The sequence below is a fragment of the Paenibacillus oryzisoli genome (assembly GCF_050467285.1).
Lineage (GTDB): Bacteria > Bacillota > Bacilli > Paenibacillales > NBRC-103111 > Paenibacillus_E > Paenibacillus_E oryzisoli_A.
Genome location: NZ_JBCMUN010000006.1, coordinates 749,731 through 807,401, shown reverse-complemented (window position 1 = coordinate 807,401; position 57,671 = coordinate 749,731). Strand labels below are relative to the sequence as shown.

General features: G+C 52.3%; 48 protein-coding genes and 2 pseudogenes (2 of these 50 only partly in view). 14 read left to right on the top strand and 36 right to left on the bottom strand.

All coding sequences use genetic code 11. From position 1 onward, the window contains the following. On the top strand, nt 1-1,054 hold the 3' portion of the coding sequence (locus ABE504_RS12300) for a bifunctional 3-deoxy-7-phosphoheptulonate synthase/chorismate mutase (RefSeq protein WP_430088535.1). The gene continues 20 nt to the left of window position 1, outside the view; the window shows 1,054 of its 1,074 coding nt (coding positions 21-1,074); the start codon falls outside the window, past its left edge; it ends in the stop codon at nt 1,052-1,054. A gap of 67 nt (nt 1,055-1,121) precedes the next feature. On the opposite strand, the gene ABE504_RS12295 is transcribed toward ABE504_RS12300, so the two are convergent. Next, a complete protein-coding gene (locus tag ABE504_RS12295) occupies nt 1,122-1,631 on the bottom strand; it encodes a methyltransferase (RefSeq protein WP_430088533.1) in 510 nt (169 codons plus the stop codon). A gap of 198 nt (nt 1,632-1,829) precedes the next feature. Between ABE504_RS12295 and ABE504_RS12290 the strand changes: the two genes are divergently transcribed. Further along, a complete protein-coding gene (locus ABE504_RS12290; RefSeq protein WP_430088531.1) occupies nt 1,830-2,414 on the top strand; it encodes a GNAT family N-acetyltransferase in 585 nt (194 codons plus the stop codon). A gap of 44 nt (nt 2,415-2,458) precedes the next feature. On the opposite strand, the gene ABE504_RS12285 is transcribed toward ABE504_RS12290, so the two are convergent. Then, the gene (locus ABE504_RS12285) at nt 2,459-3,331 is read right to left on the bottom strand and encodes a pentapeptide repeat-containing protein (RefSeq protein ID WP_430088529.1); all 873 of its coding nucleotides are present in this window, start codon (nt 3,329-3,331) and stop codon (nt 2,459-2,461) included. A gap of 159 nt (nt 3,332-3,490) precedes the next feature. Then, the gene (locus ABE504_RS12280; protein WP_430088527.1) at nt 3,491-5,296 is read right to left on the bottom strand and encodes a DUF7594 domain-containing protein; all 1,806 of its coding nucleotides are present in this window, start codon (nt 5,294-5,296) and stop codon (nt 3,491-3,493) included. Nucleotides 5,297-5,908: 612 nt separating this feature from the next. Between ABE504_RS12280 and ABE504_RS12275 the strand changes: the two genes are divergently transcribed. Further along, nucleotides 5,909-6,325: a VOC family protein gene (locus tag ABE504_RS12275; protein ID WP_430088525.1), complete on the top strand. Its 417-nt coding sequence runs from the start codon at nt 5,909-5,911 to the stop codon at nt 6,323-6,325. A gap of 214 nt (nt 6,326-6,539) precedes the next feature. On the opposite strand, the gene ABE504_RS12270 is transcribed toward ABE504_RS12275, so the two are convergent. Beyond that, on the bottom strand, nt 6,540-7,028 hold the full coding sequence (locus ABE504_RS12270) for a CBO0543 family protein (protein ID WP_430088523.1): 489 nt from the start codon (nt 7,026-7,028) through the stop codon (nt 6,540-6,542). Between the two features lie 794 nt (nt 7,029-7,822). On the opposite strand from ABE504_RS12270, the gene ABE504_RS12265 reads away from it, so the two are divergent. Both ABE504_RS12265 and ABE504_RS12260 read left to right on the top strand, forming a co-directional pair. Further along, a complete protein-coding gene (locus tag ABE504_RS12265; protein ID WP_430088521.1) occupies nt 7,823-8,218 on the top strand; it encodes a MerR family transcriptional regulator in 396 nt (131 codons plus the stop codon). 54 nt (nt 8,219-8,272) lie between these two features. Further along, nucleotides 8,273-8,437: pseudogene (locus tag ABE504_RS12260) on the top strand (YnfA family protein); the annotation flags it as partial. Nucleotides 8,438-8,664: 227 nt separating this feature from the next. Here ABE504_RS12260 and ABE504_RS12255 read toward each other — a convergent pair. The 5 genes from ABE504_RS12255 to ABE504_RS12235 all read right to left on the bottom strand — a co-directional run bounded on the left by ABE504_RS12255 (nt 8,665) and on the right by ABE504_RS12235 (nt 11,276). Next, the gene (locus tag ABE504_RS12255; protein ID WP_430088519.1) at nt 8,665-9,054 is read right to left on the bottom strand and encodes an HIT family protein; all 390 of its coding nucleotides are present in this window, start codon (nt 9,052-9,054) and stop codon (nt 8,665-8,667) included. Nucleotides 9,055-9,169: 115 nt separating this feature from the next. Next, nucleotides 9,170-9,451 (bottom strand): hypothetical protein, encoded by a 282-nt coding sequence (locus tag ABE504_RS12250; RefSeq protein ID WP_430088517.1) that lies wholly within the window; start codon nt 9,449-9,451, stop codon nt 9,170-9,172. A 223-nt stretch (nt 9,452-9,674) separates the two neighbouring features. Further along, entirely contained in the window at nt 9,675-10,031 is a 357-nt protein-coding gene (locus ABE504_RS12245) for a hypothetical protein (RefSeq protein ID WP_430088515.1), read from the bottom strand. Nucleotides 10,032-10,393: 362 nt separating this feature from the next. Further along, nucleotides 10,394-10,807, bottom strand: coding sequence for an Imm7 family immunity protein (locus ABE504_RS12240; protein ID WP_430088513.1), 414 nt, complete (start codon nt 10,805-10,807; stop codon nt 10,394-10,396). A gap of 70 nt (nt 10,808-10,877) precedes the next feature. Continuing rightward, entirely contained in the window at nt 10,878-11,276 is a 399-nt protein-coding gene (locus ABE504_RS12235) for a hypothetical protein (RefSeq protein ID WP_430088511.1), read from the bottom strand. A gap of 437 nt (nt 11,277-11,713) precedes the next feature. Here ABE504_RS12235 and ABE504_RS12230 point away from each other — a divergent pair, with 437 nt between their 5' ends. Then, complete coding sequence (locus ABE504_RS12230) at nt 11,714-12,133, top strand: hypothetical protein (RefSeq protein WP_430088509.1); 420 nt, start codon at nt 11,714-11,716, stop codon at nt 12,131-12,133. Nucleotides 12,134-12,197: 64 nt separating this feature from the next. On the opposite strand, the gene ABE504_RS12225 is transcribed toward ABE504_RS12230, so the two are convergent. From ABE504_RS12225 to ABE504_RS12200, 6 genes and pseudogenes are all read right to left on the bottom strand, one after another. Further along, nucleotides 12,198-13,667, bottom strand: coding sequence for an RICIN domain-containing protein (locus ABE504_RS12225; protein ID WP_430088507.1), 1,470 nt, complete (start codon nt 13,665-13,667; stop codon nt 12,198-12,200). Between the two features lie 256 nt (nt 13,668-13,923). Next, entirely contained in the window at nt 13,924-14,856 is a 933-nt protein-coding gene (locus tag ABE504_RS12220; protein WP_430088506.1) for an EamA family transporter, read from the bottom strand. Between the two features lie 11 nt (nt 14,857-14,867). Then, the gene (locus ABE504_RS12215) at nt 14,868-16,034 is read right to left on the bottom strand and encodes an iron-containing alcohol dehydrogenase (protein WP_430088504.1); all 1,167 of its coding nucleotides are present in this window, start codon (nt 16,032-16,034) and stop codon (nt 14,868-14,870) included. 158 nt (nt 16,035-16,192) lie between these two features. Further along, complete coding sequence (locus tag ABE504_RS12210; protein ID WP_430088704.1) at nt 16,193-16,696, bottom strand: sensor histidine kinase; 504 nt, start codon at nt 16,694-16,696, stop codon at nt 16,193-16,195. Between the two features lie 3 nt (nt 16,697-16,699). Continuing rightward, a pseudogene (locus tag ABE504_RS12205) lies at nt 16,700-21,388 on the bottom strand (AAA family ATPase); the annotation flags it as partial. A gap of 38 nt (nt 21,389-21,426) precedes the next feature. Further along, the gene (locus ABE504_RS12200) at nt 21,427-23,073 is read right to left on the bottom strand and encodes a hydroxysqualene dehydroxylase (RefSeq protein WP_430088502.1); all 1,647 of its coding nucleotides are present in this window, start codon (nt 23,071-23,073) and stop codon (nt 21,427-21,429) included. 686 nt (nt 23,074-23,759) lie between these two features. Here ABE504_RS12200 and ABE504_RS12195 point away from each other — a divergent pair. Continuing rightward, nucleotides 23,760-25,055, top strand: a complete 1,296-nt coding sequence (locus ABE504_RS12195; protein WP_430088500.1) for a PASTA domain-containing protein — start codon at nt 23,760-23,762, stop codon at nt 25,053-25,055. A 454-nt stretch (nt 25,056-25,509) separates the two neighbouring features. Here the strand turns inward: ABE504_RS12195 and cysI are convergent, their stop codons facing one another. From cysI to ABE504_RS12165, 6 genes are all read right to left on the bottom strand, one after another. Continuing rightward, nucleotides 25,510-27,231, bottom strand: coding sequence for an assimilatory sulfite reductase (NADPH) hemoprotein subunit (gene cysI / locus ABE504_RS12190; protein ID WP_430088498.1), 1,722 nt, complete (start codon nt 27,229-27,231; stop codon nt 25,510-25,512). Nucleotides 27,232-27,277: 46 nt separating this feature from the next. After that, complete coding sequence (locus ABE504_RS12185; RefSeq protein WP_430088496.1) at nt 27,278-29,107, bottom strand: assimilatory sulfite reductase (NADPH) flavoprotein subunit; 1,830 nt, start codon at nt 29,105-29,107, stop codon at nt 27,278-27,280. A 261-nt stretch (nt 29,108-29,368) separates the two neighbouring features. Beyond that, nucleotides 29,369-29,536, bottom strand: coding sequence for a sporulation histidine kinase inhibitor Sda (gene sda, locus ABE504_RS12180; RefSeq protein ID WP_430088494.1), 168 nt, complete (start codon nt 29,534-29,536; stop codon nt 29,369-29,371). Continuing rightward, entirely contained in the window at nt 29,529-29,696 is a 168-nt protein-coding gene (locus ABE504_RS12175; RefSeq protein ID WP_430088493.1) for a hypothetical protein, read from the bottom strand. The genes sda and ABE504_RS12175 overlap by 8 nt, the downstream gene beginning before the upstream one ends. A 240-nt stretch (nt 29,697-29,936) precedes the next feature. Further along, complete coding sequence (locus tag ABE504_RS12170) at nt 29,937-30,203, bottom strand: late competence development ComFB family protein (protein ID WP_430088491.1); 267 nt, start codon at nt 30,201-30,203, stop codon at nt 29,937-29,939. 80 nt (nt 30,204-30,283) lie between these two features. Beyond that, complete coding sequence (locus ABE504_RS12165; protein WP_430088489.1) at nt 30,284-32,029, bottom strand: sensor histidine kinase; 1,746 nt, start codon at nt 32,027-32,029, stop codon at nt 30,284-30,286. A 259-nt stretch (nt 32,030-32,288) separates the two neighbouring features. On the opposite strand from ABE504_RS12165, the gene greA reads away from it, so the two are divergent. Beyond that, nucleotides 32,289-32,759, top strand: a complete 471-nt coding sequence (gene greA / locus ABE504_RS12160) for a transcription elongation factor GreA (protein WP_430088487.1) — start codon at nt 32,289-32,291, stop codon at nt 32,757-32,759. A 58-nt stretch (nt 32,760-32,817) separates the two neighbouring features. On the opposite strand, the gene murI is transcribed toward greA, so the two are convergent. The 5 genes from murI to ABE504_RS12135 form a co-directional block, all read right to left on the bottom strand. After that, nucleotides 32,818-33,600 carry a glutamate racemase gene (gene murI / locus ABE504_RS12155; RefSeq protein ID WP_430088486.1) on the bottom strand — a complete coding sequence of 261 codons (783 nt, stop codon included), beginning with the start codon at nt 33,598-33,600 and terminating at the stop codon, nt 32,818-32,820. A 31-nt stretch (nt 33,601-33,631) separates the two neighbouring features. Continuing rightward, nucleotides 33,632-34,402: a Cof-type HAD-IIB family hydrolase gene (locus ABE504_RS12150; protein ID WP_430088484.1), complete on the bottom strand. Its 771-nt coding sequence runs from the start codon at nt 34,400-34,402 to the stop codon at nt 33,632-33,634. Between the two features lie 136 nt (nt 34,403-34,538). Next, nucleotides 34,539-35,069, bottom strand: coding sequence for an ATP-dependent Clp protease proteolytic subunit (locus ABE504_RS12145; RefSeq protein WP_430088482.1), 531 nt, complete (start codon nt 35,067-35,069; stop codon nt 34,539-34,541). Between the two features lie 148 nt (nt 35,070-35,217). Continuing rightward, nucleotides 35,218-35,574 (bottom strand): MGMT family protein, encoded by a 357-nt coding sequence (locus tag ABE504_RS12140; protein ID WP_430088480.1) that lies wholly within the window; start codon nt 35,572-35,574, stop codon nt 35,218-35,220. Then, a complete protein-coding gene (locus ABE504_RS12135) occupies nt 35,571-36,668 on the bottom strand; it encodes a lactonase family protein (protein ID WP_430088479.1) in 1,098 nt (365 codons plus the stop codon). Before ABE504_RS12135 ends, ABE504_RS12140 begins: the two co-directional genes overlap by 4 nt. Nucleotides 36,669-37,259: 591 nt before the next feature. Here ABE504_RS12135 and ABE504_RS12130 point away from each other — a divergent pair. Next, a complete protein-coding gene (locus ABE504_RS12130) occupies nt 37,260-37,928 on the top strand; it encodes a transcriptional regulator (protein WP_430088477.1) in 669 nt (222 codons plus the stop codon). On the opposite strand, the gene pruA is transcribed toward ABE504_RS12130, so the two are convergent. From pruA to ABE504_RS12115, 3 genes are all read right to left on the bottom strand, one after another. After that, nucleotides 37,909-39,477, bottom strand: coding sequence for an L-glutamate gamma-semialdehyde dehydrogenase (pruA, locus tag ABE504_RS12125; RefSeq protein WP_430088475.1), 1,569 nt, complete (start codon nt 39,475-39,477; stop codon nt 37,909-37,911). The genes ABE504_RS12130 and pruA overlap by 20 nt on opposite strands. Nucleotides 39,478-39,510: 33 nt before the next feature. Further along, nucleotides 39,511-40,425, bottom strand: coding sequence for a proline dehydrogenase family protein (locus ABE504_RS12120; RefSeq protein ID WP_430088473.1), 915 nt, complete (start codon nt 40,423-40,425; stop codon nt 39,511-39,513). Between the two features lie 162 nt (nt 40,426-40,587). After that, nucleotides 40,588-41,427 carry a phytanoyl-CoA dioxygenase family protein gene (locus ABE504_RS12115; protein ID WP_430088471.1) on the bottom strand — a complete coding sequence of 280 codons (840 nt, stop codon included), beginning with the start codon at nt 41,425-41,427 and terminating at the stop codon, nt 40,588-40,590. 132 nt (nt 41,428-41,559) lie between these two features. Between ABE504_RS12115 and ABE504_RS12110 the strand changes: the two genes are divergently transcribed. The 3 genes from ABE504_RS12110 (at nt 41,560) to ABE504_RS12100 (ending at nt 44,446) form a co-directional block, all read left to right on the top strand. Then, nucleotides 41,560-42,360, top strand: a complete 801-nt coding sequence (locus ABE504_RS12110) for a helix-turn-helix domain-containing protein (protein WP_430088469.1) — start codon at nt 41,560-41,562, stop codon at nt 42,358-42,360. Between the two features lie 80 nt (nt 42,361-42,440). After that, the gene (locus ABE504_RS12105; protein ID WP_430088467.1) at nt 42,441-43,592 is read left to right on the top strand and encodes an MFS transporter; all 1,152 of its coding nucleotides are present in this window, start codon (nt 42,441-42,443) and stop codon (nt 43,590-43,592) included. Nucleotides 43,593-43,642: 50 nt separating this feature from the next. Beyond that, the gene (locus ABE504_RS12100) at nt 43,643-44,446 is read left to right on the top strand and encodes an exonuclease domain-containing protein (protein WP_430088465.1); all 804 of its coding nucleotides are present in this window, start codon (nt 43,643-43,645) and stop codon (nt 44,444-44,446) included. A 395-nt stretch (nt 44,447-44,841) separates the two neighbouring features. Here ABE504_RS12100 and ABE504_RS12095 read toward each other — a convergent pair whose 3' ends face one another. The 7 genes from ABE504_RS12095 to ABE504_RS12065 all read right to left on the bottom strand — a co-directional run bounded on the left by ABE504_RS12095 (nt 44,842) and on the right by ABE504_RS12065 (nt 54,726). Continuing rightward, complete coding sequence (locus ABE504_RS12095) at nt 44,842-45,216, bottom strand: IDEAL domain-containing protein (protein ID WP_430088463.1); 375 nt, start codon at nt 45,214-45,216, stop codon at nt 44,842-44,844. Nucleotides 45,217-45,318: 102 nt separating this feature from the next. Continuing rightward, nucleotides 45,319-48,726 (bottom strand): polysaccharide lyase family 8 super-sandwich domain-containing protein, encoded by a 3,408-nt coding sequence (locus ABE504_RS12090; protein WP_430088461.1) that lies wholly within the window; start codon nt 48,724-48,726, stop codon nt 45,319-45,321. Nucleotides 48,727-48,916: 190 nt separating this feature from the next. Then, entirely contained in the window at nt 48,917-49,759 is an 843-nt protein-coding gene (locus ABE504_RS12085) for a carbohydrate ABC transporter permease (RefSeq protein WP_430088459.1), read from the bottom strand. After that, nucleotides 49,749-50,702 (bottom strand): carbohydrate ABC transporter permease, encoded by a 954-nt coding sequence (locus ABE504_RS12080; protein ID WP_430088457.1) that lies wholly within the window; start codon nt 50,700-50,702, stop codon nt 49,749-49,751. The genes ABE504_RS12085 and ABE504_RS12080 overlap by 11 nt, the downstream gene beginning before the upstream one ends. 73 nt (nt 50,703-50,775) lie before the next feature. Further along, entirely contained in the window at nt 50,776-52,101 is a 1,326-nt protein-coding gene (locus ABE504_RS12075) for an ABC transporter substrate-binding protein (RefSeq protein ID WP_430088455.1), read from the bottom strand. A 119-nt stretch (nt 52,102-52,220) separates the two neighbouring features. Next, nucleotides 52,221-52,970: a response regulator transcription factor gene (locus tag ABE504_RS12070; RefSeq protein WP_430088453.1), complete on the bottom strand. Its 750-nt coding sequence runs from the start codon at nt 52,968-52,970 to the stop codon at nt 52,221-52,223. Between the two features lie 4 nt (nt 52,971-52,974). Further along, nucleotides 52,975-54,726, bottom strand: a complete 1,752-nt coding sequence (locus ABE504_RS12065; RefSeq protein ID WP_430088451.1) for a sensor histidine kinase — start codon at nt 54,724-54,726, stop codon at nt 52,975-52,977. A gap of 131 nt (nt 54,727-54,857) precedes the next feature. On the opposite strand from ABE504_RS12065, the gene ABE504_RS12060 reads away from it, so the two are divergent. Together ABE504_RS12060 and ABE504_RS12055 are read left to right on the top strand one after the other, a co-directional pair. Beyond that, the gene (locus tag ABE504_RS12060) at nt 54,858-56,426 is read left to right on the top strand and encodes a hypothetical protein (RefSeq protein ID WP_430088449.1); all 1,569 of its coding nucleotides are present in this window, start codon (nt 54,858-54,860) and stop codon (nt 56,424-56,426) included. A 5-nt stretch (nt 56,427-56,431) separates the two neighbouring features. Further along, nucleotides 56,432-57,671, top strand: partial view of a DEAD/DEAH box helicase gene (locus ABE504_RS12055; protein ID WP_430088702.1) — the 5' end (the start) only. Its footprint extends 1,712 nt past the window's final position; the window shows 1,240 of its 2,952 coding nt (coding positions 1-1,240); it begins with the start codon at nt 56,432-56,434; its stop codon lies beyond the right edge, outside the window.

Below are 57,671 nucleotides of genomic sequence, written 5' to 3'. Positions count from 1 at the left end.
TGCGCTGCGAGGACGCATAGATGAGATTAATCTGCTATTGCTGGAGCTGCTTTCCGAACGGGCGGCGATTGCCCAAGAAATCGGCCAGGAGAAAGAAAAACAAGGCGTCCCCAAACACGATCCGATTCGTGAGAAAGAGATGCTCGAAGCGCTTGTCGCCCGCAACAACGGGCCTTTCGATACCGATGCGATCCGACATCTGTTCAAGCAAATTTTCCAAGCGTCTCTGAATCTGCAGCAAAATGACCACAAAAAGCAGCTGCTCGTCTCCCGCAAGCAGAAGCAAGAAGACACCGTCATCACGCTCGGCCCGGTTACGGTTGGCGGCACGAAGCCGATCATGGTCGCCGGCCCCTGCTCGGTTGAAAGCTACGAGCAGTTGCGGACGGTTGCCGCCGCCTTGAAGCAGGCCGGTGTGCACGTCATGCGCGGCGGCGCGTTCAAGCCGCGGACGTCCCCATATGATTTTCAGGGGCTCGGTATCGAAGGTTTGCGCATGTTGAAGGAAGTCGCGTCCGAATTCGGCTTGAAAACGATTAGCGAAATCGTCGATCCCGCGCATATTGAGCTTGCCGGCCAGTACATCGACGTTATTCAGATCGGCGCACGAAATATGCAAAACTTCGAGCTGCTCAAAGCCGCCGGCGAAGTCCGCACGCCGATTCTCCTGAAACGCGGGCTCGCGGCGACGATTGACGAATTCCTGCATGCGGCCGAATACATTCTGTCCCGCGGCAACACGCAAGTCATGCTGATTGAGCGCGGCATCCGCACCTACGAGAAGGCGACGCGCAACACACTCGATATCTCGGCCGTGCCGATTCTCAAGCAGGAAAGCCACCTTCCGGTGCTTGTCGATGTTACGCATTCAACTGGCCGCAAGGACATTTTCGCGCCGTGCGCAAAGGCGGCGCTGGCGGCCGGGGCAGACGGCATCATGGTCGAGGTGCATCCCGACCCACCCACCGCGCTGTCGGATGCGGCGCAGCAGCTCACGATTGAGGAATTCAATCGCTTCTATGCGGAAGTGAATAAGGGCAGTATCGTTTTTTAGCAAACAATAGCCCCCCGCCCAGCTCGTAAGAGAGGGACGGAGGGCTTGTCTTTCAGACAGACGCCGTCTATACCGTTTTATCGATAAATACAACGTTGTTCTGGTCTGCGTACTTTTTCAATCGGACCGCCATCGCGGCGACATCGAAGCGGTTCAGCATTTTCGTATATACCCAGCGCGGCGTTTTGCCGTTCATGTCAATGACAATCTGATTCGGCTGATACACAATTTCCTTAATATTTTCTGCCGTGAGGTTCAGTTCCCGGGCTAAGCCGCGTTTAGACAACGTTGTCTTGCTAACCCGCAGATAAGGACGACGCAAGAAGAAAATAAAGATGCCGACTACCAGATAGCTGAGCGTCGTAAACCAGTACATGTTATCCCCTTCCGCTCGCGTCAACGTAAACAGCAGGAACAGGGCGACGACGATAAAAAAGCCGGAAAGCAGAAGGCTTCTGCCTTTAAACACCTCCGCACGATCCGGATCAGTCGAAATCGGCGCCTTCCCTTGTTTAGCTCTTGTTTTGTTAATTTGCTTAGAATTTTTTCTGACCATTCGTTCCCACTTGCGAGACATGCCGTTCACTCCTTGACTATAATGCGAACTTTCCTGCGGCCGGCAGGCTGCAGGCGCTTTCGCTCATTGCTCCATCATCCCATAAATTGTGGCGAATGTCGATATGCGGGAAGGATACACACGGTGCAGATTTCATCGCTTTCGAGTATACTTAATAACACATCGTGACTTTACATAAATTCCCAGAGGAGTGGTCCCATGCCTGCATCTGCTGCAAACCCGATATTAATCGATTTTCCAGAGAGCTTTGAAAGCTCTCGATTGTTGATCCGCGCACCTTTATGGGGAGACGGCGCCCCGCTCAATGAAGCTGTCGCCGAGAGCTTCGAGGAATTGCGCCCCTGGATGCCTTGGGCACAAAGTGTACCGGCGCTAGCAGATTCCGAAGCCAACATTCGGGACGCCAGGCTCAAATTTCTGGCCCGTTCGGATTTGCGATTAATGCTCATTTCCAAAGAGACCGGAGCGCTTGTCGGCAGCAGCGGACTGCACCGCATCGATTGGCAAGTTCGCAGGTTCGAAATCGGCTATTGGGTCCGCACCGCCTACGCCAAACAAGGCTTCGTCACCGAGGCGGTCAACGCGATTACCCAATTCGCTATCGACGCATTGCAAGCGAACCGCATCGAAATTCGCTGCGATGCCCAGAACGCGCGCAGTGCCGCCGTTGCGCAACGTGCCGGCTACACGCTGGAGGGGAGACTCCGCAGCGATAGCTGTGACGTAACCGGAGAGCTTCGAGATACGCTGGTCTTTGCCAAGGTGCGCGGGACCGAGTTCTGAGGATGCTCAAGAGGCTTCCGAGCTGCAAGCGAAAGCCTCTTGCATCACCCCCAATGCGCTGGCCGCTTCAACCTAGGCGGGACCTTCGTGCACAAATCTCCTTTAGCCGCGTTAAGCTGGGCTTGCGTCACAAAAAGACTCGCAGACAGATCGGCTCCCCGCAGATCCGCATCCCGGAAATCCGCGCCGATCAAGTCGGCTCCCGCTAGATCGTTCCCCCGCAAATCGGCCGCGATCAGAAAAGCTCCCCGCAGGTGAGCGCCTCGCAGATTCGCAGTCCGCAGGTCTGCGCCCATCAGATCGGCACCGCGACCAAGCTTGTGGCGCCCGGACCGCGCTTTAGCATTCGGTCGAGCCTCCCGCCCAGTCGCCGCTGCCTCCCGGACAAGCTCGCTTGTCTGTACGAGCAAGCCGTTGATGGATGCCCGATGCAGCCAAATATCCAGACTCAAAAGCTCTTGCGGGCGCAGCGACGTCATCCGTTCGGTTTCCTCCAGCAAGCGGCGAAGCTCACCATGGAGAGACGCCGCCACTTGCAAGCCGAGCGCTTCCGTCAAATACCACAACAATTCGTGCAGCTGCATCATCACTCGAAATACGTCATACATCTCACTAGCGGATTCCGGCGATTCCCGCCAATCTTTTCCACCGTAGGTTTCTCTGGACACTTTTTGCCCTGCACCAAAGCAGTCAAACGTCATACAGCCTTTCAACCCTTGCTCGGAAAGCTGATCGTGAACGCGACAACGATGATCCATCTGTAAATGAAGGCAAGGCTGCCCCGCATGCTTATCATCGGGAAAGCCGTCTGATGCCGAGAAATATAAAGCCACACAGCATAGTCCAAAACATGCGCTGCAGTCTGCCTGCAGGGATGTTAAGCGCTGTTCCGGTCCTATTTGAGATTCTGAAGCCACAGGCCAGCCCTCCTTGCTATCGATCGTTGAAAATTCGTTGTACGTGATGTGACTTATGATACTGCCTTCACGCCTCTGATTCAAGACAAGCCTTCATGCCTCTTGCCAAAAAGAAACCGCTAATCCTCACAGCTGCAAGGATTAGCGGAATTCGCTCACTTACTCATTCACATTGGAGTTGTACAAATTACCGCCGCCTGTGCGCGTATCGTTCGCAGCGGTTGTGCCCGTGGCTTGGCTCGTTGCAAAGACAACGTATCCTGCCGAATTATCCAAATTCACCGTGTTATTGTTAAACGAGTTATTCTTGCCTGTTGCGTAGTCGCTGCCATGCGTGCGAACCTGGAAGGCGTCCAGGATTTTCGAGTTGCCGTTGCGGTAACCTTGATTATAGCGAACAATGGTATTTACGCCTTTAATATCAATAAAACTGTCTGCGCTGTTATCTCCGCTGATGCCCGTTCCATTGAAGGTGCAGTACTCGATGATCGTGCCGGTCGCACCCTCTTTGACATCAATATGCTCCGCCGTAATGCCGCCATTAAAATTCGTGTGGCTGATGACATTTCCCGTCACGACATGTTCATAATTCGAGCTGGAGTCAGAGCCGACATAGGCGCCCTCTCCGTACCCTGACTGGTATTTGCCTGTATCATAAATCAAGGAGTACTCCAGCGTGTTATAGGAACTGCCGTCACGGAAATGAACACCCTCGTCGCCAACGTTGTGGACCTCTACATTGTTCAGTAGATTACGGTTGCCGTTGTCGATGATGATGCCTTTTTGCGCAGTGGTAATCTCAACATCGCGAATTTGCCAATAATCGCCGGTCAAATGAATGCCGTAAGACCCGTCATTGAAAGCCGAGCCCTTCAGAACCGCCGGGTTCGAGGCGTCGCAGCTTTTCAGCACGATCGGACTTCCTGACGTGCCATTCGCTCCGGAGTAGAACAAGCCTTGACCGCCCGGATCGCCGCTGGTCGAGCGATTGCCGACATACGTGCCCGGCGCAAGCAAAATAACCGTGCCAGCCGTCGCATTTTTCATCGCGTTCTGAATCGCCGTTGTCGAGCTCAGCGCGCCGGAACAGCTCGAGCCGGAGGAACCTCCGCTCGTCGTCACGTTAATCGTGGTGCTTTGCCCGGAGGCATTGCCGGCAGCATCCTTCGCTTTGATGTAATAACTGTAGGTGGTAGAAGCCGACAGGCCGGTGTCGCTGGCGGATGTGCCTGTCACCGTTTTCAGGTACGAGCCGCCCCGGTAAATATCATAACCGGTGACCCCGACATTGTCGGTCGATGCGGACCAGCTCAAATTGATCTGCGAGGAGGAAGCCGCCGTGCCGGTCAGCCCGGTCGGCGTCGAAGGCGCCTGCGTATCGCCGCCTCCCCCGCCGCTGCCGCCGCTCTCGATCACAAGCTGCGGCTTACTCGAAGCATTCTCCTTGCTGTTCAGCGTCGTATACTTCCCTACGCTTTCCTGCAGCGCGAAAGATACCACGCCGTCGCCGCCGGCTTCCGCCGTGACATACGACGTGACGTCGATTTCGTTATACGTGTTGGTCGTGTTGATCGGGATACTGCCTGCGGAGGTGCCGACCGTCGGCTTCGTATTCCAAGTAACGGCCGACTGCGACCAGCTGTCCGTCGTCTTGTAGGCGGAGAGCACGGTGTTGGAAGAAGCGCTGCCATAAATACGCAGCTTCGCGCTCGTGACGCCCGAAATACCTGCCAGACTAAATTTCAGATACGAATAGCGGGAGGAGCCGGGGTCGTTTTTCACATACAGCGAAGTGGCTGTCCCATAATTGCTCGTCGGATTCCCTTCATGGACATAAGCATCGTCGGAAGGGCTGAGCGTCGAAGTGGCGGCGCCGGCCACGGATGGAACCGCCAGCACCAGCAAGGATGACAAGAGCACCAACAGGCTCGTTCTGTTTGTCTTGGGATCATACAGCTTTTTCATCAACATTCCTCCAGGTTTTCAAATAGATAACGCTTTTAAAAAGCCAACCTCATCTGCCGGAACCTGTTGCATGCTGCCTTCTCGTCCTCCCTGCCCCCTTTCACACTGAAATAGTTTGGATACGCTTACAAAGCAAGCTTACCACTTCCCCACATGCGCGAATTGTATAATTTTGGGGTTTTCATGTGTTTTCTTTGGAAAAAAAATCCTGCTCCTGCCCGCAGATTCAAAAATAATGGCCAGCTGCAGCGCGCGTTTTGGACGTCCCGTGAAAATAAGATAGGCGATCTCTTCTTTTGACAGTCCCGATTAGATCGTCGTTGTTGGAATGGCAGATACGCTCTGCCTTTGATGTCCATGACCTCGATAACTATAACTTCCTCAGTCGTTGGAATCCTCTTGCTTAAAGCCTGTTTTGAAAGTACAGTATAGGGACTGATTAAGATCGAATATGCGATCTGCTGTCCCGCCAAATTGTATCCGAACTCAATGCCAAGTTATTTTCAAAATTTACGCTTTCGACTCCATGAGACCGATGAATTCCAAGATTGGCTGTCGTCTATATAAACGAAGGCATAAATAAATAAAATTTGACGAAGAGGTGTTTTGAAAATGGCATTAACATCCACATTCACGAGCTTCAACCTGCCTGTAAAAAACGTAGAACAATCGAAAGCGTTCTTCACCGGACTCGGATTCGAGCTAAACCCGCAATTCCCCGATAACGAGAATTCGGTAGCCATCGTGATCGGCGACAATCTGCAGGTCATGCTGATCAATCAAGCATTCTTTAATACGCTCACGGAGAAAGAATCCGTCGATACGAGCAAGTATGCGCAGATGACGATCGCATTGGCCTTCGAGAGCCGGGAAAAGGTCGATGAAATCGTGAATACCGCGGTTTCCTTAGGCGGTAAATTGCACGCCGAACCAGAAGATCATGGGGCCATGTATCATTGGGGCTTCGTGGACTTGGACGGCCATCTGTGGGCCATTAACTACATGAACATGGATGCGGCCCAAGGTTAGGGCTAACGGAGAGCACGTTCGTACTAGGGTTCAAAAAGAAAGACGCCGGGCATCCTCCCCAGCGTCTTCTTCGCTTGCCAGCCTACTAATTAGAGATTTAGTCCTCTTTAAGTAATCAAATATTTTACTCTTGATTTTTATTCTTTTCAAACAGGTCCTTATGTCTGGGATGTCATTTAAACTATCGTGTCCCGTTTAGCTTAAGGCAAATCATCTAAAAATAGAAAATCATTAATAACACGAATATTATTATTGGTGATATCGCTATAGCATTAAGAGGCCGCAAATGATGTAGACGAAGCATAGGGAACATCATGCAGTTAAATAACAGCGACCAAGCCCAAGACCAGCCATGATGGTATGTAATAAAACCATTTTTTTTACCAACCCATTCTAATGCGGAATAGATAATTAACCATTTCAATAAGTGAGCGAATTGGGCAGCTTTCTTATTAGGATAGTTGGACAGAAAAAGCATAACAGTACATGGGAACACAATAAAGCTGTATAAATTGTCCGTTACGAGTTCGGTGGGTATATTTCGCTCATGATGCCAAAGATGATATGTGCTATGAGCTATGTATTGATACAGTAAGCTCATGCTCACCATGAAGTATATTGTCGGAAGAAACTCCCGCCATCGCCCCCAATTAGCCCATTTCCATGCTGCAATGAGAGCCCATATCGTTAATGCAATGTGCAAGCGAATCCCATCCTTGGTTGATTTAAGCAAAGTTTGCCCACTTAATAAATGTTATATCCTGACGTGACAATTGCAGTCCGCCATGAACTTCCTGATTCACAAAATTACCTCATCGCCCTATCATTTGCCCTGTAATAAGTCCAGGTGCACAGATATCAGCAAATCGCCAGAAGCTGTATCCTTTATTTCCTGTAAGCTGAAGCAAAACTGACTCTTCTGTGTTGTTTGCAATGACTGTATACGTTAGAAATGGGCAGCATTTGCGTTCCATACTTACCCATTCATTGATAAGCCGCAGCGTTTCCGCGTCCCCTGGGAAGCCATATTGGAACCCATTTTCAAGCTCTGTGATGCCGAGCCTTCTTGTTACAAGGTTGCTCCAAATGCTTTTTTGTACTCCACACGCTGTTCTTTTGTAAAAACGCTGTGACAGCAAGCCACCGGTAGTTCCTTTTCCATATCTTATTATGCTCCTTTCGCTTTACAGGAATTGCATCCGCATCCTGTTGGCATGCAAGAGGATCCATTTGCTTTTCGTCTTTGATAGATCACGATAGCTACTACCATGAATAGAAGCGCGATACCCGCAATAACGAACGGATTCAAAAAGAAGGATGATACACCTAAAACAGCTACGCCGCCAATAAGCGGCAAAGTACAGCACAAAGCACAAGCTCCTAATAGTCCAAGACCGGCGAGCCAACTCCCATTTTTCATTTACATCACCTTCCAAATAAAGTTATAATACTAATCATAAAACTTAAAGCTAACTTTAAGTCAAGGGGGTTATTGGTATGGCTGGATTGAGTATTGGTCAGCTCGCGGCAAAGGCAGAGATTAATGCGTCAACGCTGCGTTATTATGAGTCCATTGGGCTTCTTCCTCCCACAGAACGTAAAAATGGTCAACGCCGATACGACGAAGGACTTTTAGATCGAATCAATTTTATTAAAGTCGCACAGCAAACGGGATTTAGCATTCAGGAAATTGTGATTTTACTAGAAGGCTTTGAACCAGGCGATTCATTATCGGATCGGTGGGAACAGATGGCAAGGCAAAAACGCTCTGAACTTGAAGAGCGAAAAAGACAACTAAATTCGATGATACAGATCCTAGACAGCGGTTTGAGCTGCAAATGCCTTACTTGGTCGGAATGCAAAGATAAAATAGAAAACGAAGGCTCGTGTTAGGGGAATTTTTATGTTGATTACAATTTTTGTATTTGTGCTTGCCGGTCTCGCTGAAATTGGGGGAGAGTCTATGCTGCTTATGGTGGGGTTTTCGTGGTACTGGCGGTGTTATGGGGGTGGCTTGTCGATAAGAAAACGCCTGATATTTACGACTGGATAGGAGCCGCTATTTGTATAGTCGGCGTTTCCGTCATTGTATGGGCCCCAAGGGGGGAGTAAATTCCACAAATCATCCGTAAAAAAACCTCTCGCCTGACTGGAGACTCTTTTATTTTCCACGCTATCCTGCCCGTTGAACAAAAAAGAGACCCACAGCAACGGGCCGCGGGTCTAAGCTATATATTTTAAAGGGGGTCTTATTTCTAGTATAGGCTTAGTTCATTAAGACAGCATGAAAATAAGATTTCAGTTTAATTACATTTTTTGAACTAAAGTTCTCCGATAGCTTAATCGACTTTCTGATTCTTTTTAAATAAGTACCGAATCCCTTTTCCCGCCATAGATTCGTCAGCATATCGAGGAATTACATGTAAATGTGAATGAAAAACATGTTGTCCTCCCACATGACCACAATTCCATCCCACATTGTAGCCATCAGGTTTGTAATTCTGATCCAAATACAGCTTAACTTCCTGTAGTAACTGAAATGTTTCATTCCATTCATCTTGAGTTAAATCAAAAACAGTTTCCCTATGTTCTTTCGGGACAATAATACCAGCCCCTTTAATCTCTTGTTCTTTAAGTAAAGTATAAGTGCAACTTTCATTGCTCATTATGACTTCATGACTATTATCATCGGAAATATTGCAATATGGACAATTAAGCAAACTCCACACCTCACAGAAAATGCTGCTGAAATTGATTCTTAATTCTTTACATCAATGTGAAGCTACCCGATTGTGCCGGCAGCCTTTTCATTCAACTATCGTCTCCCGTCCCTCGCAATGCTATTTAATAATGATCTTGGATAGACATTCTTTCTTGAGTCAAATGGTAACCATTCGCATCATGCGAGATAATCTTTATCATGTCACTGGTATTATCAAAGATCCATACAGTATCTTTATCGACTTGCACTGTAGAAAACTGCTGTGGTGTTGGTTGAACGGGTATTCCTTGAACAATTACATTCTTAGAGTTATCATTAGAAGTTACTACTCTATTTACTGCCCATATTGTTACAGCTGTAAGCCAAATCATTATTACAAGCACAAAGACATTTTTCTGCGTCATGTCTACACTCCTCTTCCTCCTTGAATTTGGTAATTAATATTTAGACGTTATTTTCAGCGTTTTGTTACGGGAAACTGCCCTTTTCGCTTAATGAAAAAGGAGCTGCTGCCGGCCGCGGCTCTTCACTACGACAAGTTTCACAATCTCATCATATGATAGACCTTTAATGTTGTTTTACCATAGCTGAAAACCCCCTTTGAAAAGGCGGTTAATTTGCAACTCCTCACTTCTCAAGAGGAAGTTCCTCTGAGTTAAAGTTGACATGATATTTTTCTGACATCTTTTTTATCTTATCTTTTTCCGTTGTTTTCTCAGAAACAAAAAGAGGTTTGGAAGCCGTAAATTCCCATTCCTCGGTAGCCTGCCCCGTATACGATCTGATTTCGTACATTCTATAGCCTGCCCCCTGCAACAGTTGGTGTAACCCTTCGATCCCTTCCTTACTGCCAGAATAAAAATGATATTCCATTACAATTTGTTCTCTCCCGCTCGTTTTGTTCGAGCAGCTAGCCAACAATGCGGTCACTGTTATAGCAGCAAGGCAAAATACTTGGATTAACTTTCGTTTCGAAAGCGACAATTCCGCAACCTCCTTAAGGTCTTATCTATTACCCACTGTTCGGAAAATTAAAACGGCCCTCAGTGGTAACCCATTCTTCTAGGCTTTAGCCTAATCCATATCCTACCTACATAAACTTTTTAGTTTCTTCAATTGAAGTATCCTACCTATTACTTCAACGAAAAAAGGAGCAGTTACCGGCCGTGGGTATCTGTTCCCTGATTGTTCAACTATAGTTCTCCGTAATCAACGCTTGTTCAAGGGTTGACCGTAAACCACATGGAAATGAAGATGTTTCGAATCTTGATGTTCCCCACTGGATAGAAAGACGGGTATGATGATAAGCAAGTACAGCGTAATAACCTTATGTGAAATTATTATATTTAGTCATTTCTACTTGGATCGTATTCATCTTCAACTACTGGTATATACGGTGATAGGTAGTTGTCTTTCTCTTGAGTTAATTTACCCCTTGCTAATTTCCAGACTACAAAATTGTTACTGTTATCATCTGCACCATTGAAATCCTCGTCATTTTGAACAAATAGCAATCCGTACGAGCCAGGTAAATTTTTTGACACCCATTTATATATATCAAGAACATATTTTGAATAATGGTTATGTAACCCTGAAATGGTCCATGAGTGCAACCCATTTCTTCTTCGTACACTAGAGATTTTTTCACCATCTACTTCTTCTAAATAATTCAAGAAATTATTATAAGCCTCATCTTCCAGTAATTCATTTGTATCATGGGTGTGATATCTTAAAACAATCCATCCATGAAACTCATACATATAACCACTCACTCCATCAGCTTTCGTGTTCCTCTAGTTAAAACGAATCCGATTCACATTATTTCATAGCTCACCAGAATTTCCACCAAGAGGCATTTAACCTTTTAATTTTATTTACTTCTAATTCAAACCCATCAAATTTAGTGTCTGTCTCCGCTGCGGCTATCAAGAAAACATCCGTTAGTTCTATCAAAGCTTCAATACTTAATCTGCTTATTGGAGTTGTTATTTGTATTATTGGCGATAAGTTCTCTCTCTGTTCTTGAATGCTTACATCCCAATCACTGAAACTTGCCTTTAATACCTTAGCTTTCTCATTCGATTTTGAGTAGAAAATTCCACAGATCATCCCTTTATTACCTGTTTTTATACCGAGTTCACGTAATTTCTCCCAAAGTTCTTTTGTTAGTTCATGTTGCTTTAATCTCTCAGTAGGATCAATTAATTCGATTCCAGTGTAACCACTCATGGTATATGTATCCCCCGTATTTTTCATATCTGCACGATACGGATTTAAGGATGATTTTCGCCTAATCACCAGCAGTTGTATCTACCCTTATTATCGGCTCAACTGAGCCTTTATTAAAGTTGTTTCTTTATCAGCCTTTGTAAGTAATCTTCCCTTTCGCTTAATGACCGCGGCTAGTCTGCAGCTTTATTTTCATATTCTAATACTTTATTTTCAATAAACTTCTGATGAAACTAGGCATAACTACCAGGTCTCCGTCATAACATGTAATGTTGATCTTTTCTGAAAAGCCTTCTGAAATTTACAGAAAACGGAAAGACCAGCTCCCCTAAATTTGATGCCCAATGGAAGGATGTTGATTTCGTATTCTTACGCTGTCGAAAGTACTTCACCTGGAAAGCCAGTGCCGCAACCCGCAGGACGCCATTATTATCCGTTTGCTACTTGAAGGCGTAACACCGCAGGATATACTCCAGCTTCGCCGCCATTCGCTCCATCTTCCGAGCCGAAAACTGGTCTACACGGATAGCTGCGGCACTAAAAAGCATCACCACGTCTCGCTCGCCTGCATGGACCTCTATCATGCGGCGATCGAACAGACCCACTACGAGGTTCCCGCCACCCCGCTTGCCAAAACTTCCCTTGCGGCACTGCGTGAAAGCGGTCGGCTGATCAAACTCACCTTAGCCGATTATGTGGCTAATCGCTGCCTGATCACCGACATGGATTCGGCCATGCTGCGAACCATCTACATGCGGCTGCGCCGACTAGCCGCCCATTTCTCGGCGCCCGAGTTGCTCGAGCTGCTGAATGTAGGCGATCAGCCCGCACCAGCGGAACAATTCGCGCATGCCTAACCGCAGCGCTTACATATAGAAAGCCGCAAATCCTGTCTGGGGCAGGACTTGCGGCTTCTTCTTTTTACTGCACTTTCAGCAGGCGCCACTGCTGATTCTTACCGCCGTTGTCCGTCCATTGAATGGCTGCGCCGCCATTCGCCTTGGACCCGCCGGAAATATCGATCAGCTTGCCGGTCGCCCGATTTTTCAGCTTGAAATTGCCGCCACCGTTGTCGACGACCTGCCATTGCTGGCTGGTCCAGCCGCCGTCCGTCCACTGCTCGATGATCGCGCCGTCAGCGGTTGAGCCGCTCTCCACGCCGATAATCAGGCCGCTGCCCCGGTTCTGGATTTTATAGTATCCGCTGCCTGCACTGATGAATTTCCACTGCTGGCTGTACCAACCGCTGTTGATGTATTGCTCCAGATTGTCGCCGCTGGCTGTCCCCTGATTTACGACGTTAAGATCCTTGCCGCCGTTGCGGTTTTCAAGCAAATAGTAAGCGCTCGTATCGATCGCCGGCGAAGAAGCGGAAATACTGCCCGTCGCCGTATCAATCGTCACATTGCTGCCCCAGCTCATCGAGAGGGAGGTGCTTGTCGGGAACGTCAGCGGCAGCCACACATAACGCGATTCCATGACTTTGCCGCTCCAGGCACCGGCCCAACGGTCGCCCATGTACAAGTAGCTCGTTGTACTCGAGCCTTCTACCGGCAAAATATACGCGCTTTGCGAATCAAACGTCGTCGAATCCCCAAAGTTGGTAAGCCCGCTCCACGTACCGGTGATGCTGGATGCCGTCGCATATTTGGCCTGGTTTGGATCCCAGCCGGTTGCTCCCGACGTCACGAGAAAGTACGTGCTGCCTCGCTTGAACATCGCAGGGGCTTCGCGGTATTGGCCCGACCATAAGGTCGTGACAAGCGAATCCACGCCAAGGAAATCGTTCGTCAGCTTGTAGATGTTCAGATTCGCATTGACGCTTGTTGCCGAAATCAGATAGGCGGTTCCGTTATCGTTGTACACCGTCATATCGCGGGAATCGTACCCGAGCGGACGAAAGCTGCCTTGGTACGTGTAATTGCCGTCTACGGTGCTGGAATAGGCGACGGCTGTGCGCGCCTGACCGTAGTCCGACCCATTTTCCCAGTGCATCCAGAGCACATATTTGCCCGTCGACGCATTATAAATGACCTTCGGCCGCTCGATATTGGAAACATTCAGTTCTGCCGCCGAATTTTTCGTCAGGATGTCGTTGCGGAATTCCCACGTCTTCAGGTCCGTAGACCGGTAGCAGGATACCGCCTTGAACGTGCCGTCGTCGTTACGATTTTCGCCGAACCAGTAATAGTAGCTGCCTACCTTGATCACTCCGCCGCCGTGTGCGTGAATAATGTTGCCGTTCGTATCTTTGAATTGAATGCCATTCTGGATCGTGACAGCGGCTGCCTGTGAGCTTGGAACCAAGAAGCATGCACTTGCCACCATCAACGCCAGCAAGAGGGTCAGTATGATCCCCCATGTGCGTCCTTGGACAGGTCTTATCATCATTGACATCCATCCTTTCCCATGTGGTTTGGTCTTACGTGCTGCCCTTCTGTCTGACTAGCATGCGCCGCGCTGTTGAAAGCGTTCACTTCTCGTACCGCCACCTCCTTTACCTTCACATTAGCGAAAACTCCGAGCTCTCCGCTACTGAACAATCCGTCATGAACTATGAACTTTCTCAACTTCCGGCTTCCACATCAACGGTTTCCCCCAGCCACGACGCAAGCTACCTTAATAAAAAAAGTGGATCTCCCTCGTCTTACGAGGAAAATCCACCTGTGTGACCGCTGAACGGCACGTCTCTTCGCTTTCGTTTGATCAGTTCCGGCACGGCAATGCCGATCATGGTAATGATCACACCAACCCACTGCAGAGCGGATACGGCCTCGTGCAGGACGACAAACGACATCGTGACCGCTGTCGGCAGCTCGGCCGCGCCCATAATCGTCGCCATGCCGCCGCCGATGCGCGGTACGCCGAGCGAGAAGAAGAGTGGCGGAATGACCACGCCGAAAAACGCCAGCAGCAATGCCCACGGCAGAAGCTGCTCATGCAGTGAGCCGTTCCAAAGGAAATGCGGCGGATACACGAGCATGACGAGCACTAGCGAGCCGGTTTGCATCAGCGCGCTCCGCGTAATCGGCGCCACCGTGGTTGCTGCTTTTCCGCTGACAACGATGTACAGCGAGTACGTCAACGCCGACAGCAAGCCGAGCGTCGTGCCCAGAAGCGACGGCGCTTCGAGGCCTCCTTTTAAATAACCGCTTGCCATCAAAATTCCAGCAAACAGGACAACGAGCGAAAGAATTTTATCCGCGCCCGGCCGCTTTCTTCCCATAATGGCTTCAAGCACAATGCCAATCCATGTGAACTGGAACAGCAGCACGATGGCAAACGAAGCGGAAATATACTGCAAAGCGCCGTAGTAAAAAATCCCGGTCAAGCCGGACGTCGTGCCCATCGCCATCAGCGTCAGCACTTGCCGCGGTTTAGCACGGTAAGCAGCTGCAGACGACTCCGCCTTGGCGCCGCGCGCCGATTTGGAGACGACCAGCACCAGCAGCCAAAGCATGATGACGCCGAACAAACATTGACTGCCGACCACATCGCCGACGTGATAGCCGGCATCGTACGCTTTTTTCACAAACGTAGACAACAAACCGAAGCTGCAAGCCGCAGCTAGTACGTACATGTAATATTTCATCATAGCGAGCGCGTCAGAATGTCTCTGACCGACTCCCTTGTCATGATTTTATATTGCCCAACGGACGGCTTCATAAACGACTTATGCACCAGCTCCTCGATGCGGTTGTCGTTGATCTGGAAATCCGCAAGCCGGCTCGGCGCCCCCAGCGAGTTCCAAAAATCGCGCAGCGCACGAATGCCCTCAAAAGCGACTTCCTCTTCTGTTCGGCCTTCCGTCTGAATGGCGAATACCGCCATGGCGAGCTTCGCCATGCGCGAAGGATCCTCCTCTGCGCAGTGCTGCATCCAATTCGGGAATAGCACCGCCAGACCGCCGCCGTGAGGAATGTCATAAACAGCCGACAAGCCGTGCTCAATTTGATGCGAAGCCCAGTCCCCGCCATCCGTTCCGCAGGAGAGCTGCCCATTGAACGCCATCGTCCCGGCGTACATGATCGTCTCGCGCAGCTCGTAGCTTTGGAGATCGGCAAGAAGCCGCGGCGCCGTTTCTATAATCGTGAGCAGCGTCGATTCCATATAGCGGTCGATCATCGGCGCATTGTCCGTCCGGTGAAAATATTGCTCCAACACATGGGACATCATATCTACAATGCCGTAGATCGTCTGATCCAGCGGAACCGTCGTCGTATACATCGGGTCGAGGATCGAAAAAGCTGGATAAGCCAGCGGCGAGCTCCAGCCTCGTTTCTCGTTTTTATCCCAGTGGGTAATCACGGAGATATTGTTCATTTCCGAGCCGGTTGCAGCCAGCGTCAATACAGTGCCAAGCGGCAGCGCGCGCGTCGCTTCGGCTTTGCGCGTGATAATGTCCCACACGTCGCCGTCATAATAGACACCGACCGAAATCGCCTTGGCGCAGTCGATGACACTGCCTCCGCCGACGGCCAGAATAAGCTCGATGCCCTCTTCGCGGCAGAGGGCAATCCCTTTTTGAACAGTGGTCAAACGAGGGTTTGGCTCAACCCCGGAAAGCTCAACCACGTGCGCTTTCATCCATTCAAACTGCTCCATCACAGCGTCGTAAACACCGTTTTGCTTAATGCTGCCGCCGCCATATACCAGCAGCACGCGTGTGCCCGGTGTGCCAAGCTCCTGCTGCAGCCGTTCGATCTGGCCCAGACCGAACCAAAGCTTGGTCGGATTATATTGCAGAAAAGATTGCATGGTACGTCTAACTCCTTCGATGACTGATTCTACAGCAGTATATCATAAGTTGTGCAAATTACTAAGCAGGTGCGTTACCACAGTAAAGAGACTGCCGAGCATGCCGTGACAAAAAACATCCCCAGCCATTCACATGACTGGGGACGAACACCTCTATCCTATACACGGTGCAGCGGCAGCGAAAATGAAATGCTGCAGCCTTTGCCCAGGCGGCTTTCCGCCCAGATCTGTCCGCCGTGGTACTGGACTATCTCCTTGGCTATCGCCAGACCGAGCCCGCTGCCGCCCGAGTTGCTGCGCGACTTTGACACCTTGTAGAACCGCTCGAAAATATGCGGCAAATCCTCCTCGCTGATCCCGACGCCGGTATCCGTCACGCGAATCAAGATCTCGCACGGCTCGTCGCGGATTTCAACGCGAACATCGATAAAACCGCCACTCGGCGAAAACTTGATCGCATTATAGATAATATTCGCATACACCTGCTCAATCCGATCAGGGTCGACCGTCAGAAGCAAATCCTCGCCCTGCGTCGGCACAATGTCCAGCGTGTACGTAATGCCCGCATTCGCGGTATCCAGCTCGTACTTCGCAAACAGTTGACGCACCATCGTCAGCCAGGAGGTCGGCGCCAGTTGGAAGTGGAACTGCTTTGTCTCCATTCGGCTGAGCTGGTATAGATCCGTAATCAATCGCTGGATGCCGACGATCCGCATGTGCACGACTGACAAATATTTGCGCTGCTCCTCCGGCTCCTGAATGACGCCGTCCAGAATCGCTTCCACATAGCCTTGAATTGACGTCAACGGCGTCCCCAAATCGTGGGAAATGTTCGAGAGCAAATCTCGGCGCGACGTTTCCATCAAGATGAGCTCGTTCGTCCGCTCCTTGACCTTCGACTCCAAGTCGTTATAAAGACGCGCGTTCTCAATCGAAATGGCCGCCTGCGCAGACAGCAGCTTGATAATATCGAGCCGATCCGACGTAAACGCGTTGCGAATCAGATTATTTTCCAGATAGAACACGCCCACCAGATTGCCCTGATGCAGAATCGGTTCGCAGAAAATAGACTTGCTCTCCGTTAGTCGAATGTACGGATCCTGCGTGAACATTCCCTCATTCTCAGCATCGTCGAGCACGACGCCCTCTTTGAGCCTCGCGACATACTGAATGACCGAAGCCGGGAGATCGTCCCGCGTCGTCAACTCCACCGAACTGACGATGCACGACTCTTTCCCGCTGCTTGCCAGCATTTCCGCTTCCACATACAAAGTGTCCTTATCCTTGAGCACGAGCAAGCTGCGCTCGGCACCCGACGAGTAAGTAACAATTTCCATCAACCGCTTGATCAACTGCTCCAAATTGACTTCACTGGATAGCGAGCGCGACGTATTCATAATCGTCATAAAATCAAGCGCATGCAGCGAGTAATCGCTGATCTTCGTCGTGCTCCACTCCTGCTCTTCCGTCACACCGGTCAAATAGCCCGGGTAGCGCAGCATGAGATCGTCCGCCTTCGACTTCGCGCCCCAGTGGCGGTAGCCGAAATAGGCGTCAAGCAAATACGTTTTGGCGATTTTCTCGCGCCCCGCCGCACGATAATGCTTGCCGGCCAGCTCGCACGCCAGCGCCTCATGCTGGATAAAGCCCATCTCGCGCGCCTGCCGAATCGCAGCTTCAAAGTCCTGCTCCGCCTTCAGCGTATGCCCCGTCACGCGATGCCACTCGGCCTGCATCAGCAGGCTCATGTGCAAGTAATTGGCTGGGCAATTTGCGGCCCATTTATCCATTTTGCGCTGCATCTTCTTCACTTGCTTCGCAAACCATCGCTTGCTGGACGATGTCGCTTCCTCATACAAGGCCGCCAGCGCCAGCGTGTAGTACAAATAATGCTCCGGAATATGAAACAACCCGAAGGAAACACTTTGCAGCGTTTCAGCGGCTTGACCGAAGCGAACGGCTTCCGCGTAGTCGCCGAACAGCACGTTCAGCATCATTTTTTTGATATGATACACATGCAGAATCACCTGGTTCGGATGAACCTCCAGCTTGCGGACGAGCGCCTTCTCCTCCTCATCGGAATTCCCGATGACCGTCGGATTCAGCGATTTTCCCTCGAGACTCCGAATCACTTCCCGAAGCATTTCCAGCATGAACAGCGTGTCCTGATGGTTCGTCTGCTCCAGAATCCGGTAACTCTTGGCGAGATCCTCCTGCATATCTGCGAGCGCAACGCCCTGCAAATCTTTCACGAGCACCTGATACGTCAGCGCATAGCCGGCAAAAACCAGATCCCCGTCCTCGATCCCGCTGCGGAACGACTCTTGGAGATGCTCCAGCGAAACCTGAAGCGGCTTCACCCACGGCGTCACGAACAGACCGAACGAAAAATAGCTTTTGGACCGATACTCCGGCGCCTGAAACCGATTGTTCATCCGATTGCCGAGCTGGCCATACTGATAACCCTGCTGGTAATCGCCAAAGCCCGAGCCGAGAATCAGCCCGTACGCACCGTACACGTAAGCCATCGCCGGCGTATTGCCGTACTTGAGCGCACGCCGCGTCAAATGCATCATAAACAAGACGAATAAGTTCGTATTGACAAAATAAGCCGAAATCGCCACGCTCATCATCAATTTCGTAATTTGGGCGCGATAGTTATCTTCCATTATCGGCAAATCATACAGTTGCAGCGTGTTTCTGCGACCGATTTTGTGTTTCACGTTCAGATAGGCAGCGAAAATGTTCAGCGAATTCGGCGACTCCGGCAGCCGGATGCCAAACTCCGCGAGCGCCTTTAGTCCCACCTTAACGCTTTTGTGCTGCTGCCCGACATTGGTATACAAGACGACGAGCAGGTGATAGACTTCGAGCCGCATCTCATTCGTCTTCGCCTCCAGCAGCAGCTGATCGTAAAGCGTTTCCGCCTCATCGGCTTGTCCGTTTAAATACAGCGCCTCGGATTTATCCAATCGCATCGCAAAGCTGAGGTCGGCCAGCTCCAAATTGTTCACTTGCATGAGCAGCGCCAGCGCTTTATTAAAGTACTGGATCGCCGAGCGGTAGGCATTGGACGCTTTCGCTTTACGGCCCGCGCCATAGTTGTACTCCAGCAGCTGCAGCAGCTCCTGCCCTTCCGTTACGAGATCCGAGCCCATATTCATATGGTTCACGATTTCGAACAGCCGCTGCTCGATTTGCTCATCCGTATACTGCTCCAGCAACGTCCTCGCAATGTTCAAATGCATTTCCGCGAGCTTCGCCTCTTCAATCGAACCATACACCGCTTCCTGAATCGAATCATGCACGAAGTTGAAGCGGATGTCCCGCGCCGCCGCCTGGCCCGCGCCCTCGTTAAAGAACTTGTACGCCGTCCCTACCGGGATGATCAGCCCGTGCTGAATCGGGATTTCAAGCTCCTGCAGCAAGAGGTCGAACGGCCTCCGCATCACAAGACCGAGCGCCTCGAGGTCAAAATACACGCCGAGACACGCCGCGATCCGCAGCATATACTGCGTGCCTGCCGGCATCCGTTCCAGCTTTTCCGCGAGCAGAAACATGAGATTGTCCGTAATGCGCAGCTTCTCGATTTCGGCCATATCCCACATCCAGCGGTTCGCTTCATAGTTGAATGTCAGGAGTTCCTGTTCGTACAGATCCGTCAAAAACTGCTTGACGAAAAACGGATTGCCACCCGTCTTCTGTAGAATAAGCTGAGCCAGTTCTGTCACTTGCCCAATCTCCGCTTTCAGCGATTCCGCCACGAGCTGGCCGACATCTTCGATTTTCCAGGCTTCCAGCGCAATCCGCTCGTGCACCAAGCGCTCCGGCAGCTTATCCAGCAGCTGCACACGAAGCGTGGACAGGACATTCGTATCGTATTCCCGGCGATAAGAGCCGATGAACAGGAAATGCTTCATTTGCGCATCATTCAATAGCAAATCCAGGAAATGCAGCGAAGCCGCGTCCGCCCATTGCAAATCGTCGAGGAACAGCACGATCGGCCGATCCTTCCCGCAAAAAACTTGCAAAAACTGCTGCAGCAAAAAGTGCAGCCGATTCTGTGTCTCCTGCGGAGGCAGCTGCTTGGCCGGTGGCTGCTCGCCGATCAGCAGCTCCAGCTCCGGAATCAGATCGGTCAGTACCCTGCCGCTGGTTCCGATCGCTTTGAGCAGCAAAGTGCGGTACTCCGCGAGCTGCTGATCTTTGCTCGTCAGCAGCTGGCGCGCCAGCTCCCGCAGCGCTCTCGTCAGCGCATGGTAGGACACATGCTGCTTGTTCGGCTCGAATCGGCCGGAAATGAACCAACCGCTGTCCTTCATCAGCGTCTTCATCGTCTCGGCGATCAGAAACGTTTTGCCAAAACCCGACTCCCCCGTCACCCAGACGGCTTCCAACGGGCCATGAACGGACCGGTCGTACGCCTGCATCAGCTTGTCGATCTCGGAGGAGCGCCCGATCAAGCCCTGCGGAATCTGGAACATGTCGGTCATATCATAGAGACCCACTGTGAATTCTTGCAATTCCTCACCGGCGTTCACCAGCATCAGGCAGTGCTCCAAATCCTGAATGATGCCGTAAGCGCTCTGGTAGCGGTCCTCGGCATTCTTCGCCAACAGCTTCATGACAATGTCCGAGACAGGCTTCGGAATACCCATGCGCAGGCTCGCCGGCGGCGCAGGCGTCACGGCAAAATGGCAGTGAATCAACTCAACCGGATCCTCTGTTTGAAAAGGAAGCCGGCCCGTCAGCATCTCATAGAACGTAACGCCGAGTGAGTAGTAATCTGTCCGGTAATCGATGATCCGGTTCATGCGGCCCGTCTGCTCCGGGGACATATAGCTGAGCGTTCCCTCGAGCAGCATCGGGTCCAGCATCTCCTGACGCTCGCGCGTCAGGGAGGAAATGCTGAAGTCGCCTAGCTTGAGCAACTGCTTGTCGCGGTTGTAGATGATATTGCTTGGCTTAATATCTTTATGTATGACATAACGTTGGTGAATATCCCCGACGATTTTGGCAAGCTGGATCGCAGCCGCCAAGAACGCCGTGAGCGACTGCCGGAACGAAGGCAAATACGCAGTTAACGGTTCGCCTTCCATATCCTCCAAGACCAGCGCCATATTATTTTGATATTTGGGCAGCGCAATCGGTTTGACGACGCCGGGAATATCAAGCATAGTGCCAATCTCGAACTCGCGCTTCAGTCTTGCCAGATCGGCAGCGAGCGGATAATCGGAACGGAACGTTTTGACAATAACTTTTTCCTGCGTAACCTTATGTACAGCGCGATAAATAACCGTACGCTCGCCCTGATAGAGTTGTCTGATCAGCTCGTATTCCGGCAAAATTAACATAAAACCCTCCTACTGAAATCTTGCTGCCGCCCGAAGCGTTAGAGGAGTTCTCCGTTCCAAGGAAGGCCTTTCTCAAATCGCTTCTTGTCATGGTGCTGATACAATTTCAAGGCTGTCAGCAGCCCTTTGTCGAATTGGTACATCTCCCAGATTTCACAAGGCTTCTCTTGGGAATCATCCTGTTTCAGAATCGCATTCACCGCTCGTCTAGCCGCTTCGTTCGCGCCTTCCATCGTCGCCAGGTTCGTGTTCGTGCGAACGTAATCCGCCGCCAGGAACAGGTTGGGAATCTCGGTATACGCTTCGGGACGAAGATCCCAGGTGCCGACGCGGTTGATCAGCAGCGGCTCCATGTTGGAGCATGCGCCTTCCGGATTGCTAAATTGTATATCGGTATCCAGGAACCAGGAATGAAGAACACTGTCCTCCAAAATGACCGCACCGTCCACATTGAGGCTCTTCTTCATTTGCGCCCAGACTTCTTCCTTGATTTCCTCCGGCGTACAGTACATGGCCGGCTTGCCGTACAGAATGCCCGGCGTGTTCCAATCGGAAATATCGACGGACAAAACACCTTTGACCATGCCGTCTCCGTATTCGCTAAGGTTCACATTCGGCCAAAACTGCTTCTGCGAAACCGACGTTAAAGACCACGGCGCGTCCAAATAAATCACATGGCCGTGCGTAATCGTTATGTCTTTGTTCATGTAGAACTGAATCCCGTTCATCCAGGCGACGGAATCCATCAATTGCTGAACACCTTTCAGCGACGGAGCCGCCTCCAGCATGCTGTCTGTAATAAACGTGCCCATCACTTCTACCGGGAACGCGCAAATATAGTAATCGGCTTCAACATCGAACGTTTCGCCATCTTTCATAATGGTCGCACTTTGAATCATGCCGCTTTCGCACGTAATGCGCTCCACTTTGGCATTCAGATGATACTTCACGCCGCGATCCTGCAAGAACGTCAACCACGGATAAATCCACTTGTCGTTCGTCGGACCATTCAACAAACGCACGAAAGACATGCCCGGCGTCGTAATATCGAACGTCATTTGCGTCGCAACCGGGCCGACAGTTTGCGTATTCGCTACTTTGGACTGGCAGGCGACAAGCGTCTTGGTGAAGCCGGCAAAAATTTTCTGGAACGCCTCCGATTGCTGCTCCGCCTGAATAAACGTCCACCAGTCGATGTCGTTGTATTCTTCGCGAATCCGCTCTTCGCAGCTTGTCATAATCTGCCACAGCTTCTTGCCGTACTGTTCCACATCGCTGCTTGTAAGACCTAAGCCGTTATCAAAAATATCCTTGAGCACGACCAGAAAGTTCTCGATACTGAACTCGACCTTGGCCAGCAGCGGCAGGAGCGGCGCCGTATACGTCGCAATATCCAGACGTGTCACTTCCTGTAAATTATCATACACCGTTCCGTCCCCGTAGGGAATATTTTTTAACGTATCAATGACATGGCGATAAAATCGCGGAAACAATCGGAAGCCGTGCTCTCCCGGCAAATCTCTGCGGCCGCCCACACCGCTTCCTGTATACGGCATGCTCCGCGCCTTACCGCCCGGAATGCTCTTAAACTCGTAAACCGATACATCGTAACCTCTCGTAATAAGCTCGTGCGCAGCGCTTAATCCAGCAACCCCGCCACCTAAAATTGCGACCTTTTTCAACATAATTCCCCTTTCGATTTGGTGCTTTTTGTAAAAATAACTGAATCTATCATACCATTCAGGACTTTCGAATCATAGATATGACGGGTAAAAAGATAGAAAAAAACCTCCCATCCCCCGTGACAGGGATGGAAGGTATAGAAGAATGCGGGACAAGTAATTCCTATTGCCTAAACTGGACGCCTTTCGTCTCCAATTTCTCAAGAAGATTCCAAAATTGCGGGAAGTAGTGTACAGTAAAGTGAATAAGGTTAGGCAGATGAAAGCTTGAATCTGCAGTTCCATTTGCGGATGCTGCAGTTCCTAATAATTTTGACTCATTCCCTCTCCGCTCGCTTGAATCGCTTTCCACTGCTCCACGATAGCGGAAATCTGCTGACTTCCCGCAACCGTACCTTGTACGGCAGCTCCTTGCTGCAGCCCGGCCAATCATCCTTGGATACTGTCAGATCAAAGGAAAGATAAAACTGATGGGCAGCGCTTCTCTCTATTTGCGATAATGGCAACATCTTACTATGAAATCGGGGAAATCACCTTCGATTCGAACCATTTTGATCATTTTCAACAAAAAAAATCAACTGACTTATGTCATTTTACCTAATTCCAATCCCGAAATTCCTTATTCCCTTCGAATCCTATATAATAAAAGGGGATTTCCTAACCTGCTAAAAAGAGAGGATGAACTTTCCATGCCAGATCAGTTTGATACACGGTACGTGACGCGCGAACATATCGCCACGCTCCCTCATGGAACTCTTCAATTTGGTGAGGATGTTTATCTGAATCGCACTGTGCTGCTATATCAAATCACGCTTCCTGCCGGGAGCCGCGGCGTAGATTACATACAAACGCTTCACCATAAAGCTGCCTTCATTCACGACGGCTTTCATCATATATTGGACACGTCCGTTTCCGAGCACGCCGTCAACATCGTACTCCAAGCCAGAAACGGCTCCCTGCTGTCTTCGCAAATTGGGCAAAAGCGCTGGACGTATCAGGTCGTCACAGCCATGATCAGCGATCTCGGCGTCTCTCTCCTCGATGCGCTGGAAGAGCGGATTACCGGATTTTCCGTCCGCGCGGACAACCTATGGCTGTCGGAAAGCGGCAAGCTCTCCGTCCTGAATTATTGGGACGAGGAGGAAATGCTGGATCAAGGCGCTATCGGCTTGTGCCGCCTGATGGTCAGCCTGCTGACACGGGACGCGACCGGTTCGGACGCTTACGAAGTACTGCACACGAATCTTGAACGCGCCCATATCCCGAGCGCGACAACCGAGCAGAAGGCGGAGCTCGTGCGACTTGTGAAGCACATCTGCCAGAGCCAGGCGTCGCTGTCCTCGCTCGTCTTTGGGCTGCGCAATCTGCCGGGAGTGCAGCAGGAGGAGAGCACGGCAGGTGCCGCAATGCCGGCCACGGCGGCCGCCGACAGCGCACCGCGGCGCATGGTGCCGGTGATGCCGGCGCAGACGGCCGCCGGGCAGGACGATGACGACGATGTCGAGCATCGGACGATTGTGCGCGGCCTGCCGCGGCGTACGGCCGCGCAGGAGCCGGCCCGCAGCGAGACGCCGTCGCGCGCCGGTTGGAAGGTCGGCGCCGTCTCGGCGGCCACTTTTCTCGTCAGCGCCGCCGTCGTGTGGGCGGTGTGGCCTTCCGCTTCGGAGAAAAGCGACAAAACCATCACCCCGCCGCCTTCGGCGACAGCGGCGACGGTCGTGATCACGCCGTCGACAACGCCGACGCCGAAGGCGAGCGAAGCCTCCGTCAAGCAGCCCGGCGACAAAACGATTGTACCGAACCTCGTCGGCAAAATGCAGGCAGGCGCCGAAGAGATGGCGCTGGAAGCCGGGCTGCATTATAAGTACTTCCTTGTCGACGACGCCAAACCGCAGGGCACCGTCATCCGGCAAGACCCGCAGCCGGGCACTGACGGCTTCCAGGGCGACAACGTCATCTTCTGGGTAAGCAAGGGCAGCCCGTAGCGTGAGCGGTTTATCAGCAAGCCTGCATGATATTGTGCAGGCTTTTTCGGCCATTTTGCGGGTAATTCGATCCACCTAGACGGTTCAACTGGAATTCCTCCAGTTCATAATCAACTATCTCGCGGCAGTTGACATGTGAACTGGAATTTCTCCAGCTCATTTATACGATTTTGCCCGATATTGGCGGAAAAGGCTGAAATGAACTGGCATTTTTCCAGTTCACGATGGTGAAAGTCGCTATTTGGGCGAAACGTAATGGAGAAATTCCAGTTGAGCTGTGCGCGGGAAGCGCTTTAGTCACAGACCCAGATAGAGGCTGGGTGCAGCTAGGATTCTTGGAATTAAAGGAGGAACTCGCCAGCCATCCCCTCTCTATAGGCACCTGTAGCAATACGTTCCAACAAGAAAAAAAAAGCCTTGCCGCCCCCGAAGGGGCTGCAAAGCTTCTTTGCATTTAAGCGTGGAAATCTTGACCGGAACGCACTTCTTTCACATAGCCGGCGCGGATCACAAAGTCACCGAAGTGCTCGCCTTTGTTGCGCTCTTTCGCATAGTGAGGAATAATTGTGCGCAGAGAATCCATAATTTCCGCTTCGCCGATATTTTCTTTGTACATTTTGTTCAAGCGGCTTCCGTTATGGGCGCCGCCCAGGTACATGTTGTACTTGCCTGCGGCTTTCCCGATGAACGAAAGCTCCGCCAGCATCGGACGCGCGCACCCGTTCGGGCAGCCGGTCATCCGGATGACGATTTCTTCGTCGCGAAGACCGTTTTCTTCGAGCAACGGCTCGATTTTGTCGATCAGCGAAGGCAGGTAGCGCTCGGACTCCGCCATCGCCAGACCGCAAGTCGGCAAGGCGACGCAAGCCATCGAGCTTCTGCGCAGCGCGGAGTAGTGCATGCCGTCCGTCAAGCCGTACTCAGCAATCATCTCTTCGACTTTCTTTTTCTTCTGGGCGCTGATGTTGCCGATGATCAAGTTCTGGTTGGACGTCAGACGGAAATCGCCGTTATGGATTTTGGCAATTTCGCGCAAGCCCGTCATCAAGCGGTAGCTGCCGTCATCTTTGATACGGCCGTTCTGGATGAACAGCGTGAAGTGCCATTTGCCATTGGCGCCCTTCACCCAACCGTAACGGTCGCCGTTGTTGTCGAAGTGGTACGCGCGAGGCGCTTCCAGCTGCCAACCAAGACGCGCGTGCAGCTCACCGATGAACCAGTCGATGCCGCGATCGTCGATCGTATATTTGAAACGCGCATGCTTACGTACGGAGCGATCTCCGTAATCGCGCTGAATCGTCACTGTTTTCTCCGCAATGTCAATCACTTGCTCTGGTGTACAGAAGCCGATGACTTGAGCGACTTGCGGATACGTTTTGGTGTCGCCGTGGGACATCCCCATGCCGCCGCCAACGCTTACGTTGAAGCCGACCAGTTTGCCGTTCTCGACGATGGCAATATAGCCTAGATCCTGCGAGAACACGTCAACGTCGTTCGATGGAGGGACGGCGATCCCGATTTTAAATTTCCGAGGCAGGTACACTTTGCCGTAAATCGGTTCTTGCTCTTCTTCGGAACGGCTGTCGATCACTTTCTCTTCGTCCAGCCAGATTTCATGATACGCTCTCGTGTGCGGATCGAGGTGGGCGCTGATTTTGTTCGCCCATTCGTACACTTCGCCGTGAATCTCAGATTGGTGCGGATTCGGGTTGCACATGACGTTACGGTTCACGTCACCGCAAGCCGCAAGCGTGCTCAGCAAAGCGGCGTTCACTTCTTGAATCGTTTTCTTCATGTTCCATTTCAGAACGCCGTGCAATTGGAACGATTGACGCGTTGTCAAACGAATTGTGCCGCTTCCATAGCTCTGTGCAATGCGATCCATCATCAGCCATTGATCCGACGTTACAACCCCGCCAGCCGCGCGTACGCGCAGCATGAATTGATACGCAGGCTCAAGCTTCTGCTTCTGACGCTCGTTCCGCAAGTCACGATCATCCTGCATGTAGCTGCCGTGGAATTTCATCAACCGGTTGTCATCCTCTGGAATCGAACCTGTGATACGGTCTTGAAGCGTTTCTACCAAGCTGCCGCGCAAGTAGTTGCTGCGAATTTTAATGGCTTCGACATCGCTGTGCGGCGCGCTGTTCTTCGATAGTAAATTGTTCTCTGACATGTTGCCTTCTCCTCTCGTACCCTCAGGGCTACCCTTAAAGCCCTACCTAGTAAACATCGCGTTGGTAACGTTTTTGCTGCTGCAGCGCAGCCATGTAGGCAGCGGCTTCTTCTTTGCTCTTGCCGCCTTCTTTTTCAATGATCGTCAGCAGGGCTGCGTGTACATCGTGCGCCATCTTCTTCTCGTCGCCGCAGATGTAGACCGCTGCGCCCGCTTCCAGCCATTCATACAGCTCGCGGCTGTTTTCCAGCATGCGGTGCTGAACGTATACTTTTTGATCCGTATCGCGTGAGAATGCAACATCCAGCTTCGTCAAGACACCGTCTTTGAGCCAGCGCTGCCATTCGATTTGATATAAGAAGTCCGTGGAGAAGTGTTGGTCTCCGTAGAACAGCCAAGTTTTGCCTTCCGCACCCGTTTCTTCGCGCTCGGCGAGGAACGATCTGAACGGTGCTACGCCTGTGCCAGGTCCGATCATAATCAGCGGCGTATCGCCCTCAGCCGGCAGCTTGAAGTTCGGGTTGTTTTGAATGTATACCGGAACTGCCGCCCCTGCTTGCACGCGCTCCGCCAAGTGAACCGAAGCGACGCCGTAACGGTTGCGTCCATTCGCTTCGTAGCGTACAGCGCGAACCGTGATGTGCACTTCATCCGGCGAAGCCTTCGAAGAGCTGGAGATCGAGTACAGACGCGCCGGCATTTTGCGCAGCGCTGCAACGAAATCGGCAGCTTTCACACCGGAAAGCGGATAGTCTTGCACGAGATCAAGCAGATCGCGATTCGTCGTATAAGCTTTGAGTTCCTGCTCGTTGCCAGCAGCAACCAGCTCTTGCAGATCGCTATTGCCCGACAGTTTCGCAAGCTGCTCAAGCAGCGGCTTCGTCAGCACGGTAATTTCAAAGTTGCGGAGCAGCGCTTCGCGCAGTGTGCGCGTCTCGCCATTTTTCACAGCGACTTGATCATCTGCGTTGTAACCCAACGCCTGGATGATCTCTTCGACAAGACGAGGATGATTTTCCGGATACACGCCAAGGCTGTCTCCCGGCTCATATTGCAGGCCCGAGCCCTCGAGGGAAATCTCGACGTGGCGGGTTTCGCGGTCAGAGCCGCGGCCGTTCAAGTTCAAGTTTTCCAAAATTTCCGCTTGGAACGGGTTCGTTCTGGAATACTCGGATTCCCCAGCGCTTTCGGCTGCTGCGGTTGCACCGCTGGAAACGGAAGCACCGGATGCCGATGCGGATTGCAGGGCGTTCAGAACGCTGCCCATCCAAGCCGCTGCCGGCTCATCGAAGTCAACGTCGCAATCAACGCGTTCCGCGAGCGGCTTCGCGCCAAGCTCTTGAAGACGTTTATCAAAATCTTTGCCCGTCTGGCAGAAGAATTCGTAGGACGTATCGCCAAGGGACAGCACCGCGTAGCGTGCGCCTTCCAATTGGGGCGCGCGCTTGCTGTGCAGGAATTCATAGAACGAAATCGCATTATCCGGCGGTTCGCCTTCCCCATGCGTGGAGACGACCATCAGCAGGTTCGTCACTTTTTTCAAATTGTTCGTTTTGAAATCGCTCATGGAGGAGAGCGTCACTTGGAACGATTGATCTTGCAGTTTTTTCGCCAGCTTCTTCGCTAATCCGTGCGAGTTTCCAGTCTGGGACCCGAAGAGGATCGTGACGTCCTTGGAAACGGCTGTCGGCGCGCTTGCCGGTGTCGGGATCGCAGCGGGAGCTGCCCCAGGCGCCGATAGGGCTTGCGTCCCTTGCGTAGCGGTCAAATATCCGCTAAGCCAACTGCGTTGATTGTCGGTTAGTGTAGGTAGAAGACGATTGAGCAATTCGACTTGCTCTTGGGTAAAAGGGCTGTTTACGACTTGAAGTTCCAACAAAATCCACCTCATTAGCATGTAGTGATAGAATGACATATTTCGCGCACAATTTTATTCTTCTTATGAAAACTAACACAGTGCGACTGGCAGGTCAATTAGATTCGTCTTATGAGACTTATAAGGGTTATTGATATATACACGAATACGCTTTATTTTCCCAGAAAAAAGAAAAAAACCTTCACAATCGAACAAACAGAATGCCTGTTTGCTCTTTGTAAAGGCTCATGTTTGGAACTCTTGCCCTCATCTCCGCACATTTTAGGAGGTCCCTTCCAGACTCTCCTGAAAAAAGCTCGATTTACGAGCTTGAATTTCATCCAGCAGCAACGTTAAAAACTCTTTGCTCATGTTCATTCGGCTTGCATTTATATAAGCGTCGACAAGTGTGTCCGTGCTAAATGATTTGAGATTGTCCTGATCATTCATTGCGCATGTTCCATTTCTGTTTGGATTCGAGCATGAACATCATTTTTTTCATCGATTGCTGAATTTGTTCATCGGAGGGCAAGCTTATATTCCCATAAGTTTGCAGAACAACTTCAGGTAAAACCGAATCAATAAAGAGGTTTAACTGTTCCGTTTTCACATGATCCCCTCCTGATTTTCATTAATCTGGAAAATTGTTATCTCTATCTTAACGTGAAGAGGGCGGAATAACAGCGCAATTTTTTTTGCATTCCTTCCCTGCCTCCCTTTCAAACATGTGTATTTTTTTTGCATTCTCCCAAGATTAGGTCCGAAGCCTCTACCGTCCTGACCGAAAAACAAAAACCTTCCGGCCGTTTGACAGCAAACGACAGAAGGTTTTCAGGTTTAAAGCTCCGCATTAGACATGATGCCGATTTTGCGCAACGACGGTCGCAGCCGCCAGCAATTCCCGCATAATATCGGACTGCAACTGCGGACTAATATACTCGCCTTTTACGAACAAAAGGCCTTTTTCACTCGAAGTATACCGCGGAGGAATCTTGTTGAGCGCAATCGCCAGCACATCCTCCCGGCAAATTTGGCAGTCACAGGACATTTCGAACGTTTTCTGAAACTCTTCAAACATCCGATTCACTACCGTTTCCATAGCATTGTAGACGACCACGATGACCAGCCCCTTCTAGGAACATATACGATTTATTATACCCGAAACCAAAAGATAGAAAAAGCTGACATGCGTATGCATTATTGCATCGGAATCGAAATCTGAAAAATGATGTAGCCGTCTTGAATCGAGACGTCAATCGATCCGCGGTAGTATTCAACACGCTCTTTCACGACTGGAAGACCAAGCCCCTGATGATCGCCGCCGCCTTTGGAGCTGTAGCCGATCGCAAACAGCTGTTTGAAATCAGGAGCATGATTCGGTCTGATCGGATTCGACACGGAAAATTTCATAAAGCCGTCCTCTGTCCACCCGTGCACAGCAACGATCCGATCTTCCACGGGGAGCATCGCTGTTTCGTCAAACGCATTGTCGATGAGATTGCCCAAAATTTTCACAATATCCACCGACTTCACCCCGAGCGAGAGCTCGTCCATGCCCGTAAATTGGTAGTTGAACACCGTTTTCGTGTGCATCGCAATCGCGATTTTCGCTTGAATCAGCGCAGCGATCGCCGGTTGCCCGATTCGGATAATGTCGTTCACCTCATTGATCTCTTCGATCAACTCTTTCATATACCGCATCTGATCTTCCTTTTTCCCTTTGGAAATCATGGCGTACAGCGTCTGCACGTGATTCAGGAAATCGTGACGCTGGCTGCGAATCGTCGCAAACATCAGATCCACATTTTGAATATACATCTCTTGCGTGGTTTGAACGGCTGTCTCGCGGCTTTTCGCAACAAAGCGGAAGATGAAATAAAGAAGCGCCAAACTGAACAGCGTGAAAAAGATGATGAGTAAAGCCAATTGAATCAATTGCTTTTGGAGCGTATTTTCAATGGATTGATAGTCCGTTACGATGGAGATGACAAAGGGCATTTCACGCTGGACTTCCATCACTTTCTTGACGGGAACGTAGACAAAAGTTTTCAAGATCGGCTTGCCGTTCCAATGCTCCACCACGCTCACCGGCTTGCCTGTATCAATCGATTTCCGATAGTTTGCCTGATCATCCGGCGTTGGCATCGTGTACGTGCCGTACAGCACCGGGCGGTCATAGATGGAAACAAAGGTCGTGCCGTCCATTCCCTTATATTCCTTCGGCTCTGTACCGAAGGTTACGCCGTTGAGGCCTGCGATTTCCAAGATGTCCGGGTTATTCGCAAGCGTTTTTTTCATCACCGTGTCGGCGCCGACGATATTTTTGAACGTTTGAATTTTATCCGCGTTCACAAAGACACAGATCAAATAATTGCCGGTTCCATCGTAAAAATAACCGAATTTGCTGACATCGCTGGAGCCGGATGCCGGCACTTCATAAATGCCCGACCAGAAATTGGGCAGCTTCTGGCCTTCGGGAATCGTCACCTGATGATTCTTCAGCAGTTGGTCAAAAGCGGTAAACCAATAGCCGAACGCAATCGTGCTCGTAATCGTGAGCTCTTTGGGCTCTGACGACCTGCCGACCATGATGTCGTCCCCTTGGCCGCTGCGCGTCATGAGCGAATACCCGCTCACATCGGCTTCTTTGGCCAGCGCGGCGAGCTGTTCGTTCGTCACGTTGTGCCAATCGGGATCGAGCTGGCTTTTCGCAAAAATAGCCGCGGATCGCAGCTGCTCGCCGATCATATCCTCGACGAAAAACGATCCTTCCTCCGCTTGCTCGATGGACGTTCGAATCTGATTGGCCGTGGATTCCATCCTGTCCGCCAACGCTTGCGTCAAGAGCGATTTGGTGTACCAGTAATACGACGTATTGTTGGTGATCAAGAGCAAAATCACAATAATGAAGGTGACATAAATGACGCTTCTGTTCGTTCTCATGAAGTAATCAACAGTCCTTTGTTGTATGTTAAATATTACGAATTTCTCAAGTATGCAGCCTTTATGCAGCCTTTCGCAATATTCCCAAGAGAGCGCGAACTTGCTTTCTTCTAACATAGTAGTATAGAGGGGAAGGAAAGCGTTGTCTATGACAGAATTATACAGCCCCCTCCTTCCCGTTAAGGTTCATCGGCTTTACTTGCCCCACTTACTTTAGTACTATAGAACAAGTACTGTAAAAAATGAGGAGTTGCCGCTAATGTCCACTGACGAAATTATTTTAACCCCCGAGGGTCTGCGCAATTTGGAGCAGGAGCTGGAAGAGCTCAAAGGACCTAGACGCAGAGAGCTGGCTTCCCGGATCAAAACCGCCATCTCCTACGGCGATCTGAAGGAGAACAGCGAGTATCATTCCGCCAAAGAAGATCAAGCCTTCATGGAGACGCGCATTCTCACGATCGAGCAGATGCTGAAAAGAGCCAGAGTCGTGACGAATATGGACACATCGAAAGTGCAAGTCGGTATGACCGTCGTGCTCAACGATATTGAATTTGCCGAAAAAATCGAGTACAAAATCGTAGGCGCGGCGGAAGCGGACGTCAACGAGAATAAAATTTCGTACGAAAGCCCGCTGGGCCAGGCGCTTCTTAATCGCAAGGTCGGCGACGTGATCAGCGTCAATGCGCCGATGGGCGTGATTGAGTACAAGCTGCTTGAGATCAAGCTGTAGGCAGCGAAAAATAAAAGCAATCTCCGGACAGGAATCGCTCCTGAACGGAGATTGCTTTTTATTTTTGTGCCTCCATGCGCTGCAGGATTGCCAGCGCTTCAGGCATTTTGCGCAAGTACGCCGGCGAGTTGTCTGAGCACAGCCACGTGACGTCGCCGCTGCCGCCTTGCCCTAGCGCGCCGCGCTCCATCAGCAGTTGAATGAGCCGGCTTACGGTCCCTTTGCTGCCGTCGACGATCTGGATATGGCCCGGCAGCAGCTCGCTGAGCAGCTTGCGATAAAACGGATAGTGCGTGCAGCCCAGCACGACCGTCCCGTACACAGACAGGTCCACGTCCCGCAGGATGTCTGCAAAATAGTCGCGAATCGCCGGGCCCTCAAAGACCAGCGACTCGCAGTACCGCACCAAGTCCGGCAGCGGGATGGAGTCGACCATGCCGGCGTCGTCGACGCGGGAGACGAGCGCTTTGTACTTCGACTCCTTGAGCGTCAGCGGCGTCGCAAATACAAGCACGCGTTTCCCGGAGGCGCGGTTCATTTCAATCGCCGGCTTCACCGCCGGCTCCATGCCAATAATCGGCAGCGCGTAGTGCTGCCGCAGCGCATTAATGGCAATCGACGTTGCCGTATTGCAGGCGATCACCAGCGCCTTCACGTCGTGCTGCACAATCGTCTCGGCGGACGCCTTCACAAATTGCAGCACGTCCTCCTTCGGCTTCGTCCCGTACGGGACATGAAGCGTATCGGCGAAATATATGAAATCTTCCCGGGGCAGCCGTTTCATCGCCTCGTGCAAGACGGTGATGCCGCCGATGCCGGAATCAAAAACACCAATTTTCATCTGCCTCACCCTAAGAAAATCATATGTAACCCTACAGCAGGCCTGCTGTGACCAGCCCGTTCCGAATGCCTTCCTCATCCACATGCGTCGTCACGTGGTCGGCAAACGGCAGCAAGTCCTGATGCGAGTTGCCCATCGCAATGCCAAATCCGACATACGACAGCATTTCCATGTCGTTCAAGCCGTCGCCGAACGCAACCGCTTCTTCGGGCTTCAGTCCGACCAGTTCCAGCAGCGCGGCAATCCCCTGCGCTTTGGAGCCGCCGGCCGGCAGCACATCCATCGCGTGTTGGTGCCAGCGAATCAATTTGAAATCTCCCAACAGCCCTTCATACAAATGTTCGTCCTTCGCTTCGCAGTGCAGGAAGATCTGATAAATATCGTTCGTCCGCCAGAAGTCGGGGTCCACGCCAGGCAAATCCACCTTCAGCGAATTGACTGAGGACATCATGGACGGATGGTCCGCCGTGTCCGTGTAGTATTCATGCTCGCCTTCAAACACGAGCGAATGCCCGTGCGCGGCAGCGAGGCTTACCAACGAGGCAATCGCGCTTTTCTCGAGGACGCGGCGGTACAAAGGCTCTCCTTTGTACACGGCATAGCCGCCGTTCAGGCAGACGTACGAATCGATGCCGAGCAGCTCCGCCAGCGGTTTAATAAAATAGGGAGCTCGTCCTGTCGCGATGACCGGCTCGATTCCCTTTTGCTTAAGCTGATGAACGGCCTTGACCGTACTTTCCGGCACTTGCTTCTCCTCGTTCACGAGGGTGCCGTCAATATCAAAGAATACAATTTTGTACACAGTGCGGGTCTCCTTTTCTGATGGAGGCAGTTCGGCTGCTCCTTCTCTCCTACTCTCAATTAAACACCAAACGAGGCGAAAAGACAAAAAGAAAAAGAGAATCCCTCAGGCTTCTCCGCGCTCTTGCCGTATCCAGCTAGACAATGCCGTCAATGATGCCATACGCCAGCGCCTCTTCCGGATTCATGTACCAGTTGCGCTGATGCTCCTTCACCCGGTTCAGTTCCTCCGCCTCCAGACTCGTCTTGGCGAGCAGACATTCGTCGTAAATCTCTTGCAGCCGCTTCGTTTCCTCCACGCGATTGCGAATGTATTCCAGCTGACCGTCGATGTGCGTCGACACCGAGTGATACATAAACGTGCTGTAGCGGCCGGAGTAGCGCTTGTGTCCGCTCGCGGCAATCAGCAGGCTCATGCTGGCGGCAAGACCGTAGACGTAGGTGTGGAGCGGTGTTTTGCTGTTTTCCATCACGTTGATCAGGCCGAGTCCGTCGTAGACGCTGCCTCCGTTGCTGTTAATAATAAGGTCGATCGGCATCCGCTTATACTCTTTTTCCTTCTTATCCTTGTCTTCGTCAAACAGGTTGATTTTGATAATTTGTTCCACGATTGGTTTCACGGAGTTTTTATGAACGCCATCGAATAGATACAAGGTACGGTCATTCATCCTGATGCCTCCTGTCCGTAAGGCCCATTGTTACAGTTAGTCTATTCTTCTTAGAGGGCGTTTGTAACCCGGAAACCGCTTTTTTTTCATATTTTTGTGCAGGTAAAAAAGAGCCCCCGCGCCGTAAAGCGCGGGGGGGCTGTGGCTGCTACTTAGCCTCGTCATCGGGCTGAACGGATACGGGCGGCTGCAGGTCTTCGTCTGCCGCTTGAAACGCCGAGAGGTCGACGCGGCGCTCATCGTCGATGAGCGCTACGCCCTCGGCTTGCAGCAGAAAGCGCTGCAGCTGCGCGCCTTCATCATCTTGAATGGCAATCTCGCCCTGCACGTTGACAACGCGGTGCCATGGCAGCCGATGCTTGCTGCTCATCGCATGCAAGATGCGGACTACCTGCCTTGCGGCCCGCGGGCTTCCGGCCGCGCGAGCGACTTGCCCGTACGTCGCGACTTTGCCTTCGGGAATGGTGCGAAGGACAGCAATCACGCTTGCCGTGAACGGGTTCATTCGGCGCCAGCTTCCACTTGCGCCAATTTGATGCACACAGGCATGGATAGCTCAAGCTTATCGCCGGTCGGCGCCAGCTTGCCCGTCGCTTCGTCACGAGCGAAGGATACAATGTTGTTCGAGTCTTTGTTCGCAACGAGCAGAAAGCGGCCGTCCGGCGACAGCGCGAAGTTGCGCGGATGCTGGCCGCCCGTGGATTCGTGCTGAATCGCGGTAAGCTTGCCGTTGTCTGCGTCGATCGCATAGACGACGATGCTGTCGTGCCCACGATTGGAGCCATATAGGAAGCGGCCATCCGGCGAGATGTGAACGTCGGCGCAAGCATTGTCTCCCTGGTAGTCCGCAGGCAAAGTCGACACCGTTTCAATGAGCTGAAGCTGCCCCTGCTCTTCATCGTAAGCAAACGCCGTCATCGAGGAGCCTAACTCGTTTATCACATAGGCGTAGCGATAGGACGGATGGAAGGCCAAATGACGCGGCCCCGAGCCGGGCGGCACTTGTACTTTCTCGTGCAGGTCCAGTTTGCTGCCCTTGACGTCCAGCTTGTACACGATGACCTTGTCCAAGCCCAAATCGCATACGACGGCAAAGCGATTGTTTCGGTCGACCGTCACGGAATGCGCGCGCGGCCGGTCCTGCACGGGCAGGACGCTGGCGCCCTGGTGCCGCTGAATGTCGCTTGTCTCGCCGAGCTTGCCGTCTTCCAGAATGGGCAGCACGCCGACCATGCCGCCATGGTAGCTCGCGACCATGGCAAGCCGGTTCGTGCGGTCCAGCGTTATGTGGCACGTCGTGGCCGGCAGGGTCACGGCTTGATTCAGCGGCGTTAATTGGCCGTTAGCCGGGGCAATTTGGAAGGCGCCGGCTGCGCCGCAGCGCTGGCCGTTCGCGTCCGTCGCCTCCGACAGGGCGTAGAGCCGCCAATTGTCGGTGTCTACGGCAAGGAACGTCGGGTTTTGCAAGCCTGCCGTTTGATGCGTCACCTCGAAGCTGCCTTTCGCTTCGTCAAACAGGGCGGTGTACACCCCCGGGTTCTTCGAATCGGCATATGATCCTATAAATGCGTATGTTTTCTTCGGTTTGTGCGCTGTCACGTGTCGTCACTCCTTCATTGGTAGATGCAATAGTTGCATTATCGCAAATCTGGTGGAGAGGAGCAACTGTTTGGGGGGAGGGACACTCGTTCCGCTAGCAAGAAGATAGCAGCTTAATGGCCGAATTTCCCGATAACGGAACGACGCGACGCTATTTCGCCGAAAACGGCCGTTTTGGGGAAGTTGCGGAACGTAGGAGCGCTATTCGGCGGCACTCCGAGGGTTTTCGCTTCATTTCAACGAAATAAGGGCTTCTCGTTCCCTTCATAGTCTCAAACACGCCTTTGACATATGAATAAGGTCCTCTCGCTCCTCTTATTACCAGCTGAGCCCCCCACCTGTTCCCAAACAATAGTTATTTGACCAATGAGTTTCGGGGGCGGGGCGCAAAATTTCGAGGGTTGAGTTCGGAGTTCGAGGGTCGGGGGGCGGGGATCGGGGATCGGGCCGAAAATTGCACCTGGAAAAAACATCCACTTCCCTGTATACTGTAAAAAAGGCTGTGAAGCACACGCCGCTCCCCCTACTGAGGAAGAAAACTACTCCTCGCAGGCTGGGAGCGGCGTTTTTTCACCTAAGGGGGAAACAGCAATGATCAAATTCGAGCAAGCTTTTGAAGCGTACATGAACGAACAAATCCAGTCAGAAACGAATGGCAGACGTAAAGAACGATTGGAGCGCGGACTCGGCCACGCCGAAATGGTCTTCCTAAAAACCGTGTGGTACCCCATCGTGGGCCACTTTCACGACCTGCACCCGGAGTGGGAAGTGCGTGATTTTGCTAACGGTTACCGCTATATTGACTTTGCCTACATGCCAAGCAATGCGCGGGGTGCAATCGAAATTCAAGGCTACGGCTCTCATGCCAGAGATCTCGAACTGTGGCGCTTTAAAGATCTCTGTTTACGCCATTGCCACCTCACCCTGGACGGGTGGTCTGTACTACCCATCGCCTATCCTTCCATGATCGAGGCGCCGAAACAATGCCAGCAGCTGGTCTTGGCGCTTATCGGAAAATTTGTCTCAACGTCCGTACCAGCGTCCTTAACGTGGTTGGAGGCGGAAGCAGTCCGTTATGGCAGGCGGACAATTCGTCCGTTCACAGCAACTGAGCTGTCCTCACACCTTCGTATCTCCAGCAGACACGCTCGCCACGTTCTCCACCAGGTGTGCAGCAAACAGCATCTCTCCGTAGCCAGCGGCACCATCCGTGCGCGCACTTACCAAATTGTCCATGAACCTACATCTTCCGCGATGTGAGCTTCGCCTGGGTGAGCAGCAAAAGATAGTCATACCCGCCCGCTTTGGAATCGGTCCCGGACATATTGAATCCGCCGAACGGATGCACGCCGACCAATGCGCCTGTGCATTTGCGATTGATATACAAGTTGCCGCAGTGCATCGAATCCAGCGCTTCCGCAATCCGTGCCTGATCCGTCGAGAAGTACGAACCGGTCAGCCCGAATTCCGTATCGTTGTAGATCTCGATGGCCTTTCGCCAATCGCTCGCTTTCGCAATGGCCAGCACAGGGCCGAAAATCTCCTCTTGCATGATCTGCGCCCCGGCAGGAACATCACCAAAAATGGTCGGCTGAATATAATAGCCGTTCCCCTCAGCTTTCGCTCCGCCGGTCAGCAGTGTCCCTTCCTGCTTGCCAATTTCAATATAGGCCAGCACCTTCTCATATGAAGCTTTATCGATAACGGGGCCGGCCGCATAATTCAGTTCCGGAAGCCCCACCTGCAGCCCTTCGGTCAGCGAAACGACTTTTTTTACGAGCTCGTCGTACACCGTCTCCACGACAATCGCCCGCGAGCCTGCCGAGCATTTTTGCCCTTGAAAACCGAAAGCGGACGCCACAATGGCTGCAGCAGCCGCATCCAAGTCCGCCGTTTCGTCCACGACAATCCCGTCTTTGCCGCCCATTTCGGCGATGACCCGCTTGATCCAGATTTGCCCCGGCACGGGGTCCGCAGCAAGCTTATTGATGCGCAGCCCGATTTCTTTGGAGCCCGTAAAAGAGATGAATCTTGTTTTGGGATGCGTCGTCAAATAGTCCCCGACTTCCGCGCCGCTCCCCGGAATATAGTTGATGACACCGGGCGGCAGTCCGACTTCTTGCATCAGCGAGACAAATTTGTGTGCGATCACTGGGGTGGTTGAGGCCGGCTTCAGGAGGACCGTATTCCCGGCAACGACAGCCGACACGGTCATGCCGACGCAGATAGCCAGCGGGAAATTCCATGGCGGGATAATGACCCCGACGCCAAGCGGAATGTAGGAAATTTGGTTGTTCTCCCCCGGGATTTTCACCAGAGGATGTGTCTCATTAATTTCGCTGAGCCGAATCATTTCCCGCGCATAAAATTCGATAAAATCAATCGCCTCGGCGGTGTCGACATCAGCTTCCACGTAATTTTTGCCGGATTCGAGAATCATGAGAGCCGAAAACTCATGCTTTCGGGCGCGCATCAGCGCAGCCGCTTTAAACAAATAGGCAGCGCGCTCGGCTGCAGGCACCTTTTTCCACGACTCGAACGTCTCGAGCGCGACACCCATCGCTTTTTCCGCCAAATTCGTATCCGCCTTGCTGACATAGCCAATGACTTCATCCACATTCCCCGGGTTGGTCGACGTGATCTGCGCCTCCGAAAAAATGAGCTCAGCGCCGATATGCAAGGGATAAACCTGACCTAGCTCGTTTTTCGTTTTGGCAATTGCGGATTCCAGCGCCTTCCGATTCGCCTCAATCGTAAAATTAGTAAAAGGCTCGTTCGTGTATGGCTTGATGGACGTTGGCTTTTTCATGACACATGCTCCCTTCGCACGAGAAATTCGTTGTCAGCGAACGATGTTTTTCAGCACAAACCAGACATTCGCCGGACGTTCAGCCAATCTGCGCATAAAATAACCGAACCAATCCACCCCGAACGGAACATAAATCCGAACGCGGTATCCTTCCGCAACCAACTGGTTTTGCAAGTCTTCCGCAATGCCGTACAGCATTTGAAATTCAAATTGCTCATTCGGAATGCGGCGTTCCGCAATAAACTGCTTCGCTTGGGTAATGATCGCAGCATCGTGCGTAGCAATCGCCGTATAATGACCGCCCGCCAAATGCTTTTGAATCATGGCAAGAAACTGGTTATCCACATCGGTTTTCTGGGGAAAAGCGACCTTAGGGGATTCTTTATACGCGCCTTTGACGAGCCGTAAATTGGCGTCCATCTCCCCTAAATCCTCGACGTCCTGCAGCGATCTATAGAGATAAGCTTGAATGACAATGCCTACATTGGCATAGGTTTTACGCAATTCCCGATACATTCCCAACGTGCGCTCGAAGTGCGTATAATCCTCCATATCGATGCGGACAAATAGGCCAAGCTGATCGGCGCGTTCTATAATACGAAGCATGTTAGCTAGGCAAAGCTCTTGCCCGAGATCAAGTCCCAGTGATGTCAGCTTCAACGAAAGGTTCGCCTGCACGCCGGACGATGCGATGGCGTCGAGCGTTCGGATGCACATCGCTGCCGCTTCATTCGCTTCCTCCAGGGTCGATACGAATTCGCCTAAATGATCCAGCGTCGCCATTTTGCCTTGTCGATTGAGCGTTTGAACGGCTAGCAGCGACTGAGCGATCGTCTCGCCGGCCACGAACCGGGAAGCGCCGAAACGTAAACCGTATTTGCGGGCTAACCGATGCGCTGTACGATTCGCGCCGAGCGACTGCAGCATTGTTCTAAGAAGCTTCTCCATCTGCCGACTCCCCTCGCAGTCCGTCTTCTCCATGCGTTCAATGTAGTACTACTATATGCAAAAGAAAGGCTTCTCTGAACAAGCGGACAGGCACTCGCTGCAACGAAAAAGCCCCTTTCCATCACTCAGGAAAGAGGCTTCTCCAAATCCACTCATATACTTCTAGCATTCCGCTCCGCTCATCTCATTCGTAAAAAACCGCTTATACTCTTTGGGCGTCAGCTTGACCGCCGACTCGCCCACGTAGTGAAACTGCAGCGCACGGCGCTTTTTCGTCGATAGATTAAACGGGGTGCCGTGCTTGAGCAGGCCATGAAACAAAAGCAATCCGCCGGGCTGCAAGGGCACAGCCACATCCTTTTCAACCTGAACGTGCGTATCGCACAGCTGCCAGTCGCGCACCGCATAATGAGGCGTGGCGCCGTCCGCATGCGAACCGGGGATGACGTGCATGCAGCCGTTGTCCAGTGCCGCTTCATCGAGGGCGATCCAGACGCCAACGACCGGTTTGTCATAGGCCAGATTGCCGTACGCCATATCTTGATGCCATGGCTTCTCGCCACCCCCGTGAGGCGGCTTCAAAAGCGCCATATCTTGGGCAATGCGCGGTTTCTCTCCTAGAATCGCCTCCGCCATCGCTAGGATCGATGGATGTTCAGCAATCGCCTGCAGCCGTTCCTCGACTTTGACGAACTCGCTGACCTTGCGGATCGCAAGCTCCCGCTCCTCGTCGGTGAGCAGTTCACTCTGCGGCTTCGTAAACTGCAATTGAGCGCCACGGCCGTCCACAAAAATAAGATCATGCAGCGCATCCTTGGCCGATTGAATTTCCTCCTCGTTCAAAATATACTCGACCGCCAGATACCCATCCTGTCTGTAGCTCGCAAGCTCGGCCTCGCCCCAGTTCTGATAGCCGTCTACCTTGTCTGCAATTTTGTCGTACTTATACAACTTCACTGAAATTTCCTCCGGGGACAACACGTCATCTTTGACTTTTGCCATCGCTAACGCCACCTTTTCATTTAAATAATTTCAATCACTTATAATTGAATTATAGAAAGAAATAGCGTTAAGATAAATGCAGTAAGCGTCATCATAATTTGCACTATTCTACATAGGAAGGAGTCGGAGAAATTGTCTTTTTTCAGCAGTGCGAACCTTGAATTAAACGCTTTTTTCGGCAAAGTCAATTGCGAGCCCAATTGGCGCTGGAACCGGGAGCACGAGCCTTTTCACGATTTTGACTTCTGGTATGTATGGAGCGGAGAAGGTGAAGTGATCCTGGGTGGAGAGCGAGCTCAAGTGGGACAAGGAGATTGCTATTTATTTCAACCGGGCGATCTTGCAAGCGCCAGCCACAACCCGGAGCGGCCGCTGACCGTGACGTTTATCCATTTTAGCTGTACGGAGAGCCCAACCCCGCGAATGTCGCTGCCCTCCCACGTCCGCTTCGATCCCGCCGATTTTCACGAACTGTATCTGGATCGTTTCATTCAGGCCCAGTTGGCAGGCGCCTTCGGCCATCAAGAAGAGGCTCTCTTACTGCTGCGATTGCTGCTGCTCGCCTATGAACGTCAAGCGCCGGGCAACCAGCCTTTCGGCGATCCGGCCAAGCGGTCGCTGCGCCGCGTCATGATGGGCGTTGCCGCAAGGATCGGGCAAGATCCGGGGCGCCATTACAGCATTCAGGAGCTTGCCAAGGATGCGCACCTATCCCCTCGTTATTTTTCACTTAAATGGAAAGAACTGATGGGCCAAACAATTGAGTCCTATGTGATTCAAAAGCGGATTGAGCGCGCCGCCTACCTGCTGCGGCTGGGGATGAATGTCAGCGAAGTGGCGGAAGCGCTGGGCTACCGCAGCATTTATTTTTTCAGCCGGCAGTTCAAGCAAGTCACGGGCACGAATCCTTCCGACCTTTTACGCAAAACATAATCCTATAGCCACTCGCCGCCGTACGTGATAGAATACCTTTTTACAACATCAAGGATCTGCATCAGGAAGGTTAGGTTCGTATGCGTTCATATTCATTTTTACGTCTGTTCAACTTTTTGTATTTTGCGCTGATCGCCCTATTCGTGTCATTTCTCCCCGTTTATCTGGACGCCCAAGGGCTTTCCACATCCAAAATCGGGCTCATTATCGGCACCGGAGGGTTCATTGCGATTTTTTCGCAGCCGCTTTGGGGTATGATCAGCGATAAAACCAAAACCATCAAAAAAGTAATGCTCGTCCTTATCGTATGTTCGACGCTGCTGGGTTACTGCTTGTATGCCTCATCCTCTTGGGCGATGCTGCTGGTCTTCACCATGCTGCTGTATTTCTTCCTGATGCCGCTCGATCCGCTGACGGAAAGCCTGAATTTCCAAACGGCGGAAGCCGCGGGCATCAGCTATGGCTCGATTCGAACGTTCGGCGCCTTCGGCTATGCGTTAATGTCCCTGGCCGTCGGCTTTGCCGCGCAGTATTTCGGCATCGGCAGCCTCGCGTACCTTTTTGCGGGGATCGGTTTCTTAGCGATTCTGAACGTGCTTTGTCTGCCCGACGCGCCGGTCACCGGGAAGCCGATTACGCTGCGCGCGTTGCGAAGCTTTTTAGCAAAAAAAGAAACGATCTGGTTCATGGCGCTCATCTTCATCGTCGCAGTGCCGCAGCGGATCAACGATACGTTTCTCGGCGTGTACATCCGGGACTTGGGCGGAAGTCCGAAGCTGGTCGGCGTCGCCTGGTTTCTGGCCGCGGGAAGCGAAATTCTCGTTTTCGCCTTGAGCTTCTGGTGGCTGCGGAAAGGTAAGGAGCTGGCGATCATTTCGTTTTCGGCCTTTTTTTACTTCATCCGCTTCTTCTTGTCCGCCTGGATCACAGAGCCTCACCTGCTCGTCGCCATTCAGTTATTACAGGTTTTCACGTTTCCGATTTTTTATTCGGCGGCGATTCAGTATTTGTACCGCATCGTTCCGGAAGAATGGCGGGCGACGGGGCAGACGGTGCTGGCGATTCTCTTTTTTGGCGTATCGGGTATTGTGGCATCGTATATCGGCGGCTGGGTCTACGACCAGGTCGGCGGGAAGCAGCTGTACCTGGGGGTGTCGGGCATGTCGCTGGCCGGCGTACTCCTCAGCCTTGCGTTGCGGGCCGTTTTCCGCAAACAGGTGCTGGTAAGCTGAGCGAATTCTGTTACAATTAGAAGCACAGTAATGAAACGGGGGCCCGCACCATGGACTACATTGTACTCGATATTGAATTTAACGGGCGAAAATTTGCAAGCGATCTGCCGATGGAAGTCATCGAGATCGGGGCCGTCCGACTGGACGCTTCCCTGCAGCAAATCGACGAGTTTTCCGCCTTGATCAAGCCCGTCTACTTCGCAAAGCTGAACGGGTTTATTAAAAAGAAGACCGGTATTCCCCAGGAGGATATTGACCGGGCGAGCGGCTTTCCGAAGGTGATTCAGGATTTCATCCGCTGGCTCGACCTCAGTCCGGAGAAACTGCTCATTACCTGGGGCGGCGAAGATTTGAAGCGCATTATCCTCGATACGCGCATGCACAAGCTGGACGATGCCTATTGGATGGCGATGGACTATTTCGATCTATTGAAAGGCTACATCCGCTTTAAAAATGTAACCAACGACGTCAGCGTCGAAGCCGCGCTGGACGAGCTCGGCATTACCGGCGAAGGCTCCGCTCACCGGGCGCTGGACGATGCGCGCATGACCGCGGAGGTGCTGCGCGCCGTCATTCAAGAGCTCGACTTCTCGCGCAAGCAGCTTTTCGTCGACAAGTACACGAACGCGAAAGAGCGCCGACTCGTCAAAAACGCTGTGCGCACGATGCGCACGCACAAAGTCGAGCCGACCTGGGAGCTGTTCGCGGCCAAATATTTTGCGGACAAGCTCGAAGGCGCCGATCCGCGCAAAATCGCCGAGCTGCAAAGCCTGCTCGCGGAAGAAGCGGCCAAAGCGCCGGCGGTGCGCAAGCCTGCACCCGAACCCACGCCGGCTCAGCCGGACGAGGCGTAGGCGGGCTCGCGAAGTCTCAGCAGGCGAGATATGGGTACTCAGCAGCAGCAAAACCTGCAAAAAGGTAGTAATTTCCCTCGCTCCTTGCCCGATCCAGTGAAATTCCTGCGATTCAGCAGGAATTTTTTGCGAAATCCCTCATTTTGAGCGGACACAGTCTGAAAAGCTGCATTTTTGCAGGAACTCCGCAAATAATGCCTATATTCTGAAAAATCCCTGCATTTTCGCAGGAATTTAGCATCTCCACCTATCTCTACCTTCTAATGGAGACTCCCTCCAACGAGCACACCTCAAAACAAAAGAAGCTTTGCCTCCCCAATCAGGGGCTGGCAAAGCTTCTTTACATATCCGCGATGCGGGTTTCTGGGATAGCTGATCTCTTAACAAGCCGGACCTTAGCGTAAATCCGCGCTAATCCGGTTAACGGCTTGCGTCCGGCCTTCTCCTGCGTCGCCGCCGGCCTCGCTCTTCGCTTCCAGCATCAGCAGTTGCTCGCTAAGTTCACGGAACCAGGCTTCGTCGCGAACAGACAAAGCGAGATCGATCATGCTCTTCGCCTGCTCCGCCGTCGTTACGCCACCCTCCGGCAGCTTCTTCATGCTCGCCAAGTTCACGTCGACAATATGCCCGATCGTAGATTCCCGATCCGAGGCAATGACGTAAACAAAGCCGATGCCCAGCGGCGTTGCAATGGAATCCACAAAGCCGTGTACCAATTCATCCTCGCGTGTCGTTGCGACTACCCAGTCACTGACGGCAATATTCATCATCCTCGATCGCCACCTTCGTGTTTAATGAGCTTCATACTGTAATTATAATAGTTACAGTATGAAATGTCAATAGACGGTGGCAACGCGTATCAAAAAATCCGCTTAATACACAATCGCAACATCGTCAAAAGAAGCCGCGGCATTATAAGTAATCAACCCCACGCCGCCTTGCGTGAGCGCTGTGTCCGTCGTCGTCAGCTCCAGCACTCCGTTGACATACAGCTTCAGCGTGCTGCCGGCTACGACGGCCTGCATCGTATAGCTCGTGCCTGTCGCAATCGTATACGGCTCGCTGACCAGCGTGGTCGTCACCCCGCCGACCCGCTTACCGATCTGCAGCGTCCCGCTTGCAAAGACGAAATTATAGCGGTTATTGGCATCCGCCTGCCGCAGCGCCAAACCGACAACGTTGGAGCCCGAGCCGGCGAGTGAATTCGGTTTGATTTTGGCCGTCACGCTGTAATTCTGCCAGGCCGAATTGCCGGTCGCCGACATGCCGTTGCTGGAAGTCGTCGATTGCTTATACATCTTCGTCGCCCCATCAGTAATGACAGACCAGCTGCCGGTGTCCGGCGTCCAGCCACTCGCGTTGCCATCCTCAAAGTCGTCGGTCACCGGCAAATCGACAGCCACGACGTTATCGAACTGCGCCGTTGCGCCGTAGGTAAGCAGTCCGATGCTGCCGCTAACAAAAGTACTGTCCGTCGTGCTTAACTCCTTTACGCCGTTGATGTAAAAATCCAACTGATTGCCGCTCAGCACCGCCTTGAACGTGTATGGCGTCCCCGCGGTCACGGTGTACGCTTTGCTCACTAGCGTTGTGCTGGTACCGGCTACCTTTTTCACAATCGATACGTTGCCGTTCCCGTACTGGAAGGCATAACGGTTGTTGGCATCCGCATACCGAGCCATCAAACCGAAGATATAGCTGCCTGAGCCAGCAAAGCTAAGCGGCGTCGCGGCGGCCTCGACCGTGTAATCGCTCCAAGCCGGATCGCCCGCTGTCGCCATCGAAGTGCCCGCCTGCGTCGCTTGCTTATACACCTTCGTCGCACCGCTCGTTACGACAGACCAGCTGCCGCCGGACGTCGCCCATGCGTCCGCCGTACCGGATTCGAAGTTATCCTGGAATGGCAGTGCCACACTGCCCCCGCCTCCACCAGCGGTAACAAAGCTGAACTTCACTTTAAACGTCTTGCCTTTGGCACCCGCCACGTTCACGGAAAACTTGATCGTCGGACTGAGCTGCGTCACCGTCACACCGCTGTCGGCCGAGACGACGCCCAGCGCCGATTTATTGATTTCAATGGAAATCGTTCCGGCATTCGCCTGCGTCGGATCCACGACGGAGACGTCCAGATCTGTTGACGTTTCGCTCATCATGACGGAAGCTTTCTTGTTGCTTGTAATGCCCCCGGACGTTTTAACCGCATCGTTCCAGAAGTTCACGCCGGTCACATTCAGCGCCGTTTCCTTCACCGCTTGCGCATCTCCGGAGTTTTCCAGAATGCTGACAGTCGGCGAGCTCGCATAGTCGCTCACCTGCGCACTGGTCTTGCCGGGCAGCAGCACATAAGCGTACGTGCTGTTCGTCGGATTCGTTCCGTGATCAAGGACCAGATTGAGATACTTGCTCGTGATCGGCGTCGTCGGTATGCCCGCGCGCCTGTCGATGACGCTCCAGGCGCCGGTGCGGGACTCGCGAAGACCTTTCACAGTTGCCGAGCCCGGGAAGTAATAGCCGATGTCAGAACCGGCAACGCTGCCGGCGAGATGCGCCCAATTGACGCCGCTCATCGTTTCACTCCACCCGACCGTCGTCGATTTGGCCGTGCCGTTCACGGTAAGCGCATTGCTGCCGGAAGCGTTCAGCTTGCGGTTCTCCACAATCGTTTCGATCGGGCGGCCATCCGTGCTCGTGATCCCGGAGCCGAGCGCGACGACCTCATCGTCGAACATGAACCACGATTTTTTGCCTGTCAGTGTGCTGTTATACGCATCCAATTCCATGCCCTGCACACCGTACGTGCCGATCACCTCCGTACCGCCGACCCAGTTTTTGCTGCTAACATAGCTTTGGCCGGAGCTGTTGCTCCGCGTTTGCGTATCTACGGTTGTGCCCGGAAGTCGGTACGGGTTCACCGTCGGCCAGAAGTCGTCACTGAACTGCCCCAGATCCGAATTGTACAAATAGGTCATACCGTCACCGGTATACCAGCCTTTCACATTCTCACTGTTGATCGATTCGTAGTTGTAGATGCGGCTGGACGACATGGAGATGCCGAAGCCGAAGCCAGGGCGCAGATGGACGTCGCGGTCCATGCTGTTGTAGTTTTTGTGTTTCACCAGCTCGCCGCGGGAGATAACCGAGGAATCCGCCATAATGGCCTTCGCGAGTACAATCAGGTTCATGGCTGCACTCTCGTAGAAAGAGCTATACGTATCCGCGTTGATCCAATATTTAACCATGCTTTTGAAAGCTGCGGCATCTGTGGCATTCGCGGTTTGCGACAACCGGATTACCGCTTCGATCACGGATTTGCCTGCGGCATGATCCTGATTGTAGCTGCGTGAAATGTTGCGGCCCCTCGTCATATCCATCATCAGCCCTTTATACACCAGTGGCTCAAAAGCGCTATATACCCATTTGTAAACATTTTGTTTGTTCGTATTCGTCACGGCCCACGTCGAGCCGTCCAGCAGATACAGCAGATCGGCAATATCGGAAATCAAGGCGGAGCCGTAGCCACCCGTATAGGCAAACTTCGTATGCTGAATGAACGAACCGTCGGCATAGACCCCGTCGCCAGACGTCACATAGGTGAACACATTGCTCAGACCGTCCCGCGACGCAGCGAGTTTGGTGCTGTCTTTCACAAGAATTCCTCGGACACCGATGACCATGGATTCCCATACCCGATTAGCCCCAGTCATCGTGACGGTCGGTTGGAAATGATTGATGGCATTCATATAATTCGTAAGCTGCGCAGAAGATAGCTGATCGTACAAAAGGACTGAAATGTCGTTCAAATAGAGCGGAGCCCCGATTTCCCAGTCCCACCAGTTGTTATATTTTGTTGTCGTTTCGTTATAACGGTTCGTGTACATCCAATCCAGTGCGCTTTTCAAATCGGTTAGCAGCGACGCATTGTTTTGCAGCGAAGAGCCTGTTGTTGCGTAAGCAAGCGCCATGGACCTCAGACGCGAGTAAGCTGATGTGACATAGGCGGAATTCGTCGTGCCGGTCAGATCGCTCCACAAATTCGTGCGCCCCGCAGCTGTGTTTAGCGTATCCCAATACGATTGGGCTTCATCGGTCAAAGCTGTGATCTTGGCGGCAATATCCGGATCGGCGGTTGCAATGCTGGTGCCGCCGGTCAGCATCACTTTCCATTTGTCGCGCAGCCCGTCATATTCGTCTGCCGCGGAGGCTCGCGGTGCTAAAGGGAAGTTAACGGCAGCCAGGAGCAGTACGACCATCAGAACATACACCAGAACTTTGTTTTTCACAGACAATCAATCCTCCTCCAATGAAATGATAGCGTTTTCAAAAAAAACCAATTCAAATGTCATTCCCACCTCCCTGCCGGTTCAATAATAAAAAACATATAGGAAGAGGCACCCGCTTCATACGGATACCTCCTGCTATCATGCTTTCGTCGGGTCATCTTGTTGTCCTGACACGCATGCACCTCACCATTTATTTTAAACCTGTTGTCGCCACACCCTCAATAAACTTCTTCTGCGCAAAGAAGAACACGAGCAGCAACGGCACCGTTGCCATCACAGATGCCGCCATCAGCAGATGCCAGTCCGTGCCTGCCGTATCCGTGAACAATTTCATCGCAATCGGCAGCGTGAATAACTTATCGGAACTCAAGTAAATTAACGGATCGAGGAAATCTTCCCAACTGTTGAGGAAGGTAAAGATGGCCAGTGTAGCAAAAGCCGGCGTCGCCATCGGTACCATGATCCGCCAGAACGTCTGCCAAGGCGTACTGCCGTCGATTTCAGCCGCTTCGTCCAGATCCTTCGGAATCGTAATGTAGAACTGGCGCAGCAGGAACACGCCGAAGATGCCGCCCGCTCCGAGAATCGGAGGGATAATTAGCGGGAAATGATTATTCACAAGACCCAGCTTGGAGAACCAGATGAAGTTCGGAATAATCGTCACTTCGTTCGGAATCATCATCCCGCTGAGCAGAATGAGAAAGAACACATTTTTGAATGGAAAATTGAGCTTCGCAAACGAATAGCCAGCGAGTGCGCCTACGATACATGTCCCTAGCGTGACGAGCATCGCGATGTACAGGGAGTTCCCATAATGCAGCAGGAAATGCGGCTGCGTTGTAAATACGTGCGAGTAGTTCGACCACACAATCGGATTCGGAATCCACTGCGGCGGAAACAGGAAAATTTTATTCTGATCCTTGAGCGACGTCGTCAGCATCCACAGAAACGGACCGACAATGATCAACGAGACGACAGTCAGCAGAAGATAAGTAACCGCGTTTTTCACGACACGTAATGTCTTATTGTTCATGATGCACCCACCTTTTTCTGAGCGTCCACTGGATCATCGTGAGCAGCAGAACGAGGAAGAACAGAATGAACGCAACCGCCGAAGCGTAGCCCAATTCATACGTTTTAAACGCCAACTTGTAAATGTAGTACACAAGCACATTGGTGCTAGTGCCAGGCCCGCCGTCCGTCATGACGACGATTTGCGAGAACACTTTCAGTGAGCCGATCAAGGTAATAATCAGCGTTAGGAAAATCGACGGCGAGATCATCGGCAGCGTAACTTTCGTAAACTGCTTCCATTTGGAGGCGCCGTCGATGGTCGCCGCTTCGTAGTACATTTTCGGCACGTCCTGCAGCGCGGCAAGGAAGATGACCATGTTCATCCCGACCTTCTTCAGGACGGAGACCACGATGACAACCGGCATCACCAGCTTGATATTATAGAGCCAAGCAGGGCCAGTAATGCCGACAATTTTTAACATTTGATTGAGAAGTCCTGCGTCCGTTGCAAAAACATACTTCCAGACGATCGCCCACACGATGATGGAGGTGACCACTGGCGTGAAAATCGCGGTACGGAACAAGCCCACACCGGGAATTTTAGTCGAAAGTAATAAAGCGAGCGCTAAAGCCAGAATCAGATTCAGCGGAATTAAGCCTGCTGAGAAATACAAGGTGTTCTTGATTGAAGTCCAGAACATCGGATCGCCCGTCACAATGGTGCGGTAATTGTCTCCACCGACGAAGGACGTCGGATGCAGCAGTGAATAATCGGTGAAGCTGAGTCCAAATGCACTAATAATCGGGCCTGCCATGAAAATCAAGAAACCCAGCATCATAGGAGCGATAAACAGATAGCCATAGATCGCATTACGCCTTCTGAGGCGGCTATAGGTGCCTTTCTTTGTCTTGGCGGCGATCCCGACTGGTGTTTCCAGGGTCGTTGTTTGATAGGTTTCCAAGGTGCATCTCCACTCCCTTGTAGACGTGTGGCCAAGCTTGATTCCGCTTGGCCACTGATCTACGAAAATTCGGTTACTGCAGAACAGGCGTGACGTCGGCTTCCATCTTTTTGAGAATATCTGGAATCGTGCCGGCTTGCGTGTAGATGGCGTCGAAGTTCACCTTCATTTTGTCGTCGATCTTCTGGAAGTTGACGAAGCCTTGGCGTACGCGAGCGCCTGCCATTTGGTCCAGCACCGCTGTTTTCATACTTTCCGGCGACGGACCTTGCTTCAGGAACGCATCGGAGTTCAGAACGGATTTGCGGCTAGGCACGAAATATTGAGACGTTGTCGTCATATTTTCTTTGTTGGACAAATATTTAACGAATTCAATCGCTTCCGCCGTGTTGTTGCCGCCTTTCGGCACCATGTAAGCTGCGTACCCGAGCGTTGTTCCTTGGCCGCCTTGGCCTTTCGGCATCGGCGCGATATCCCACTCGAAATCTTTGATCGCTTTCGCTTTGCCCATGTAGCTAAGCAAATCTTGCTGCATCGCGATTTTGCCGGATTCAAACGTCGTCTGATCGCCTGGCTTCGGATGAACCTTGGATTTGAACATCGCATCGTTAAAATATTGCAATGCTTGCGTGCCTTGCGGCGAATTCAGCGTAAATTTCTTGCCGTCTTTGCTGAAATAGTCGGAGCCGAATGCCCAGACAAGCGTTTGCAGGGATTCAATCCAGCTCGGGCCCCAGCCTGCAGGACGGATCAAATTCATGCCGTACACACCTTTATCCGGCTGTGTGAGCGCTTGCGCCGCTTTCAGCATTTCGTCGTACGTCCAGTTGCCTTCTTTGTACAGCTCGCTTGGCGTTTTCAAGCCCTTTTCTTTAAACAAGTTTTTGTTATAGTACATCATGTTCGGCGGCGTGGAGAATGGAACACCGTATACTTTATCGTTCTTCGTAACGAGATCCATCGTAGAAGGAATCAGATCAGCCGAATCGTAAGCGCTATCCGATTTGATCGCCGACAGATCTTCAAGCTGCCCCGCTTCCATAAATTGCGGAATACCTCTCTCCAGCATCCAGATCACGTCTGGCGCGGTTTTGGATGCCATCATAACCGAGATTTTTTGAATATAATCGCCGGAAGGAATGATCATCACTTCTACGTTCACATTCGGTTTAATCTTTTTATAATTCGCAATGATGTCCTCGTACATTTTCTTATGGGCGTCGCTGCCCCAAATGCTGAAAGTCAATTTCACGTCCTTCGCTGGCGCTTTGGACGCTTGTGCCGTCGTGCCTGCCGGAGCCGCTGATGTACTGGTTGTCGTATCCTTGGAGCTGCTGCAACCCGCTGCAACAGAGCTAAGTAACAGAACGGAAGTCGTTAAGAGCATCGCTTTCTTCATCTTGTCGGTATCCCCTTTTTTTTCGAAATTAGTGTGAAGCGCTTACAAGTCTCATTATAAAAGAAGAACGTTATCCAAGATAACGCCACAAATTCCATAAATGGTTCAAAATCGTAAGGTCATTTCTGGTCTCTGAACTCCGTCGGCGTGCAGCCGGTCTGCTGTTTGAACAGCGAAGCAAAATATTTATGATTGGCAAAGCCGCACATCATGGCCACCTCTGCCACCTTGAGCGTTGTTTCCTTAAGCAGCTTTCGCGCCTTCTCCATCCGCCGGCCCGTCACATAATCAGACAGATTCTGCCCGGTCTCGCGCTTGAACATATCCGATAAATACTTCGGATGTAAATAGACGCGCTCCGCCAGAAATTGCAGCGAAATGTCCTGGTTCAAATGATGGATAACCAGCTCCTTCACGCGGCGGATCATCAGCTTGTCCTTCTCATCCTGCGGCTGTTCACCCCCGCTGCCGCCTGCAGCACCTCCGCCAAGCGCGGCATGACGTTGGTCGGTAATTTTTTGCAATACGCTGGCCAGTTCTACTCGCTCGATCGGTTTTAGCAAATAATCACGCACACCGTAGCGCAGTGCTTCTCTCGCGTAGCCGAACTCATCGTATCCGGAAATAATAACGAACGGCGTGTCGGGATGGGTTTCTTTTGTACGCTTGATCAGCTCGATGCCGTTCATTTCGCCCATGCGAATGTCTGTAATGACAAGATCGACACGTTCCTGCGTGCGCAGCCAGTCCAGCGCTTCCCGACCGTTCCCCGCTTCCGTAATGCGCAGACCGCCGGGAATAACATCCTCGACGATTTTGCGCAAGCCTTGCCGAATCTTCATCTCATCTTCTACGAGTAAAATGTTCATGTCGTTATTCCTCCCACTGGAAAGGCATTCGTATACAGAACGACGCGCCTTCCTTCGTATCCTCAATCGTTAAGCCATAAGGCTCCCCGTACAAAATGACCAGCCGCTGATGAATGTTTCGGAGCGCAAACCCTTTGGCCTTCTGCTCTCCGGTTGGCTTCGCCTGCCGCTCCGGTCCGTAAAGGCGCTGCTCGATCAGCTTGCGCCGCTCCGGCGAGATGCCGCATCCGTTGTCAGACACATAGATGAACAAGTCAGAACCTTCCGCTCTCGACGTAATCTGAATCGTAAATGGCTCGCTGCCCATCCCATGCTCAATCGCATTTTCCACCAACGGCTGCAGAAGCAGCTTCGGCACCATGGCAAACTCATGGGAAAAATCCACATGAATCTCGGTGCGCAGCCCCTCCTCCAGGCGGAAGCTCTGGATGTTGAGATAGTTTTGCACAAAGCTCAGCTCATCTTTTAAATACACGAACCGCTCCTGCTTGTTGACCGTATAGCGCAGCAGCTTGCCAAGACTCGTGATCACCTGCGAGAGATCGTGATTGCGCTCCTTGACCGCGACCATATTGATGGACTCCAGCGTGTTGTACAGAAAATGCGGGTTAATCTGGCTCTGCAGCGCATTCAGCTCAGAATCCTTCTCGCGCAGCTTCAGCTCGTACACTTCCTTAATCGTCGTATCCAGACGCGACACCATCGTATTGAAGCCTTCGGTCAGCAGGCCGATCTCATCGTTGGAATGAACCGTTGCCCGCTCCTGAAAATCGCCGTTTTGCACCCGACGCATCTTGCGCTGCAAATGGAGAATCGGCTTCACGAAACGGTTGGAGGTGAATACCGCAGCAACAAACGCGAAAATTAACGAAAAAGCGGAAATCCAGAGTGTAAAACTGGTCAACTGCCGCGCATCCGTCAGCAGGTCGTTCTTCGGGATCGTACTGACGATTGTAAGCCCACCGACAGGGGTTGTCGCAACGCTTTTCAGCATATCCGAAGTGTTCAGATCGACAATCTCTGCGTACGTCGGCGAAGAGGACTCGTCATTGAACGGATAGATCCGCTGATAATTTTGATTAAAAATATACAGCTTGCTCGTTTTGGACATTTTAACCGTAGATAAAATTTTCTCAAACCCGATCGACGTCAAATCCACCTTGACATAGCCGATGGTCGTATTGGTCACGGGGTTCTTGATCAGCCGCGCAAAGGACAGCGCCTCCTTGGGCTTGCCCATATAATAATTCCACTGCACCGGCGGCAAAATGACGAGCCCCCCGTCCTTCTGCTTCACGGAATCCATCCATTTGGAACCCTCCGAGAGCCAGTTGGATGAAATCGTCTCGGACAAATTGCTGAACAGCGTCCCGTCGAGCGCGAAAATGTAAACACCCTCCAGCTCCGTCCGATCAATGATAAGCGACGAGATCAATTGATTCATTTTGGATCTTTCGTCAATCGTTGCGTACACGTTCCCTTGTTTGGCGCTGTGGGACTCCAAAATGCGGACAAAGCTCGGATCGTAATACAGGGAGATCGTAATTCGCTCAATCTCGCGAATGTAACGCTCCAGATTGATATTCACTTGATCGGTAAGCTGATCGGAATACGTCTTCGCGTCCCGTTCTACGTTGGACGAGTATTTCTGGTAGGTCAAATAACCGCTGAACAGAAATGGCAGCGTTATCATAAAGCAAAATAAAACGAGAAACTTCATCCTGAGCGATACGAACGGCCGTCTATTCAATTTCAACCCAGTCCCTGCTTTCCTCACAAGTTAAGTTTAGTAGACAAAGTATAAGTGGGGACTAGGAAATTTACAAGATGGCGGCGGCTATTTATACTAGAGAGATATTCAATCGTAAATGGCAAAGGAGCCTTCCGATGCAAGCAGCAACTATACTTAATGACGAACGATGGGCTGGCATCCTTCGGTATGTCGCCGAAACTTATTCTGAAGTCACGCTCAGCCGCGGGTTTCATTTCTACAAGCAAGGCATGGTCGATTCCCTGCGTCTCTCCGATTACGGCTTGCTGGAAGCAACTGTCGAGGAATTTGGAGAAAAGTGCAAGGTAGAACTCGATGTGAACAGACCTACGATTGCTGTCTGCAGTTGTCCGGCTGCAAGAGGCTGCAAGCACTTGGCCGCCGCCCTTATGGCGCTCGGCGACCGATACGGCTATCCGGCTTCGCAAGTCGTAAATGCCAAGATTCAATTGAAGCGCATGGCGGCCCAAGCGGCTGAAGGCAGCGGCGCGGAAAAGCTGCCGGAACTGCCAGTCAGCGGCTGGCAGCAATTTATGGACGGGTACACCCAAACGATTAAACCTTCCTATGATCAAGGGCGCTATGTGGAAGAGCTGCGAGTCCGCTTGGCGGGCTTGCAGCAAACAGACATTGCTTTCAGCGCATCAGACAGGCTGTATTGGGAGCTGCATCAGCAGCTTTTTATCCTGCGAAAGCTTGCAGAACAGCAGTATGAATTAAGCGTCACCTTTTACACATCCTCTACGATTTATTGGGTGCTCGATCATCTGAGCCAGTGGCTTGAGCTTCCGGAGCATCAACAAGGTCTGGCCCAGGACAGCAAACGGCTTGAGGATACACTGGCGTATTTACGTGCGGGGATTGAGCGGGAAAGCGACAAGCGCAATCAGCACTTTATCGTCTATGCCGCGATGTGCGCAGGAGTTGCCGAGCTGCTCCCCGGACAGGAACAAGAAAAGCTGGCGCAGACGGAAGCCGCCGCTTTGGCGCAAATTAGCGAAGCGAACGCCAATCTGTCCAGCGTCGCAGCCCACGCCTATGTACTGACATGGCTGGGGCATTCGGACGAAGCCTGGAAGAAGCTTGCCCGGCATCCTTCCTTCGAGACCGCGAGCAGCTCCGTGTACCAGCCGTTTCTCGCGTTTTTCACGATCCATCAGCAATGGTCGGATTTAACGGACTGGCTGCGGCAGTTGACGCCATTTTTTTCAAGAAAACGGCTGGATGAGCTGAATACGCTTATCGCGTACTGGAAGCTTGCCGCCGAACATTTGCCCCAAGCGGAAGATGCCATGTGGCGGGCCTTAGAGACGCTGCTGCCGCTTTCCTACCGGGTCATCGAAAGCCTTCTCCATGAGCAGGGCAAATGGAAGCTGTGGATCGAGCTGCAAATCATGCAGGGGCACAATCCGCTCGAACACCGCGTCAGCATGCTGCAGCCGATTGAGAAGGAGTCGCCGGAGCTGCTGCTTCCCTACTATCATCAAGCGATTGAGCAGTACGTTCGGCTTAAGAACAGGCATGATTATAAAGCGGCGGTGAAGCTGCTGAAACGGCTGGACAAGGTGTATAAAAAAATGAAGCAGCCGGAGCGCTGGGAGGCATTCTTCGCCGGCTTTGTTCAGCGGCACAGCCGTCTGCGCGCCTTGCAAGAGGAACTGAAGAAAGGAAAGCTGCTGGAATGACGACGATGCTCTCGTATTTACACACCCTCTCGCTTTCCGTCACATTGACCGATCGCGGCGACGCCCTCATTTGGGGCGAAAAAGACGGACGCGACATCGGCGGCGAGCAGCTCACACGGCTGCTCTTTGCCTGGCATGCGCCGTCTTATTACGGCACGACGCTGGAGATCACGACGGCCGGCGACCTTAGCTTGGTCGTCCTGCCGGCGGAAATGGCGCTGCCTTACTTCGCAGCGCCGAACTTCCTGGAAATCGCCGAATGGCACATGGCGACGGAGACTGGCCAGCAGCTCCTCGAGCTGGCGCCGTTGCTGCTGCGCGCCGCCGAGGAAGGCAGCTACCTGCCGAGCTTCGATGCGTACCGGCGCGGTGAGCTTGCGTGGACGTGGGATGGCCGCGCCGAAGTGTTCGAAGGCGTCGACTGGGTGGCGCTCAGCCGACTGGAGGGCCTTGGCGACAGCTTCTCCGGGCTGCGCGCGCTCTTCTCCGCTGCCGTCAAGCAGCGGCACTATGCCTCGGACGCGGCGCTCGGAGACTTGCGCCGCGACTATCCGGCGCTGTTCCGCACAGCGCCGGGGCTGTCGGCGGAAGCCATCACCGAAGGGGAATGGCTTGCCGCCATGGGTTGGCGGCCAGACATCGCGCCGTTCCGTCCGGCCCTGCAATTGCTGGAGCCGGATGACGAAGATCCGGCATGGCGCCTCCGTCTTGTCCTGACGGACAGACAAGACGGCTCGTTCATGATCCCCGTCCGCTTACAGGAGGACGGGCAGGCAACAGGCGACTGGGATGACGCCTGGGAGCCTTTCGTCGCCGAGCGGGCCCCGGGCTGGGCGGCTCGGCTGGACGCGGCGCTGCCCGGCTTGACGAGCCGCGGCGTCCTGCTCGGGACCACGTTAACCGACGATTCGGCGTGGTCCTTCTTGACCACCGACAGCCGTCAGCTCCTGGAGGACGGCTGGAACGTGCTGCTTCCCGGCTGGTGGGAAGCAGCGTCCAAGCGCAAGCTGCGGCTGAGTGCGCGGCTTGCTGAAGGCGCCGGCAGCGGCGGGGGCGGCGAGTCGCTGTTCGGGATGAACGCGCTCGTCAGCTTCGACTGGCGCGTCGCCATCGGCGAGAACTCGCTCAGCGAAGCCGAGTTTATGAGCTTGCTCGAACGGAACGAGCGGCTGGTCCGCTTCCGCGGCGAGTGGATCTACCTCGACCCGGCGCTGCTGGAGCAGATCCGCCGGCTTATGTCGAGCG

Bases quoted from the DNA above. Each gene is read 5' to 3' on its own strand.
- ABE504_RS12295 (WP_430088533.1), bottom strand. From the start codon at position 1,631: ATGTCTCGCAAGTGGGAACGAATGGTCAGAAAAAATTCTAAGCAAATT.
- ABE504_RS12290 (WP_430088531.1), top strand. From the start codon at position 1,830: ATGCCTGCATCTGCTGCAAACCCGATATTAATCGATTTTCCAGAGAGC.
- ABE504_RS12280 (WP_430088527.1), bottom strand. From the start codon at position 5,296: ATGAAAAAGCTGTATGATCCCAAGACAAACAGAACGAGCCTGTTGGTG.
- ABE504_RS12275 (WP_430088525.1), top strand. From the start codon at position 5,909: ATGGCATTAACATCCACATTCACGAGCTTCAACCTGCCTGTAAAAAAC.
- ABE504_RS12265 (WP_430088521.1), top strand. From the start codon at position 7,823: ATGGCTGGATTGAGTATTGGTCAGCTCGCGGCAAAGGCAGAGATTAAT.
- ABE504_RS12250 (WP_430088517.1), bottom strand. From the start codon at position 9,451: ATGACGCAGAAAAATGTCTTTGTGCTTGTAATAATGATTTGGCTTACA.
- ABE504_RS12240 (WP_430088513.1), bottom strand. From the start codon at position 10,807: ATGTATGAGTTTCATGGATGGATTGTTTTAAGATATCACACCCATGAT.
- ABE504_RS12235 (WP_430088511.1), bottom strand. From the start codon at position 11,276: ATGAGTGGTTACACTGGAATCGAATTAATTGATCCTACTGAGAGATTA.
- ABE504_RS12225 (WP_430088507.1), bottom strand. From the start codon at position 13,667: ATGATGATAAGACCTGTCCAAGGACGCACATGGGGGATCATACTGACC.
- ABE504_RS12220 (WP_430088506.1), bottom strand. From the start codon at position 14,856: ATGTACGTACTAGCTGCGGCTTGCAGCTTCGGTTTGTTGTCTACGTTT.
- ABE504_RS12215 (WP_430088504.1), bottom strand. From the start codon at position 16,034: ATGCAATCTTTTCTGCAATATAATCCGACCAAGCTTTGGTTCGGTCTG.
- ABE504_RS12210 (WP_430088704.1), bottom strand. From the start codon at position 16,696: ATGGAGACAAAGCAGTTCCACTTCCAACTGGCGCCGACCTCCTGGCTG.
- ABE504_RS12200 (WP_430088502.1), bottom strand. From the start codon at position 23,073: ATGTTGAAAAAGGTCGCAATTTTAGGTGGCGGGGTTGCTGGATTAAGC.
- ABE504_RS12195 (WP_430088500.1), top strand. From the start codon at position 23,760: ATGCCAGATCAGTTTGATACACGGTACGTGACGCGCGAACATATCGCC.
- cysI (WP_430088498.1), bottom strand. From the start codon at position 27,231: ATGTCAGAGAACAATTTACTATCGAAGAACAGCGCGCCGCACAGCGAT.
- sda (WP_430088494.1), bottom strand. From the start codon at position 29,536: ATGAATGATCAGGACAATCTCAAATCATTTAGCACGGACACACTTGTC.
- ABE504_RS12165 (WP_430088489.1), bottom strand. From the start codon at position 32,029: ATGAGAACGAACAGAAGCGTCATTTATGTCACCTTCATTATTGTGATT.
- greA (WP_430088487.1), top strand. From the start codon at position 32,289: ATGTCCACTGACGAAATTATTTTAACCCCCGAGGGTCTGCGCAATTTG.
- murI (WP_430088486.1), bottom strand. From the start codon at position 33,600: ATGAAAATTGGTGTTTTTGATTCCGGCATCGGCGGCATCACCGTCTTG.
- ABE504_RS12145 (WP_430088482.1), bottom strand. From the start codon at position 35,069: ATGAATGACCGTACCTTGTATCTATTCGATGGCGTTCATAAAAACTCC.
- ABE504_RS12140 (WP_430088480.1), bottom strand. From the start codon at position 35,574: ATGAACCCGTTCACGGCAAGCGTGATTGCTGTCCTTCGCACCATTCCC.
- ABE504_RS12130 (WP_430088477.1), top strand. From the start codon at position 37,260: ATGATCAAATTCGAGCAAGCTTTTGAAGCGTACATGAACGAACAAATC.
- pruA (WP_430088475.1), bottom strand. From the start codon at position 39,477: ATGAAAAAGCCAACGTCCATCAAGCCATACACGAACGAGCCTTTTACT.
- ABE504_RS12120 (WP_430088473.1), bottom strand. From the start codon at position 40,425: ATGGAGAAGCTTCTTAGAACAATGCTGCAGTCGCTCGGCGCGAATCGT.
- ABE504_RS12115 (WP_430088471.1), bottom strand. From the start codon at position 41,427: ATGGCAAAAGTCAAAGATGACGTGTTGTCCCCGGAGGAAATTTCAGTG.
- ABE504_RS12105 (WP_430088467.1), top strand. From the start codon at position 42,441: ATGCGTTCATATTCATTTTTACGTCTGTTCAACTTTTTGTATTTTGCG.
- ABE504_RS12100 (WP_430088465.1), top strand. From the start codon at position 43,643: ATGGACTACATTGTACTCGATATTGAATTTAACGGGCGAAAATTTGCA.
- ABE504_RS12095 (WP_430088463.1), bottom strand. From the start codon at position 45,216: ATGATGAATATTGCCGTCAGTGACTGGGTAGTCGCAACGACACGCGAG.
- ABE504_RS12085 (WP_430088459.1), bottom strand. From the start codon at position 49,759: ATGAACAATAAGACATTACGTGTCGTGAAAAACGCGGTTACTTATCTT.
- ABE504_RS12075 (WP_430088455.1), bottom strand. From the start codon at position 52,101: ATGAAGAAAGCGATGCTCTTAACGACTTCCGTTCTGTTACTTAGCTCT.
- ABE504_RS12070 (WP_430088453.1), bottom strand. From the start codon at position 52,970: ATGAACATTTTACTCGTAGAAGATGAGATGAAGATTCGGCAAGGCTTG.
- ABE504_RS12060 (WP_430088449.1), top strand. From the start codon at position 54,858: ATGCAAGCAGCAACTATACTTAATGACGAACGATGGGCTGGCATCCTT.